42 protein-coding genes and 5 tRNA genes are annotated in these 50,307 nt (G+C 59.3%); 30 read left to right on the forward strand and 17 right to left on the reverse strand.

Annotated features, from left to right (window positions below; all coding sequences use genetic code 11):
* Window positions 1-13 precede the first annotated feature (13 nt).
* A complete protein-coding gene (locus tag DW645_RS01995; protein ID WP_022094153.1) occupies window positions 14-232 on the reverse strand; it encodes a hypothetical protein in 219 nt (72 codons plus the stop codon).
* Window positions 233-253: 21 nt separating this feature from the next.
* Window positions 254-3,430: a hypothetical protein gene (locus tag DW645_RS02000; RefSeq protein WP_118226022.1), complete on the reverse strand. Its 3,177-nt coding sequence runs from the start codon at window positions 3,428-3,430 to the stop codon at window positions 254-256.
* A gap of 198 nt (window positions 3,431-3,628) precedes the next feature.
* On the opposite strand from DW645_RS02000, the gene DW645_RS02005 reads away from it, so the two are divergent.
* Together DW645_RS02005 and DW645_RS02010 are read left to right on the forward strand one after the other, a co-directional pair.
* Window positions 3,629-4,651: a YafY family protein gene (locus DW645_RS02005; protein ID WP_118226024.1), complete on the forward strand. Its 1,023-nt coding sequence runs from the start codon at window positions 3,629-3,631 to the stop codon at window positions 4,649-4,651.
* Window positions 4,638-5,555 carry a YafY family protein gene (locus tag DW645_RS02010; RefSeq protein ID WP_117800656.1) on the forward strand — a complete coding sequence of 306 codons (918 nt, stop codon included), beginning with the start codon at window positions 4,638-4,640 and terminating at the stop codon, window positions 5,553-5,555. Before DW645_RS02005 ends, DW645_RS02010 begins: the two co-directional genes overlap by 14 nt.
* On the opposite strand, the gene DW645_RS02015 is transcribed toward DW645_RS02010, so the two are convergent.
* Both DW645_RS02015 and DW645_RS02020 read right to left on the reverse strand, forming a co-directional pair.
* Window positions 5,552-8,446: a helicase C-terminal domain-containing protein gene (locus tag DW645_RS02015; RefSeq protein ID WP_117800658.1), complete on the reverse strand. Its 2,895-nt coding sequence runs from the start codon at window positions 8,444-8,446 to the stop codon at window positions 5,552-5,554. The genes DW645_RS02010 and DW645_RS02015 overlap by 4 nt on opposite strands.
* A complete protein-coding gene (locus tag DW645_RS02020; protein ID WP_117766367.1) occupies window positions 8,440-9,405 on the reverse strand; it encodes a D-alanine--D-alanine ligase in 966 nt (321 codons plus the stop codon). The genes DW645_RS02015 and DW645_RS02020 overlap by 7 nt, the downstream gene beginning before the upstream one ends.
* Before the next feature lie 85 nt (window positions 9,406-9,490).
* Between DW645_RS02020 and rlmN the strand changes: the two genes are divergently transcribed.
* Window positions 9,491-10,543, forward strand: coding sequence for a 23S rRNA (adenine(2503)-C(2))-methyltransferase RlmN (rlmN, locus tag DW645_RS02025; RefSeq protein ID WP_055251319.1), 1,053 nt, complete (start codon window positions 9,491-9,493; stop codon window positions 10,541-10,543).
* Window positions 10,544-10,741: 198 nt separating this feature from the next.
* Here the strand turns inward: rlmN and DW645_RS02030 are convergent, their stop codons facing one another.
* The 9 genes from DW645_RS02030 to rpmH form a co-directional block, all read right to left on the reverse strand.
* Window positions 10,742-10,996, reverse strand: coding sequence for a hypothetical protein (locus DW645_RS02030; RefSeq protein ID WP_117564012.1), 255 nt, complete (start codon window positions 10,994-10,996; stop codon window positions 10,742-10,744).
* Window positions 10,986-11,891, reverse strand: coding sequence for a ParB/RepB/Spo0J family partition protein (locus tag DW645_RS02035; RefSeq protein WP_199576414.1), 906 nt, complete (start codon window positions 11,889-11,891; stop codon window positions 10,986-10,988). The genes DW645_RS02030 and DW645_RS02035 overlap by 11 nt, the downstream gene beginning before the upstream one ends.
* Window positions 11,884-12,684: a ParA family protein gene (locus DW645_RS02040; RefSeq protein WP_118226026.1), complete on the reverse strand. Its 801-nt coding sequence runs from the start codon at window positions 12,682-12,684 to the stop codon at window positions 11,884-11,886. Before DW645_RS02040 ends, DW645_RS02035 begins: the two co-directional genes overlap by 8 nt.
* A gap of 134 nt (window positions 12,685-12,818) precedes the next feature.
* Window positions 12,819-13,556 (reverse strand): 16S rRNA (guanine(527)-N(7))-methyltransferase RsmG, encoded by a 738-nt coding sequence (gene rsmG / locus DW645_RS02045; RefSeq protein ID WP_233540689.1) that lies wholly within the window; start codon window positions 13,554-13,556, stop codon window positions 12,819-12,821.
* Between the two features lie 96 nt (window positions 13,557-13,652).
* Entirely contained in the window at window positions 13,653-14,222 is a 570-nt protein-coding gene (locus DW645_RS02050) for a R3H domain-containing nucleic acid-binding protein (RefSeq protein WP_022093802.1), read from the reverse strand.
* Window positions 14,223-14,266: 44 nt separating this feature from the next.
* Window positions 14,267-15,037 (reverse strand): YidC/Oxa1 family membrane protein insertase, encoded by a 771-nt coding sequence (locus DW645_RS02055; RefSeq protein ID WP_055251326.1) that lies wholly within the window; start codon window positions 15,035-15,037, stop codon window positions 14,267-14,269.
* Between the two features lie 29 nt (window positions 15,038-15,066).
* Window positions 15,067-15,291: a membrane protein insertion efficiency factor YidD gene (gene yidD / locus DW645_RS02060; protein ID WP_022093804.1), complete on the reverse strand. Its 225-nt coding sequence runs from the start codon at window positions 15,289-15,291 to the stop codon at window positions 15,067-15,069.
* Window positions 15,288-15,626 (reverse strand): ribonuclease P protein component, encoded by a 339-nt coding sequence (rnpA, locus tag DW645_RS02065; protein ID WP_082435526.1) that lies wholly within the window; start codon window positions 15,624-15,626, stop codon window positions 15,288-15,290. Before rnpA ends, yidD begins: the two co-directional genes overlap by 4 nt.
* 20 nt (window positions 15,627-15,646) lie before the next feature.
* Window positions 15,647-15,781, reverse strand: coding sequence for a 50S ribosomal protein L34 (rpmH, locus tag DW645_RS02070; RefSeq protein WP_019127408.1), 135 nt, complete (start codon window positions 15,779-15,781; stop codon window positions 15,647-15,649).
* Window positions 15,782-16,147: 366 nt separating this feature from the next.
* Between rpmH and DW645_RS02075 the strand changes: the two genes are divergently transcribed.
* From DW645_RS02075 to typA, 14 genes are all read left to right on the forward strand, one after another.
* The gene (locus DW645_RS02075; RefSeq protein ID WP_233540690.1) at window positions 16,148-17,479 is read left to right on the forward strand and encodes an ATP-binding protein; all 1,332 of its coding nucleotides are present in this window, start codon (window positions 16,148-16,150) and stop codon (window positions 17,477-17,479) included.
* Between the two features lie 15 nt (window positions 17,480-17,494).
* Window positions 17,495-19,219, forward strand: a complete 1,725-nt coding sequence (locus tag DW645_RS02080; RefSeq protein WP_118226032.1) for a DnaA ATPase domain-containing protein — start codon at window positions 17,495-17,497, stop codon at window positions 19,217-19,219.
* Window positions 19,220-19,457: 238 nt separating this feature from the next.
* On the forward strand, window positions 19,458-20,561 hold the full coding sequence (dnaN, locus tag DW645_RS02085; protein WP_117584030.1) for a DNA polymerase III subunit beta: 1,104 nt from the start codon (window positions 19,458-19,460) through the stop codon (window positions 20,559-20,561).
* A 9-nt stretch (window positions 20,562-20,570) separates the two neighbouring features.
* Window positions 20,571-21,677, forward strand: a complete 1,107-nt coding sequence (locus DW645_RS02090) for a DNA replication/repair protein RecF (protein ID WP_117757976.1) — start codon at window positions 20,571-20,573, stop codon at window positions 21,675-21,677.
* The gene (locus DW645_RS02095; RefSeq protein WP_117757977.1) at window positions 21,664-22,227 is read left to right on the forward strand and encodes a DciA family protein; all 564 of its coding nucleotides are present in this window, start codon (window positions 21,664-21,666) and stop codon (window positions 22,225-22,227) included. Before DW645_RS02090 ends, DW645_RS02095 begins: the two co-directional genes overlap by 14 nt.
* Before the next feature lie 105 nt (window positions 22,228-22,332).
* The gene (gyrB, locus tag DW645_RS02100) at window positions 22,333-24,363 is read left to right on the forward strand and encodes a DNA topoisomerase (ATP-hydrolyzing) subunit B (protein WP_117757978.1); all 2,031 of its coding nucleotides are present in this window, start codon (window positions 22,333-22,335) and stop codon (window positions 24,361-24,363) included.
* Between the two features lie 41 nt (window positions 24,364-24,404).
* On the forward strand, window positions 24,405-27,113 hold the full coding sequence (gene gyrA / locus DW645_RS02105; protein ID WP_118226060.1) for a DNA gyrase subunit A: 2,709 nt from the start codon (window positions 24,405-24,407) through the stop codon (window positions 27,111-27,113).
* Between the two features lie 298 nt (window positions 27,114-27,411).
* Window positions 27,412-27,488, forward strand: a tRNA-Ile gene (locus DW645_RS02110).
* A gap of 67 nt (window positions 27,489-27,555) precedes the next feature.
* A tRNA-Ala gene (locus DW645_RS02115) sits at window positions 27,556-27,631 on the forward strand.
* A 4-nt stretch (window positions 27,632-27,635) separates the two neighbouring features.
* A tRNA-Ile gene (locus DW645_RS02120) sits at window positions 27,636-27,712 on the forward strand.
* 182 nt (window positions 27,713-27,894) lie between these two features.
* Entirely contained in the window at window positions 27,895-28,395 is a 501-nt protein-coding gene (locus DW645_RS02125) for a bifunctional nuclease family protein (protein ID WP_117877308.1), read from the forward strand.
* 30 nt (window positions 28,396-28,425) lie between these two features.
* Complete coding sequence (locus DW645_RS02130) at window positions 28,426-28,782, forward strand: hypothetical protein (protein WP_055251342.1); 357 nt, start codon at window positions 28,426-28,428, stop codon at window positions 28,780-28,782.
* A gap of 30 nt (window positions 28,783-28,812) precedes the next feature.
* Entirely contained in the window at window positions 28,813-29,262 is a 450-nt protein-coding gene (locus DW645_RS02135; protein WP_055251344.1) for a hypothetical protein, read from the forward strand.
* 117 nt (window positions 29,263-29,379) lie between these two features.
* Complete coding sequence (typA, locus tag DW645_RS02140) at window positions 29,380-31,218, forward strand: translational GTPase TypA (RefSeq protein ID WP_118226034.1); 1,839 nt, start codon at window positions 29,380-29,382, stop codon at window positions 31,216-31,218.
* Between the two features lie 129 nt (window positions 31,219-31,347).
* Here typA and DW645_RS02145 read toward each other — a convergent pair whose 3' ends face one another.
* On the reverse strand, window positions 31,348-32,493 hold the full coding sequence (locus DW645_RS02145; RefSeq protein ID WP_118226035.1) for a polymer-forming cytoskeletal protein: 1,146 nt from the start codon (window positions 32,491-32,493) through the stop codon (window positions 31,348-31,350).
* 106 nt (window positions 32,494-32,599) lie between these two features.
* Entirely contained in the window at window positions 32,600-33,289 is a 690-nt protein-coding gene (locus DW645_RS02150; protein ID WP_229057814.1) for a trimeric intracellular cation channel family protein, read from the reverse strand.
* A gap of 304 nt (window positions 33,290-33,593) precedes the next feature.
* Here DW645_RS02150 and DW645_RS02155 point away from each other — a divergent pair, with 304 nt between their 5' ends.
* Complete coding sequence (locus tag DW645_RS02155; protein WP_118226037.1) at window positions 33,594-34,601, forward strand: hypothetical protein; 1,008 nt, start codon at window positions 33,594-33,596, stop codon at window positions 34,599-34,601.
* A 163-nt stretch (window positions 34,602-34,764) separates the two neighbouring features.
* On the opposite strand, the gene DW645_RS02160 is transcribed toward DW645_RS02155, so the two are convergent.
* Window positions 34,765-34,855, reverse strand: a tRNA-Ser gene (locus DW645_RS02160).
* Between the two features lie 48 nt (window positions 34,856-34,903).
* A tRNA-Ser gene (locus tag DW645_RS02165) sits at window positions 34,904-34,994 on the reverse strand.
* Window positions 34,995-35,488: 494 nt separating this feature from the next.
* Between DW645_RS02165 and rpsF the strand changes: the two genes are divergently transcribed.
* The 12 genes from rpsF to carB all read left to right on the forward strand — a co-directional run bounded on the left by rpsF (window position 35,489) and on the right by carB (window position 50,216).
* Entirely contained in the window at window positions 35,489-35,782 is a 294-nt protein-coding gene (rpsF, locus tag DW645_RS02170) for a 30S ribosomal protein S6 (RefSeq protein WP_006235831.1), read from the forward strand.
* Window positions 35,783-35,830: 48 nt separating this feature from the next.
* A complete protein-coding gene (locus DW645_RS02175) occupies window positions 35,831-36,283 on the forward strand; it encodes a single-stranded DNA-binding protein (protein ID WP_055310294.1) in 453 nt (150 codons plus the stop codon).
* A 72-nt stretch (window positions 36,284-36,355) separates the two neighbouring features.
* Window positions 36,356-36,622 carry a 30S ribosomal protein S18 gene (rpsR, locus tag DW645_RS02180; RefSeq protein WP_006235829.1) on the forward strand — a complete coding sequence of 89 codons (267 nt, stop codon included), beginning with the start codon at window positions 36,356-36,358 and terminating at the stop codon, window positions 36,620-36,622.
* 15 nt (window positions 36,623-36,637) lie between these two features.
* Window positions 36,638-37,177 (forward strand): 50S ribosomal protein L9, encoded by a 540-nt coding sequence (rplI, locus tag DW645_RS02185; RefSeq protein WP_118226039.1) that lies wholly within the window; start codon window positions 36,638-36,640, stop codon window positions 37,175-37,177.
* A 218-nt stretch (window positions 37,178-37,395) separates the two neighbouring features.
* Window positions 37,396-38,793 (forward strand): replicative DNA helicase, encoded by a 1,398-nt coding sequence (gene dnaB, locus DW645_RS02190; RefSeq protein ID WP_117634693.1) that lies wholly within the window; start codon window positions 37,396-37,398, stop codon window positions 38,791-38,793.
* 93 nt (window positions 38,794-38,886) lie between these two features.
* Window positions 38,887-40,173 carry an adenylosuccinate synthase gene (locus tag DW645_RS02195; protein WP_118226041.1) on the forward strand — a complete coding sequence of 429 codons (1,287 nt, stop codon included), beginning with the start codon at window positions 38,887-38,889 and terminating at the stop codon, window positions 40,171-40,173.
* A 118-nt stretch (window positions 40,174-40,291) separates the two neighbouring features.
* Complete coding sequence (gene purD, locus DW645_RS02200; RefSeq protein ID WP_118226042.1) at window positions 40,292-41,596, forward strand: phosphoribosylamine--glycine ligase; 1,305 nt, start codon at window positions 40,292-40,294, stop codon at window positions 41,594-41,596.
* A 21-nt stretch (window positions 41,597-41,617) separates the two neighbouring features.
* Window positions 41,618-42,313: an NUDIX domain-containing protein gene (locus DW645_RS02205; protein WP_118226044.1), complete on the forward strand. Its 696-nt coding sequence runs from the start codon at window positions 41,618-41,620 to the stop codon at window positions 42,311-42,313.
* Between the two features lie 184 nt (window positions 42,314-42,497).
* Complete coding sequence (locus DW645_RS02210) at window positions 42,498-44,267, forward strand: ABC transporter ATP-binding protein (RefSeq protein WP_118226046.1); 1,770 nt, start codon at window positions 42,498-42,500, stop codon at window positions 44,265-44,267.
* A 19-nt stretch (window positions 44,268-44,286) separates the two neighbouring features.
* Complete coding sequence (locus DW645_RS02215; RefSeq protein WP_118226048.1) at window positions 44,287-45,252, forward strand: hypothetical protein; 966 nt, start codon at window positions 44,287-44,289, stop codon at window positions 45,250-45,252.
* Window positions 45,253-45,460: 208 nt separating this feature from the next.
* Window positions 45,461-46,900: a glutamine-hydrolyzing carbamoyl-phosphate synthase small subunit gene (carA, locus tag DW645_RS02220; RefSeq protein ID WP_118226050.1), complete on the forward strand. Its 1,440-nt coding sequence runs from the start codon at window positions 45,461-45,463 to the stop codon at window positions 46,898-46,900.
* Between the two features lies 1 nt (window position 46,901).
* Window positions 46,902-50,216, forward strand: a complete 3,315-nt coding sequence (gene carB, locus DW645_RS02225; protein ID WP_118226052.1) for a carbamoyl-phosphate synthase large subunit — start codon at window positions 46,902-46,904, stop codon at window positions 50,214-50,216.
* The last annotated feature ends 91 nt before the right edge of the window (window positions 50,217-50,307 follow it).

Below are 50,307 nucleotides of genomic sequence, written 5' to 3' on the forward strand. Positions count from 1 at the left end.
TAAATCGCCGTATCTACTCTGCAGACGAAGATCCACCATCAACGATTGCCTGCTCGGACTCAGGAATCCCATCGGCACCCGTACTCTGTTCTTGCTCCACCTCTTCGCTGATTGCGGAGGCGGGGGTCGAGCCCTTTGCACCCACGATGTAGGCAGCCCCAAATCCTAACGCAATGGCAATCAAGGTCAAAATCACGTAGACAGGCCAATGGCGCTTAATATACGAAAACACGTTGACTCCTTAGAGCTCCGTCTACGAACGGCGGATAACCTCGGTCACGACCTCGGATACCGTGGCAATGTTCGTCGGGTTGACATTGTGGGGCAGGTCGTCCTCGGTACGAGCGCAAGCCAGACGCGTGCCGTCCACGCCGGCGATGGTGAGGGCTCGGCGGCTCGCCTCGAGCGCGGCATAGGCATCGGTCTTGGCATAGGGCATCTCGAGCGCGCCACAATCGACATGGAACGACTTGCACACCTTGCTGACCAGGTTCATGATGCGGCGATCGCCCTTGAGCAGCTGCTGTTCGCCCTCGACCGTCACCACCGAAAGCCTACCGGCGCCGACGGATTCAAGATTGATGAAGAATACGCCGCGGAGTTTATCGCGATGCGAAGCCAAGAAGGCCTTCATGCCGGCGCCATCACAATCCGAGGCGCCCGTTGCCACAAACCAGATATCGTGACCGAGCAGCTCATCATCGCCCATAGAGGCGACAGCCGAGAGCATATCTTCGGAAGAAGCGCCATCGGAAGACGTAGCGCCGCCCTTCCAGCCATCGTTATCGTCCTCGAAGTTATCCCACGAACCGATACCGCGACCGGACTTCTTGGCATCGTAATCGTCTTCGACGCCCAGCCAATCACTCATGCTGTCCTGCTCGTTTTTCCTTTTACGACCGAACAGGCCACCCAGGCCGCGTTTGCGAGACTTGGGTGCCGCCGGGGCGGGAGCCGAAATGGTCTCGATCGGCTGCGCGCCCGACGCAACGGGCATAGAAGGCGCAACGGGTGCCGATGTGGGTTCGGGACCCTGGGCAGTAGCAAAGGGGTCGTTGACCTGGGCAGAGGGATCGGGAAGGTCGAACAGCGACGTGCGAGACGCAACGTTTGCCTGCTTCATAGACGGCAGCGACGGATCGGGGACCGAAGCCAGCGGAGACGAGGAAGGTGCAGGCGACGGTGCCGACGCCGGATCGGGAACATTCATCTGCGGACGCGGCGATGCCTGGGAGGAAATCTGGGCCATAAGGGAATCGACCGTTTCGTCCTGGGTGGGAGCGACATTGGCAACCGTGGCACCGGAACCACTCGGGGTCGGCATGGTGAAAATCTGCGTGGAGTAAGGCCTCGACTCATCCGTCTCGGGAGTCTCGGAAACCGCAGGCACTTCCTCCTGCTCGACCTCGGTCGAATCACCTTGATCGGCTGCCGCGTATTGCTCTTCGTCAGAGTTGGCCTCGACGGACTCGTCCTCGGCGGCATCTTGGATTTCGGCAGCATCAATGGGCTCGTCATCGTCTGCCGCGTCGCCCTGCTCATCGGAAACAGGAAGGGGCTCGGCAATTGCGGTGCCTTGCTTTTCAAACGTTATCGTGGAATCGAACTGCGCGGCATCAAACGACATGGTGCTATCGACGTGCTGCTGAGCCTCGAAAGACGTTGTTGCCTCAACAACATCCGCTGACGTCGGTTGCTGGGACTCAAAGGACGTCGTAGCTTCGGCAGCGTCGACAGGCACGGACTGCATAGCCTCGTTCTGCTCGAACTCTTGCGCCGCGCGCTCACGTGCCGCCTCGGCTGCCTGCTGCTGAGCGATAGCCTCCTGCTCGGCAGCCTCGCGTGCGGCAGCGCGCTTCTCCTCGAAATCGTCGACAAATTTCCTGCCCTTTGCAAGCGCACCCTTAAAGAAGCTGGAAGCGCTGGCGCCAATCGAAGAGAACGCGGATGCAATATCGGCATGGGGCGTTGCCGCGGGAATCTCGGCAGAGAAATCAGTATCGCTCTCGTAAGACACGCGCCTCGGCTGTTCAACGTAATCGTCGTCAGACTCGTCCGCAACGTCTTGCGCCGGCGCGGCGGGAGCCAAAATGTCCAGTCCTGCCGCGGGATCGATCGCGGACACCGCCTCGGGCTCGGCAACGGCAGCGGTAACCGCGGCAGACTCATCATCCGCAGTGACAACGGGCGCAGGCTCGGGCTCAAACGTCGGCTCCTCGCCCTCCTCGTAATCGAGCGTGCAGGACTCGGGAAGCATTCCGAGTGCACGGATGGCATCCGAACCAAAGCGAATGTTGCCGGCGGCGTTGCGATAGAGCTTGGGCTCGGGCTCGGCCGCGGCAGGCTCCTCCGCCGGCTCAGCAGCGGGAACCTCGTCATTGAACTCTTCGGCCTGGACAGCCTGATTCTGATCCTCGGGCACGATGGCGCCAATCAGCGTCTCGTCGGCAGACGCACCCTCAAAGCCCTCAATCTGCTCGTCAAAAGCCTCGCCCTGTTCGGGCTCGGTTTGAGCGTCGGGAGCAATCGGCTGACCGAACTCGTCCTCGGCGTAGGTAGGCTCTTCGTACTCGATGGTGTTGCCGTAGTCGTTTTGCTGCTGGGCCGCGGCATACTCCGCCGCCGCGCGCGCCATTTCCTCGGCACGACGTTTCTGCTCCCCAAAATAGGTATCGAACGGAACATCGTCGGGAAACTCGTTCTCGCCCTGGAAGGGAGCAACGTTGTCCATAACGCCGAGCATAGCGGCGACAGAAGACTTGTTGCACACCGCGCCGGACGTATAGGGAAGAACGTGGCGGTTAGAGATGATGCTTGCCGCGTTGGCAAGTGCAACGAGGGAAGCGAGGATCGCGACAATCCACAGCAGAACCTTGAGCGCGCCGGGGAGCGGCAGGATACGCAGGATGGCAACGGCAGCAGGGGCAATCGTGGCAACGGGCAACAGCTTGGCGATGAGCGCACGATACGAAGCATAGGGCTCGCGGGCGAGCAGCTCAGCACGGGGAGAGTCGTAGTGTGCGACAACGACCACCGGGCGGTTGCGCGGAGACGCGAGCGGGCCCGAGGCCTTGTGGTAGGCGATGACATTTTGGCTCACGCCCGTCTTGCCCAGGCGCGAAACCACGGGGTGGCCCGTGCGCTCGAGCACGTAAAGAACGGCGCCGACAATGGCCAGCAAGGTGCCGACCAAGCCGATACCGCCGCCGATGCCCATCAGCAGGGCGCCGGCAAACGCAAGAATACCGGTAACGGCAAATGCCAATCTACTGGGCGCCGGGGCATTGAACTCCTGAACCTCGGGGTCAAAGCCGTGGTTGCGGAAGATCTGAGCGATATCCTCGGCAGCCAAGCGCTCTTCTTCGCTGCATGCCGGCGTAATGCCGGTGTTCTGCAGCAGGTGGTTAATATAGTTCTGGGTGTTCGCCATGTGCGCTCCACATCCATAATCCGACAAATAGGCCCAATGCATGCACATTAGAACCGTATATAGTCGAAAGTATACCCCGAGCGAGCGCAAACGACCGAATTCGGGCCATCTTAACGCCTCGAGCGGACAAGGATATAGCCTAATCTCCATATCGGACTAAAATCATGGCAGCAAACCACCTTCTCATGCGAGGACTCTATGACGGCAAGCGACGCGACCGCGACAATTAAAAAGGGGAATTCGGAGCCCGGTTTCGATAAAACGGCTCAGCGCATCCTCAATCTTTTCTTTGTGCTCAACAGCTCCCCCGAACCGCTGACGACCGAGCAGATCGTCTTGGATTCTGACCTGGGATATGGCTCGGGCAATATCGACTCGGATAAGCGCAAGTTTCGGCGCGATCGTGACAAACTGCTCGAGCGTGGCATCTTAATCAAGGAGGTTCGCCCCGCCGGTGCGCAGGAGACCGAGGAAAGCTCGTGGACAATCGACCGCGAGCACACGTTTGCTGCAGGCGGCCTCATCACCGCAGACGACGCCGATATCCTACTCAACGCCATCGACCAGACGCTAGCGGCCGGCTCTTCCACCTTTGCCGCGCCGCTTGCCGATATTCGCTCCAAAATTGCCTACCTCACCGGCAGGACGACGGTGGACGAAGTACCGATCCGCCGCTCTCCCACCGTCGATGCGGTATGGAGCGCCTTTGCCGAGCGATGCGCGCTGCGATTTTTATATCAGAACGGACGCGGCGAGCAGAAAGAACGTACCGTCTGTGTCTACGGCATGTTCGAACGCGAGGGCGTGGCGTACTTCTGCGGCCTCGACAATGTCACCGACGACATCAGGACATTCCGCTGCGACCGTATCGTTCGCGCATGGCGTCCTTCGAAGGCCTACGCCATCCCTGCGGACTTCAACCTCAGCGACTACCTGTTCTTTGAATTCGATTTTGCCGACCGCCCGCCCGTTGCGGCTACGTTCTCGTTCGCCCCGCAGACGCAGATCGATATGATCAACGGCCTCACGCGCGGGCGAGGTGAGCTCGCACACACCGATTCGGGATGGACTTGGACCGTTGACGTGCGCGATCTTGAAGCCGCCGCCTCATTTTGCATGGCCCACGCCACGGACGGCATGAGGCCCATGGCCCCCAAATCGCTTAAGCAGGCGTGGAACCACCTCATTGAAAGGACGGTGCACGAGCATGCCCGTGCGTAAACTCACCAGCGAGCAGAGGCTCTCGCGCGCCATCGACATCATGGAGGCCCTCTACGCCGCCGGCGAGAGCGGCATGACACGAACTGAGATTTGCAGTCGCTTTGACATCACGGGAGTGTCGCTCGACGAGATTCTCGAGATCGTCTCGACGCTCGCGGACCGAGAATCGGGTGCGCGCATCATCTGCGAATGCCACGGCGAGCGTGTGGTCCTCACCGGTGACGCCGGACGTGTGCTACCGCTGCGCTTGAGTACCGCCGAGGGCGCTGTGCTCAACCACGAACTTGAATCGTTGGGGATCGAGCCGCAGACGGCAGCTCGGATTCGACACGCTCTTCTACCCGAAGAGCTCGGCTATAACCAGTGCGTCTTTGACACCGTCAACCACGGGTCGCACTGGCAGCAGCTGAGCTGCGCCATTCAGGACGGCGTTCGCTGCCTCATCTCGTATCGCTCGATGGACGATGCACGGTCACGCGAGCGTCTGGTCGACCCCTTGCGCATTACGGCAAACGGCGACCAAACATACCTGATTGCCTGGGACATCGCAGTCGATGAGCAGCGCACCTATCGCATGGATAAAATCGAGGGACTCACCTTGACGGAAGACTCCGTCGTGCCTCACGCACCGGACGTCGCATCCCTCCACGATTCCCTTGCCCGGACGCAGCGTAGCGCAAAGCTCTTGATGCCATTCGATATGGCGGAGCATCTGGACTGGGCCGGCATCACCCTCATCGAGCGCAGCGGGGCAGACATGGCAACGGTAACCGTGCATTACGGCTCCGAGCGTTGGCTACTGAGCCAGATAATCGCAGCGGGCGGAGCCATCCGCATCTTGGATGACCCCACCCTGTCAAAGCGTCTGTGCGATATGGCAAAAACTCTCGTCTGTCCGCTTTAGCGCCGCCGCTCGTGGCGTGCGCGCCACAGTTGCAGATAGTGACCGATCTGTGCCGATTCGATGCGCTGGTAGGAGCTCGTGGGCAGCGACGTTAAGAACTTCTTTCCGTAGCCCTTCGTCACCAGGCGAGGATCCGCCAAGATCAGCACACCGCTATCGGTCGACGAGCGAATCAAACGCCCCGCGGCCTGCTTAACCTCGAGCACCGCCTCGGGCAGCGAATAGCGCGCCCATGCGCGGTCTTCGCGCAGGTTGCGCTCGCACGAGAGCGGGTCCGTGGGGCTCGAGAACGGCAACTTGGGAATGATGACGCAGCGCAGCGTCTCGCCGCTGGCATCAAACCCCTCCCAGAAGGCCTTGAGCGCAAAAAGCGACGAGGTCGGTTCGTTGATAAACCGGTCGCGCAGGCGACGAGGAGATGAGTTGCGCTGCTGGCAGTTGAGCTCCAGACCCGCACGGGCCATCTTGGGCTCAACGCGGGCGTATAGGTCCTCCATGTCGCGCCGATTGGTGAACAACGTGAGCACCGATCCGCCCATGGCAAGATGGGCGTCGACCAGTACGCGCTCGAGCGCCGTAAGATAGCTCTCACGATCGCGCGGATCGGGGATATCGCCCGCAACGACTACAGCCATGTTCGAATCGAAGTCGTAGCTCGAATCCAAGTGCAGCGATGACGACGTTGAAGCACCGATGCGATCAAGGCCGACCGCATGGTTAAAGTGCTCAAAGCTTTTGGACACCGTCATGGTCGCCGAGGCAAAGATAGCCGTGTGAACCTCGGGTAGCCACTCGGTTGCCAAAGCCTCGCCAATGTCGATGCGCTCTGCGGTCATCGACTCTCCGCCGGCACGAAGTCTGCGATTGACCTGCAGCGAATACACGTAGTGTTCATCGGTGCCATCAATGATGAGTTTGAGGTTCTCGGCCAGCTCGTGCAGGCGGCGCGAGATATCACCCAGGTCGACAACAACCTCGGGCTTGTCGGCGGCGACGGCTTGTACCAGCGCGTCGACGCTCTTGTCAGCTTGTTCCAATGTGCCGATGGCAGCGTAGGCCGACTGTAAGAAATCATGCCAGTCGTCAGATTCGCGCAGCTCGGGGCCAATCCATAGATTGGCATTGTCATAACCCCCACGCGCACGGCGGCCGAGCTCGCGAACGCCATCGAACACGTCGGCGATTGCCATGCTCGCGCGCGCAACCGTCGACGTCGCCTTGGCAGTAAGGCCCAGATAGAGCGTAGAGCCCTCGGAGGTTGCCAAATCACGGGAAACCTGGCTTAGCGCGCCGGTGCTCGAGCCACCCAGACGCTCAAACAGAACGCGTGATTCGTCCGCCGACACCACGCGCGCCCACTGACGGCGCGCCTCGCGCTCGATGGAATGGGCCTCGTCGATTACCCAATGACGAATCGGAGGCAAAATCCTGCCCTCGGCCGCGACGTTGCGGAACAGCAGGGAATGGTTGGTGACCACCACATCGGCGTGCGCCGCACGACGGCGAGCGCCGTGGACCAAACATTTATCAGGGAAAAACGGGCAGAGGCGACGAGCGCACTCGCGCGAGGCCGTCGTAAAGTCGGGACGGTTGACGCTGCGCCACCGAATGCCGAGCGAGTCGAGGTCGCCATCGGCTGATTGGCAGACGTACGCCATAATGACCGCGACCGCCGTGAGCGTGTCCGCCGGATCGCGCTTGGTGGTAATCTCGACCTGGCCGCGGCTCATGCGCTCAAGCTTGCGCAGGCACGGATAGTGGTCATACCCCTTGAGAGCGCAAAATGACAGACCGCCGTCCAGCTGCTCGGCAAGTTTTGGCAGCTCATGGTACATGAGCTGGTCGGCAAGATTATTCGATTTGGTCGCAATACCAACCGTGATGTTGTTACGGCGTGCTGCCTCGGCAAAAGGTACCAGATAGGCCATCGATTTGCCGACGCCTGTGCCTGCCTCAATTACTCGATGAGTGCCCGTGACCAGCGCATCGCGGACCTCGAGCGCCATCGCGATCTGCTCATCACGCGGCTCGTAGGTGGGATACATGCGATTGACTAGGCCACCTGGCGCATAGTCTGCCTCAATCTCCTCACGACTCGGCATCTTGAGAACCGGCAGTTCATCGGCGTCCACCCGATCGTCGGCGCGATCGGCCTTGAGAACGTCGGCACGAGCGGCGCTGAGAGAGAAGATAGAACCAGGGTTCTGCCCTGCCAAGAATGAGAAGATAGGACGATAGGACCAAGGCACGTCCGGATGCATGTCGGCTAGGCGCGCCATGAGGCCCTGGGGCAAGTCGGTGAGCGCCACGAGCAACACGCGCCATACGCCACACAGAGCGTCGACGTCGGCATTGGCACGGTGTGATACCGAGTCGCAGCCAAACAGATCGGCCATAAAAGACAGCTTGTGCGAGGCCAGGCGCGGAAGCGCGATGCGCGACAGCGCCAGCGAATCGATCCAAATATCGCTCACGTTGACGCCGCCTTTGACCGACTCGATAAACGAGCGGTCGAACGTGGCGTTGTGTGCGATCACCGGGCAGCCACCGACAAAATCGGCGAGAGCGGCGACGGCCTCAACCGCCGACGGGGCATCTGCAACATCGGCATTTGTAATGCTCGTGAGCTCGGTAATCTCGGCGGGAATCAGCTGCCTGGGATGCACGAAGGTATCGAAGCGGTCGATGACCTCGCGGCCCGAAAGACGGGCCGCCGAGATCTCGATCAGCTCGTTGTCCTGCACCGAAAGACCCGTGGTCTCGGTATCGAGGATAATCACATCTTCCTCGATAAGGCCGAAGGACTGCGTTTTGGCGCGGTCGGCAAGCGTGGCATAGGAGTCGATGACAAACTGCGGCGTTCCTGACGAAACCGCGTCCTCGATTAGCATGCAATGCCCGCTCGACGAAGGCCCATACGGATCAGGCTGTCACAGACCTGCGGGAACGTCATGTCGTCGGTGTGGCGGATCTCATCCGGATACAGCGACGTATCGGTCATGCCGGGAATGGTATTGGTCTCGAGGATAACGGGGCCGTCCTCGCTCACAATAAAGTCGCTGCGCGAGATACCCAGGCAACCGAGGGCCTTGTGAGCGGCACAGGCAAGTTCCTGAGCGCGAGCGTAGTTCTCGGGTGAAATCTGCGCCGGAATGCGATGGATATCCGTAGGGTCGACATACTTCACGTCCAGATCGTAGAACTCGCAGTCCTCGGGCTTACGAATCTCGACAATCGGCAGGGCGCGCACGTCATCTTCGCCGTATACGCCGACGGTGATCTCGGTACCCTCGATGCACTTCTCGACCAGCACTTTGTCGCCGTACTCAAACGCCTTGGCGATTGCCGCGGGCAGCTCGGAGGGCTCATGGACCAGGGAAATGCCATAGCTGGAACCGTTGACGGCCGGCTTCACAAAGCAGCGCTCGCCACAAACCTCGACGATATGATCGATATCGACTTCATCGCCCACCTCGAGCGCGAGGCCGGGGGCAATGGGAATGCCTGCCTTGGCGTACAGGAGCTTAGAGACCTCCTTGTCGGCACCGCAGGCGCTGGCAAGCACGCCCGAGGCTGTGTAGGGGATACCCAGGGTCTCCATGGCACCCTGCATGGCACCATCCTCACCGCCGGCGCCGTGCATGGCGATAAATGCCACGTCGAAACCACCGGTCGCCATGGTTACCATAAAATCATCGGCAGCCGTGTCGAGCAGCTTCACCGAAGTGTAGCCGGCCTCCTTCAGGGCCGCCACGACGTTCTTTCCCGAATTGAGCGAGATCTCGCGCTCAGCGGAATGACCGCCCGCCAAGACCGCTACGTGCATGTTCTCTAGGCTTTTACCCGGCATGGGCAGACTCCTCCTCTATAATTTCTGCAGCTGATACCATATTGTAGCGATACCCTCTACGTTTCCCCAAAATCGAAAGGCTTCCATGAATCCCAGGACTAAATCTCAGGACATTCGCGACTTGAGCCAAAACGATATTCGCGAGCTCGTGGCCGAACTTGGCCAGCCCGCCTTCCGCGCGAAGCAGCTCATCGAATGGGTCTTTGAGAAGAACGTTTGTTCGTTTGACGATATGACCAACCTCCCCAAGGCTTTCCGTGAGCAGCTTAAAGAGGCTTTTGCCTTTGATACGCCGACTGAACTCACCAAGCAGGTTTCCAAAGATGGCTCGCGCAAGTATCTGCTCGAGTACCACGATGGCATTTCCGTCGAGACTGTCGGCATGCCCCGTCGTAACAAGCTTTCCGTCTGCGTTTCCACCCAGGCAGGCTGCGGCATGGGCTGTGCCTTTTGCGCTACCGGTCTCAACGGCCTCAAGCGCTCTCTGACCGCTCAAGAGATCGTCGACCAGGTGCTTCATGTATCCAACGACTTTGGCGAGCGTGCCACAAGCGTTGTCTTCATGGGCCAGGGCGAGCCGTTTGCCAACTACGACGAGGTTCTCAAGGCGCTGCGTATCCTCAACGACCCCGATGGCATCGGTATCGGCGCTCGTCACCTCACCGTCTCTACCAGCGGCGTTATTCCCGGTATTCGCAAATTTGCCGATATCCCCGAGCAGTTCACGCTTGCCGTTTCCCTGCATTCCGCCATCCAGTCGACGCGCAATAAGCTCATGCCCGGTGTTAAGAAGTACACGCTGCTTCGCCTTCACGAGGCACTTCAGCTCTACACCGAGAAGACTGGCCGCCGCCCGACCTATGAGTATGCCATGATCGAAGGCGTCAACGATACGAATCCCGAGATGCAGGCGCTCTGCGACTTTTGCGAGGGAACGCTGTGCCACGTTAATCTAATTCAGCTTAACGACATCGAGGGCAGCCCGCTCAAGCCGTCGCCGATTCATAAGGTTGAGGATCTTCAGCGTCGTCTTGAGTCCCGTGGCATCGAGACCACGATTCGTAACTCCCGTGGTAACGATATTGACGCCGCTTGCGGACAGCTGAAGCAGCGCTTTAAAGTTCAGAAAAACGCATAGGGGAGTCGCACCCCAAAACGTTTCATGTGAAACATCGAACGACCCCGGTTGCAGGATATGCAACCGGGGTCGTTTCATTTATTGACCTTAATTTTGAATCAGCTGCTACTGGTCCCATTTTTACGGCCAAAATAAGGGGTCCTTGTCTCGTGAATCAGACAAGGACCCATCAAAATATGCTAAGTAATTGTTAGGTACCTAATAGCCTACATTTTCCCATTGGTTACTAACCCAACCTTGATTAATCTTAGGATTTTTCGTTACCTGAGCAGTTCGCATGGCAACATCTTCTGTCATAACATCCATTTTCTTCTTGGATGTATCAACGATATCTTGCGCGCCACGAAGCAAACGGCCTCGAAGTTCATCGTCTGTCGCGATCTTATAACCAGCAAAGGCACCAGCCGCGACAGTCGTCACCAATGCAATCGCAGTTAAAATCTTATTCCTCATCTTGGCCTCCTTGATCAAACTGAATCATTTCACCAAGAATACGAGAGAGCTCTTTCTCGTCTTTAAACTCAATCTCAATCTTATTCTTTCCACGCGAGCTCTTCACGCGCACGTTGGTATTAAATACCTGACGAAGTACACGCGCAGCCTTTTTAAAAGACTGAGGCGTTGCAGGCCTCGGCGTCTTAGGCGTCTCTCCGGCAGAAAACAATGGAGCAAGATTTTCTGTCGCTCTTACGGAAAGGCCCTCCGCAACAACCTTCTCTGCAAGTCGAATTCGAGCATCCTCATAGGGAACTGCAAGAATCGCACGTGCGTGACCAGCAGTAAGTTTACCCTCAAAAATCATCTGCTGAACTACTTCGGGGAGATCGAGAAGGCGCAGCGAGTTTGTAATTGCAGAGCGTGACTTGCTTACGGCCTTCGACAACGCCTCCTGGGTCATACCGCTAGCATCGATGAGCTGGCGATAGCCCTTAGCCTCTTCGACGGGATTCAGATCAGAACGCTGAAGATTTTCGATAAGAGCAAGAGCCAGCATCTCTTCATCATTAACATCTTTAATGATGACAGGCAGTTCCTCAAGACCAGCAAGCTTTGACGCCTGGTAACGACGCTCACCAGCGATGATCTCATAGCCGTTTCCATGCTTGCGAACCAAGAGCGGCTGCAAAACGCCATGTTCTTGGATTGACTCGCTCAACTCGCGAAGTTCAGTTTCATTAAAGTGAATTCGCGGTTGATTAGGGTTGGGAACGATATCCTCAATAGGTAGTTTTGTTTCAGATGCGGCATTTGAAGCAGATGCAGCAGAACCACCGGTCTCATACTCAGCCTCTGAGACCAAAGCATTGAGTCCGCGTCCCAATCCACCACGTTTCTTTACACTAGGCACGCTTGATCACCTCTTTTGCAAGGTTCATATACGCTTTTGCACCCTTATTTTGAGGTGCATAGGTAATTACCGGTTCTCCAAAAGACGGAGCTTCAGAGATTTTAACCGTACGGGGAATCAGCGTCTTAAACGCCTTATCGCCAAAGTACGATTGAACTTCCTCAACAACCTGATTCGACAAAGAAGTACGTGAGTCATACATGGTCATAAGCACGCCATAGGTGTCCAAGCCCTTGTTCAGACGTGATTTGACCATCTTCATTGACTCAAGCAGCTTCGTAACGCCCTCGAGTGCGTAATACTCACACTGGATTGGAATCAAAACGCTATCTGCTGCGGTCAAGGCATTGATAGTAAGCAGGCCGAGCGAAGGAGGACAGTCAATGAAAATAAAATCGAACTCGTCCCGAATCGGCTCAAGCAAATCTTTGAGGCGGGTTTCACGAGCAATTGCGCTTACGAGCTCAATTTCGGCACCTGCAAGCTGAATCGTAGCTGGAATTACGAATACCTTTTTGCAATTTGTATCAAGAACAAGCGATTCTGCCGGCACATCATTCAACAATGCATCATAGATGCAGTGATCAAGGTCTTCTTTTTCAATTCCAAATCCACTGGTGCTGTTTCCCTGCGGATCAAAATCGACAATCAGTGTCTTACGACCCTGCTCACCCAGTGCTGCTGCAAGGTTTACAGCCGTCGTTGACTTACCGACGCCGCCTTTTTGATTGATGATTGCAATGATACGCGTGTCTTTTGCGCTCTTAGAACGCTTAACGTCGCGAAATCCCACGGTCCCTCCTGGTGTGTATTAAAGCTGTCAAACGGAGGATGTTTCACGTGAAACATTCCGATTCGATATCAACCGCCATGTTTCACGTGAAACACTGCAAGTTGTTAGTATCCATTATGTTTCACGTGAAACATCTAGGCAAGCGGATTCTTCTTAGCCATGCCATTTGCACGAGGCAATGAAACGGATGCTGGATGACTCTTCTTAAGAACAATGAACTCCCTGTGGCCCAAGCCCTCAGGCAAATCGATTGCGTCATTCAGAAGCAAAGTGAAGCCGCAAATCTTAGCTGCTGACATACCGGAAGCAAGCTCCTCATCGGAAGGATTGCCCTTGGTGATAACAAATAGACCTCCATCCTTGAGGAACGGAGCCGCATACTCAACAAGAATCGGTAGAGGGGCAAGTGCGCGGGCGGTTACGACAGAAAACTGCTTCTTATGGCTTCGAGCATATTCTTCAAGGCGATCATGAATCGCATGAGCATGTTTCAACCCAAGAGTATGAACAAAAGAATTGACGGCATCAACCTTCTTACCAACAGAGTCAATATAAGTAGTTTTACGATGCGTGGCTATGGTTAACGGAATACCAGGGAAGCCCGCACCTGTCCCCATATCGAGCAGAGCTCCCTCAGGAGCCTTATTGATATAGGGGAGCAAAACAAGTGAGTCGAGGATATGAAGTACCGCAGCATCTTCTACGTTAAGAATACGGGTGAGATTAGTTGTCTTATTTGTTTCCAGAACCAAATCCAAATGCTGAATACATTTCCTCAGCTCAACATCAGATACGCTCAAGGAATACTCTTTGCAATAGGAAGATAGACGAGTCAACATCTCGTCAGCTTGCTGATCAGTAAGTACTAACAACGAAAGCTCCTTTCTGACAAAAATCAGTGTATCGAGAACTTTTGACAAAAAAAGGGGACGTGGAAACCACGTCCCCTTAGCATAAGCTCGAGCGGATTATCGAGCAACAATCACCACATGGCGATCAGGGTCAGAACCCTCAGAATGAGTATCGACGGCATCATTGCCACGAAGTGCAATGTGAACCAGTCGACGCTCATAGGCATTCATGGGCGGAAGCGAAACACTCTTATGAGTGCGGATGGCACGCTCGGCTGCAGACTGTGCCATGGAGGCAACCTTGTCCTGACGGCGGCTCTTGTATCCCTCGACGTCCACTACAACCGGATACCTAAAGCCAAGCTTGCGGCTCACCAGCAAAGAAAACATAACCTGAAGGGCATCAAGGGTGCGACCATGACGGCCAATGAGAACAGCAAGGTCGGGAGCCGTTACATCCAGAATCAGCTCACCCTCGTCGCCCTCATACTCATCGATAGGAGAGTTGGCGGCATCGAAGTGCGAAAGGATGGAACGCAGGATGGAAATCGCGACATCTGCAATGGTGTCGAGCTCCTCGTCGGTCAGCTCTTCACCGGCCTTGTAGCGCTGTGCAATCTCGGGATAATCGCCCGCGACCTGCGGGGCAACCTCCTCAAGCATATCCTCGATGATCTCTTCAGACATAACGTACTCCAAAAGTTAGGTACCTAAATAAGATTGATATCCCGCTACTTCTTCTTGTGCGGGCGCGGCTTCTTCTCGCGACGAGTGACCTCAACCTGCAGCGGCGCGTTCTTAAGGCGCTCCTCCTCATCGGCCTTCGCCTTGTCGATGACCTTCTGCGTCACAAAAATCTGCTGGATAACCTGCCAAGCAGACGAGACGTCGTAGTACAGCAGAACACCAACGGGAAGGCTCCAGCCCATCCAAAGCATCATGACCGTCATGACAACGGCCATCATACGCATGCTCTGAGCCTGCTGGCCGGTCTGGTTGCGCGACATATAGAGCTGCGGAATCAGGGTCAGGACAGCGAACAGGATCAGGCAGACCAGCGCAGGCAGCGCGACCATAAAGCCATCGGCAAAGGAGGCACTCGGCGTGGTGGTCAGGTCGGGCAGAATATTAAAGAACGAGAACGTGCCGTCGTTAAAGTAGTCCGGCAGGTTACGCAGCAGCGTAAATAGGGCGAACAGGACAGGCATCTGAATCAACAGCGGCAGACAACCAGCCATCGGGTTGAACTTGTTCTCGCTGTAGAACTTCTGCATTTCCTCGGCCTGACGCTGGGGATCGTCGGCATAGCGCTCCTGGATCTCGAGCATCTTGGGCTGCAGCACCTGCATGCGTGCCGTCGACTTAGTCGACTTGAGCATAAGCGGCGTCAGCAGCAGACGGATGATGACCACCAGGATGATGATGGACAGGCCCCAGTCGACCGCAAAGGTCTGGATGAGCTTGAGCAGCTCGAAAAGGATGTTAACGATCCAATCCCACATGTAAGTTTTCCTCCGATAGCGAGTGCCCGCTAGGGCACAGGGTCATAACCGCCGACGTGCAGGGGATTGCAGCGAGCGATGCGCCTCACGGCAAGCCAGCAGCCTCTCAAAACACCGTACTTCTCAATCGCCTGGACGGCGTATTGCGAGCACGTTGGGTAATAAATGCAGGCGTCAGGCAATAAGGGCGAAATAACCTGTTGATATATGCGAATAGGAGCGATGGCAACACGTCGCAAAACGTGATTGCTCATCGCTCCTCCCCGGCAACGCCGGCGCGTTTCATAAGCGAACGCAATGCATTGTCCATCTCCTGAGGCGAGGAAACCCTCGTCTTGGGAGTTGCGAACAAGATGATGTCATAACCCGCAACGGGAAATCCACAGCTGCGGGCGGCCTCGCGCATCACACGCTTAGAACGGTTGCGCACGACAGCACAACCGAGCCGTTTAGCACCAACGAAGGCGACCCTTCCGGAGTCGCCTTCGCCAACCGATTCACATATGGTCATTCGAATCAGAGGGTGATTGAAACGACGCCCCTGACTGAACACATGCTCGAAATCTTGCCGAGACTTAATAGTCTTCATGCGAGATGTGTGTATCGCTGCTAGACAGTGAGACGCTTGCGGCCCTTGGCGCGACGACGGGCGAGCACGGCACGACCACCCTTAGTGGCCATACGGGCACGGAAGCCATGGGTCTTGGCACGCTTACGCTTATTAGGCTGATACGTACGCTTCATCTTAAGTTCCTCCTGCTGCATTTCGAGTGTCCGCGGGGGCGCGGACGCAGATATAGACACGTGAGCTTGAAGATTGTAGGGAAATCAATGTTCAAATGTCAAGAAATCAAAGGTAAAAGGTTGCGCAGTTCACACGGTTCCCCCATAAGCCGAGCTCGATTTAGCGGTGCATGGCAACTTTTCACGATATTTCATCGAGTTTTCAACAGGTCATGTTGGCAATGTTGAGAACTTTTCGTCCGTTTTCCAAAGTTTTCAACAGGTTTTGAAAAGTTGTCGAAAGATGAGAAACATTGCACGGTGAGCTACTATTTGTTCGAAACCTTTTGAAAGATTGCGAGCGGCATGTCTGACGACTTTTACACCATGGTCGATTCCGGAGACCCGGCACCCGACAACGAGCACATCACCGGCGTGCGCGAAGAGCGTGAGGAAGGCGAGCAGACGACCACGCAGGCGCCAAAAGCCATGTACGCCGCGCGCATCGCCGTCTATGACGACATGCTGTCGACACCGCGTGTGATCGTCATTGATCCGCAAGATGTCCGCACGTATTTGGAAGAGACGACCAACACCGTCTACCAGTGCATGAAAGAACAAGGTGGCCATATCTCGCTCATGGTCATCCGCGAGATTGTCGAAAACTTTATCCACGCGCACTTTGCCGAGCCCATCATCTCGATTCTGGACGGCGGAGACACCATCCGCTTTGCTGATCAAGGACCCGGCATCGACGACAAGGAGCGCGCTTTCGACTTTGGCGTTACCAGCGCAAACAGCAAGATGAAGCGCTATATCCGTGGAACCGGAGCAGGGTTTCCCATGGTGCAGGAGTATTTGGAAAACGCCGGCGGGGCCGTGTCCATCGAGGACAACATGGGCAACGGCACCGTGGTTACGGTAAGCCTGGATCCTAAACGCGTGCAGGAAATCGAACGCGCCGGCGGGCGCGGTGCTGCCGTGCGGCCCGAGACGGAGCAGCCCGCATATCCCCTGCCGGGAGCTTTTGCGCAGCAGCCCATGGCAACGCAACAGATGCAGCCCCGCGTGGGACAGATGCAGCAGCCCGGAATGCTTCCTACACAAGAGTCCCAGGCGGCGTCGATGTCGATGCCGCCAAACGTGCCAGAGGCCATGCCGCTGGCGGATCAGGATGCAGCAGCAATACAGCAGGCGACGGGGGCACCGGGTGGCCAGCAAATGGGATATCAGCCGTACCAACAGGGATATCCATATCAGCAGATGCCGCCACTGGGGTATGGCCAGCAGTTCCCACAGCAGTACCAGCAGGGATATCAGCAGCCGTACCAGCAGATGCCGCAGCAGCAGTACAACCCCTGGGCCCAGCAGATGACTCCGCAGCCTTACCAACAGTGGCCTCAAAGTTTTCAACAGCAAATGCCGCCGATGCAGAGTTCTCAACAATCAGCAGCTCAAATGATGTATCCTAATGCAGCAAATCAGTATGCGCAGCCACAGCCGGACGTGTTCGTAAGCGATCGCGGCAACGCCGCGCTGGGCTATCTGGCGCAAAATCAAGCGTGCGGTGCAACCGATCTGGCGAGGGCGTTTGGAAACTCGGCCCCCACTTGGTCACGCACGCTCAATGACTTGGCGCAGGCCGGCTTGGTCATCAAGCATGGCCAGAAATACCATCTGACCGAACTCGGCGCCGCTCGCGTGCGAGCTCAGAGCTAAAGAACGGGAGAGACAGTGGACGAGGAAGCAAGCATCATCCTGGGGGATGCCATCGCCTTTTGCCAGCGCGACGGCCAAGATGCACGCCTCATCAACATGCTGGGGCAATCGCGCGCCATAAGCCTGACCGAAGATACGCTCACGATCGAGGCCCCCTCGCGCTTTGCCATCGCGCAGCTCAAAAAGCATCAGCCGACTATTGAGGCCTATCTGGAAGAAATCGCCTTTGCACCGATCGCGCTCGACATCGTGGCACCGCAAGGCGCCGCGACGGAATCCGCTGCCGCGACGGCGCCCGCCACGGCCCCCGCTGCTTCCCCGGCGGCGCCGGCCTCCGCAGGCGACGTGCCGACAATCGGGCACCAGCACAGCGATGTTTCCCGTGAAACCATGGCACCGTTGCCGACCGCGGCGGCGACGTCAACGAACGCACCCGTCACGCACATGCCTATCGCTCACGACGCAGCGACGGGCGCGGATTCGGGCATTGCAATCAAGAACACGCTCTCGGCCGATGATTTTCGTCGCATGATGAACCAGATGAAGGGCGGAGCGCCGACTAAGTCCACGCAAGCTGCGGCAGCCGCTTCACCCATGCCAGCACCGACCGTACCGGCCGAGCAGAATGCGGATGGAGCCCCGCTCGCCGCGAACTCAAAATTTACCTTTGAGAACTTTGTCTACGGCCCCGAGAACAGCCATGCCTATCGCTCGGCACTCAAGTTTGCCGCCCTCGCGGACGAGCGGGGCACGTGCACATCACTGTTCATCTACGGCAAATCGGGCCTGGGCAAGACGCACCTGCTGCTTGCCATCAAAAACGAGCTCGCCGAAAAGTCGCCCGAGATCAAGGTCAAGTATGCCAACTCCCAGGCATATCTGGACGACCTGATGACCGAGTTCGACCGCCAAAAGAAGAGCAACGCCCCCATCATGCAGGCGTACCACGGCGTGGACGTGCTCATCATCGACGACATCCAAAACATCATCGGCAAGCGCGCGAGCGTGGACTACTTTTTCCAGCTCATGGACGAGTTCATCCGCAACAACAAGAAGGTCGTCATCGCGGCAGACCGCGCCCCCAAGGACCTGAGCATGGACGAGCGTCTGACCAGCCGCTTCAACGCCGGCATGCTCTGCCTGGTCGCAGAGCCCAGCTACGAAATGAAATACAAGATCTTGCAGCGCTATTACGAGAACACCATCGTCGCCGCTCCCGAGGCAGGCGACGACTCGCTGCTGGCGGCCTATGGGGGCGACGGCGGGCACCTAACCGACGAGCACTTTAAACACATGGCCGAGGTCTCGGGCACCAACATCCGCGAACTCGAGAGCTTTTGCGAGCGCTGCGCCGGCGAGGCGGGCGACCGCGAGCGCGAGGGCGGGGAGCTCACCTTTGACGATATCGACGCCATCGCCAGCCAGTACTTTGACACATCGGCCAAAAAGATCAACGTCCAGACGGTTCAGTCCGTCATCGAAGAGCAGTACGGCGTGACGCACGAGGAGCTCATCGGCCCGCGTCGCAACGCCAATATCGCCAAAGCACGCCATATCGCTATCTACCTGGCCATCGAGATGTGCGAGATGACGACCACGGCGGTGGGCGCCGAATTTGGCAACCGCAACCACTCGACCGTCAGCACGAGTTACAAAAAGGTCCAGAAGATGATCCAGGAAGACCGCACCGTCACCGAAGACCTCAAGTCGCTGCGCGATAAAATTACACTGCGCTCGTAGGGAAATAGAGACACCTGTTGAAAACTTGTCGAAACCACGGGCATAAGGTGTCTAAAACCCAACCCGCGGTGATGAAAAGTTTTGCGCAGGTTTTGAACGTGGAAAACCACCCCTGTTGCACACAGGTTGCTGTCGATTCTCTTTCTTGGTCTGACCTGCGTCTTTGGGAGTAATCAACAGTTTCGTCAGTGCTATTACTATTATTAAGATATTTATATCTATAGAAAGGTATTAAAAGATGAAGTTCACCGTCAGCCAGAGCTCGCTTACACAAGCCATCGGCGTCGTTATGAAGGGTGTCGCTTCGGCATCCACCCTTCCCATCCTGTCGGGCGTGCTCGTTAAGGCCCAAGACGGCATCTTGGAATTCCAGACCTCTAACTACACTATCTCGATCCGTCATCGCATCGCGGCGCATGTCGAAGAAGAGGGCGAGATGGTTATCCCCTGTAAGGTGCTCTCCAATATCACCAAGACCCTCCCCGATGCCCCGGTCACCTTTGAGCTGTCCGAGCGCCAGGTGCTGATTGGTTGCGAGAAGAGCTCTTTTAGGCTGAACACGCTCGATGCCAATGACTTCCCCGAGTTTCCGGCCTATGCCATCGAGAGTGCCGTGGAGCTGCCGACCGATGTCTTGTCCGAAATGGTCGGCCGCGTGTGGCGCGTCACCTCGACCGACAAGGCTCGCCCCATCCTGGGCGGCGTGCACATGAAGGTCGAGAACAACACCGTACGCCTGGTGGCGACCGATTCCTTCCGCTTGGCCGTGTGCGATACGCAGGTCGAGACCTCGACCCTCGAGGGCTCCTTTGAGCTCAACGTTCCGGCTGACGCCTTTAACGATGCGCTGAACATCATGGCCAGCCAGGCGACCATCATGATCGGGGCTACCGACACCCAGGTCGTCTTCGAGGCCGGCAACACCACCTACGTGTCGCGTCGCATCGAGGGCGTGTACCCCAACTACAAGCAGCTCATCCCCGATTCGTGCGTGACGAGCGTCAAGATCGATGTCGCCGCCTTTAACGCCGCCCTCAAGCGCGTGGCCGTTATCGCGAGCGCCAACCCCGCCGTCAAGTTCGAGATCGATGTCGAGAACGGGCAGATGGGCCTGTCCTCCATTTCCAATGACCAGGACCTTGCGCAGGAGACGATCGATGTCGAGGCTGAGGGCGAGTCGGGTACCATCGCCTTCAACTACCACTACATCTTCGGCTGCCTCAATGCCCTGTCCAAGGAGAAGGAGATCACGCTGGAGCTCAAGAGCTACTCGCAGGCGGGCATCTTTAAGTCCTACGACAAGATCAACTACCTGTACCTGGTCATGCCGGTCCGCATCTAGCGCTGCGCCATGACCATGTTCGCCCGCGATCTTTCCGTCGCGCACTACCGCAGCTTCGATAGCTATCACCTTGCCCTGGACGAGGGCGTGACGATACTTGCGGGACCCAACGCGGCGGGAAAGACCAATCTCATAGAGGCGCTGCAGCTGCTGACGAGCGGCGCCTCGTTTAGGCATCCGACCGCAGCCGAGCTCGTCCATGACGGCGTGGGCTCGTGCAAGATCGAGCTGAGGCTCGAGGGCGACGGCCGCGTGCTTGATATGGGATTGAGCGCGGAGGACGGTAAGCGCTCGTTTAGCCGCAACGGCAAGAGATGCTCTGCCGCCGGTGTGCGCGGGGTTCTTCCGAGCGTGCTGTTTTGCCCCGACCATCTGGACATGGTTAAGCGTGGCGCCAGTGTGCGCCGCGCCGCCCTCGATGACTTTGGCATGCAACTGAGCGCACGCTATGCCGATCTTGCGAGCACCTATGGGCGCTGCGTGACCCAGCGTAACGCCTTGCTCAAGGAGACCTGGTGCTGCCGCGAGATGCTCGGCGCGTGGAACGATTCGATTGCCCGCGCGGGCTCGGCCCTGCTCGTGCACCGGTTGGCCCTGCTCGACCGGCTGGCGGGCCATGTGCACACTGCCTACGGGCAAGTAGCGTCAGGTGAGGCCGCCAACGTGACCTATGCGTCCACGCTGGGGGCTTTGCCCCAGGTCGAGGATCGCGAAGAGCTGAAGGGTTGGGCGTACGAGCGCATGCTGGCCGCCCTTGACGAGCATGCCGACGAGGAAATTCGCCGCGGCGTGACGTTGGTGGGACCGCATCGCGACGAGATTGAGTTTACCGTGGCGGGTCGCTCCGCCCGTTCATTTGCCAGCCAAGGACAGCAGCGCACGCTGGTGCTGTCCTGGAAGGTGGCCGAGGTTGCCGTGGCTCGCGATGTCCTGGGCACCGCCCCACTGCTGCTTTTGGACGACGTGATGAGCGAGCTCGACGGCGAGCGTCGCGGCGCTTTCCTGCGGCTGATCGGCGATGATATCCAGACGGTCATAACCACGACCAACCTGGGGTACTTTACCGATGACCTGCTTAATCGAGCCAAGGTGGTGAGCATGGGTGAGACGTGCTAATTACGAGCGCGAGAGCGAGACAGTCGCCTTCAGCGGGTTTTTGAACGCAGAGCGCCAGCGCATCCTGGCGGCCGCGACACCTGAGCGCCGTGCGCAGATGGAGGCCGCCGAGGAGTCGCGCACGGTCTATCGCGCATGGAACGCGGTGTGCTCGGGCACGCGCGAGGGGCGGCATGTGACGGGACTGCGCTACCTGCCCGAGTCCAATGAGCTGCTGGTGTATCTCGACTCGCCCTCGTGGACGCAGGAAATGACGCTGTTGCGCGAGATCATCCGCGCGCGCATGGAGCGCGCCGGTGCGCATGTGGACGGCCTGGTGTTCAAAACCACCGCGCCCGGTCACACGCCGCCCGCCGCCAAGGAGCGCCTGCGCCCGGCGACGACCGAGCGCCCGCCGGCCCCGCACGCCGACCTAAGTGAGGCCGAGTGCACCGAGATCGAGCGCCAGGTGGCGCCCATCGAAGACCAAAAACTGCGCGAGGCCCTCGAGAATGCCATGAGAGCCAGTGCCGAGTGGGCCAAGGGCGTGCAAAGCAAAAAAGAGCCTTAAATCGCATCTGGTGGCCTTGTAGAGCCAAATACCCTCGGTCCCGAGGGTATTTTTTTACGATAAACTAGTAAGGCTGTACACATTTTCTTGACTGAAGGAGGACGTGTGACAAACGAAAACGATTACGATGGCGGCGAGATTAAGATTCTCGAAGGTCTCGAGGCCGTTCGTAAGCGCCCGGGCATGTATATCGGCTCGACGAGCGCCAGCGGTCTGCATCACCTGGTGTGGGAGATCGTTGACAACTCCGTCGACGAGGCCATGGCCGGTTTCTGCACCGAGATCCAGGTGACGGTCCACGCCGACAACTCCATCACGGTCGTCGACAACGGGCGCGGCATCCCCGTCGACGAGCACCCTGTTAAAAAGATCCCGACGCTCGAGGTCGTTATGACGATCTTGCACGCCGGCGGTAAGTTCGATAACTCGGCCTATAAGGTCTCGGGCGGCCTGCACGGCGTAGGCATCTCCGTCGTCAACGCACTGTCCAAGCGCGTGGTCGTTCAGGTTCGTCGCGATGGCAACACCTACGAGATGGAGTTCTCGCGCGGCAAGACCGTCAAGAAGATGGAGGTCGTGGGCACCTCGGATTCGACGGGTACCACCGTCACCTTCTGGCCCGACGACGAGATCTTCGAGACCTGCATCTACGATTTCGATACGCTGCACAACCGTCTGCAGGAGACGGCGTTCCTCAATAAGAACCTCAAGATCGTGCTGACCGACGAGCGCGAGGCGACTCCCCACGTGGAGGAGTTTTGCTACGAGGGCGGCATCATCGACTTCGTCAAGTTCCTCAACGAGGGCAAGGACGTCCCCGAGGCCTTTAAGGAGCCCATCTACATCGAGGGCAAATCGGACCCGGACGCTCCCGTGGCCAAGATGGGCGAGGTCGAGGTTTCCCTGCAGTGGAATAGCGGCTACGGCGAGAACGTCATGTCGTTTGCCAACGACATCTACACTCCCGAGGGCGGCATGCACCTTGAGGGCTTCCGCACCGCGCTCACCCGCGTGATCAACGACTACGCGCGCAAACAGAACCTGCTCAAGGAAAAAGACGCCAACCTGACCGGCGACGATGTACGCGAGGGCCTTTCGGCCGTTATCTCGGTCAAGCTGCCCGACCCGCAGTTTGAGGGCCAGACCAAGGCCAAGCTCGGTAGCTCCTATATGCGCGCGCTCACGCTCAAGATCGTGACCGACGGTCTCGCCGATTACTTGGAGGAGCATCCCAAGCCCGCTCGCGAGATCGTCAAGAAGGCGCAACAGGCCTGCAAGGCGCGCAACGCCGCCCGCAAGGCGCGCGAGGCGACCCGCCGCAAGAGCCTGCTCGAGACGGCGTCCCTGCCCGGTAAGCTCGCCGACTGCTCGGTGCGCGATGCCGAGCTGACCGAGCTCTTCATTGTAGAGGGCGACTCGGCAGGCGGTTCGGCCAAGGACGGCCGCCGCCGAGACATCCAGGCGATTCTGCCCCTGCGCGGCAAGATTTTGAACGTCGAACGCGTTGGTGACCATCGCGCGTTCTCGAGTGACACCATCCAGTCGCTGATTACCGCGATCGGTTGCGGCGTCACGACGAGTGCCGGCGACGGCGGCGATTTCGATATCACCAAGGCGCGCTACCACAAGATCATCATCATGACCGATGCAGACGTCGACGGCGCGCATATCCGCATCCTGCTGCTGACGTTCTTCTACAAGTACATGCGTCCGCTGATCGATGCCGGCTACGTCTATGTTGCCTGCCCGCCCATCTTTGGCATTAAGGTGCGCAACAAGATCCACTACGTGTATCCCAACGGCCGCCAGCCCGAAGACGAGATCCTGCGCGACACCATCCAGAGCCTGGGCCTGAACCCCGACGATAACGACGAGGACGGCAAGGCCAAGGACGGCAAGATCACCAAAAAGCGCAAGGGCTATACCGTCCAGCGCTACAAGGGCCTGGGCGAGATGGACCCCAAGCAGCTTGCCTCGACGACGATGGACCCCAAGACCCGCATCCTGCAGCGCGTGTCGATCGAGGACGCCGTGGTGGCAGACCGCGCCGTGCGCGAGCTGATGGGTTCCGAGGTCGGCTATCGCCGCGAGTACATTGAAAAACATGCGCATGACGCGCGTTTCCTTGACGCTTAAGAGGAGGTAACGTGGCAGACGATATCAACAATAACGAGGGTATGGACGAGGCCGGCGATGCCGGTATGCCCGATGATCTGAAGCGCCTGCTTGCCCGTGCTGAGCAGGGCGAGGACGGCGATCCGGACGCCTATAACCCCGATGCCGATGATGATGAGGAAGAAGACGACGCCGAGCTCGAGGAGAGCTTTGGCGAAGTCGATCGCGGCGCCTCGGCCGGCGAGGATATCAACGGCGGCCAGCTCCAGATTTCGGAGTTCGGTCGCGAGATGAAGCAATCGTTCATCGAGTATTCAATGTCGGTTATCACGGCGCGTGCCCTACCGGACGTGCGCGATGGCTTAAAGCCGGTGCACCGCCGCATTCTGTACGCGATGAACGAGAGCGGCATCTACCCCAACCGCCCGCACAAGAAGTCAGCTTGGACGGTCGGCGAAGTTATCGGTAAGTACCACCCGCACGGTGACTTCGCGGTCTACGAGGCCATGGTCCGCCTGGCACAGTGGTTCTCCATGCGCACGCCGCTCATCGACGGTCACGGCAACTTCGGTAACATCGACGGCGACGGCGCCGCCGCCATGCGTTACACCGAGAGCCGCCTGGCAAAGCCCGCCATGGAACTGCTGCGTGACTTGCAGAAGGATACCGTCGACTGGCAGCCCAACTACGACGAATCGCTCGCCGAGCCTCAGGCGCTGCCTGCGCGCTTCCCCAACCTGCTGGTCAACGGCAGCCAGGGCATCGCCGTCGGCATGGCCACCAATATCGCCCCGCATAACCTCACCGAGGCGATCGAGGCAACCTGCTACCTGATCGATAATCCCGACGCCACTGTCGACGAGCTCATGCAGATCATGCCCGGTCCGGACTTCCCCACCGGCGCCATCATCATGGGCAGCGCCGGCATTAAGCAGAGCTACGAGACCGGCCGCGGCTCCATTACCGTGCGCGCCAAGGCCCACGTGGAATCCACCAAGACCGGCCGCAACCGCCTGGTCTTTACCGAGATTCCCTACATGGTCAACAAGGGCACCCTGCAGGAGAAGATCGCCCAGCTCGTCAACGACAAGCGCATCGAGGGCATCTCGGACATGCGCGATGAGTCCAACCAGAAGGGTATCCGTCTGGTCATCGAACTCAAGAAGGGCGTCATCCCGCAGGTCGTGCTCAACAACCTGTACAAGTACACCTCGCTGCAGACGACCTTTGGCGCCAACAACCTGGCGCTTGTCAACGGCGTTCCCAAATGCCTGAGCCTGCGCGAGATGCTGCAGCACTACATCGACCACCAGGTCGACGTCGTCACCCGCCGCACCCGCTTCGACCTTAAGAAGGCCCAGGCCCGCGCGCATATCCTTGAGGGCTACCTGATGGCCCTTGACCATATCGACGAGGTCATCAGCATCATCCGCTCCTCGCAGACTGATTCCGAGGCCAGCAGCCGCCTGATCGAGCGCTTTGGCTTTACGCCCGAGCAGACCACGGCCATCCTCGAGATGAAGCTGCGCCGCCTGACCGGCCTGGAGCGCGACAAGATTCAGGAAGAGCTGGACGGCTTGCGCCGCGCCATCGCCTACTACGAGGACCTGCTGGCGCACGAGGAGAAGATCCTGGGCGTCATTAAGGAAGAGATGCGCGAGATCTCCAAGAAGTTCGGCGATAAGCGCCGCACCGAGATCAGCCATGTCGAGAAGGACCTGGACGTTGAGGACCTCATTGCCGACGAGGACATGGTCGTGACCATTACCCACACCGGCTATGTCAAGCGCATCCCGGTGGCCGCCTACCGCGCCCAGAAGCGCGGCGGCAAGGGCGTGTCGGGCGTCAACCTCAAAGAGGACGACGTTATCGACGAGATGTTCATCGCGTCCACGCACGAGTACGTGCTGTTCTTCTCGAACAAGGGTAAGGTCTATCGCCTGAAGGTGCACGAGCTGCCGGTGGGTACGCGCCAGGCGCGCGGTACCGCGATCGTCAACCTGCTGCCCTTCGAGGAGGGCGAGAAGATCGCGAGCGTCATCAGTTGCCGCGAGTTCCCTGCCGACGAGTACCTGATGTTTGCCACCAAGAGCGGCATGGTCAAGAAGACCGTAATGAGCGCATATGACCGCAGCCGCCGCGACGGCCTGATCGCTATCAACCTGCGTGACGACGACGCGCTGCTGAACGTGCGCCGCGTGCGCGAGGGCGACAAGATTATCCTGGCCACCACCGCGGGCAAGGCGATCATGTTCTCCGAGGAGCAGGTGCGCGCCACCGGCCGCGATACTAGCGGCGTTCGCGGTATCGGTATGAAGGACGGCGTGAGCGTTCTGGGCATGGAAGTCACTAACGGCAACGGCGATCTATTCGTCATCACCGAGCGCGGCTACGGCAAGCGCACGCCGGTCGCGGACTACCCGGAGCAGAATCGCGGCGGCCAGGGCGTCTACACCATCCAAATGACCGAGCGTAAGGGCAACCTCGCGGCCATGAAGACGGTGGGCCCGCAGCACGAGTTGTTCATCGTGACGGAGGGCGCGACGGTCATTCGCGTCAAGACCGATGAGATTAGCCAGACTGGCCGTGCTACCCAGGGCGTCAAGATGATGACCGTCGACGACAACGACCGCGTATGCGCTGTCGCCCGCATGACGGCCGCCAAGGAAAAGCCCGAAGGCGAAGGCACCGAGGCCGCAACCGACGCCGAAGAGGCCCCAGTCGACCTAGGCGACGGCAACGACATGCCAGAGGATCTCCTAGACGAGTAAGAGGCCCTAGCTGGTAGAAAATATCAGACCCCATATATCGGCGGTCGGCGCACCTGCGCGCCGACCGCTTTTTTGAAAACCTTGGGACCCCATGGTCGCCGGGCTGACGAGATGGTTTTGGTTTGTCGCGAGTTCCGCACGCAAAGAAGGCCACTTAATGTGGCCTTCGTCTTGCGCAGGACTGTCCGAGCAGCAAACCAAAACCATCTCGTCAGCCCGGCGACCACCCCTCTCAAAGATTTTCAAAAAAGTTGTTGACGTGCGCGTAACGACTCGTCTAATATATCCCTTGCGCGATGGACCTGTAGCTCAGTTGGTTAGAGCGTCCGGCTGATAACCGGGAGGTCACAAGTTCGAATCTTGTCAGGTCCACCACTTTCTTTCGCAATAAACACCCCAGCGAGAGCCGAGTCGCCGCTGGGGTGTTTATTACTGTCTCCGTGGGGGTTTAGCTCAGCTGGGAGAGCGCGGGCTTTGCAAGCCTGAGGTCAGGGGTTCGATCCCCCTAACCTCCACCATGATGGACCTGTAGCTCAGTTGGTTAGAGCGTCCGGCTGATAACCGGGAGGTCACAAGTTCGAATCTTGTCAGGTCCACCATCAAAACTGTGAAGAGCCTCGAGGGTTTCCTCGGGGCTTTTTTCTTACCTGCTGGAGTAGTCAAAAGAGCCCCGTCCCAAAAAGACTACTTTGATTTTGTGTGCTGTGCGAAAGTTTGGGTAGTATAGCTATTCAATGCGGCGGGCTGCCGCGTGTTAACCGCTACGTACCGGAGGTGTTCCATGGTTCGTGTCGACATAGAGACCATCGTCATGGCCGCCGGTCCCGTGCCATCGCTTATCGTGCTTCGCGAGCGCTGCAGCAAATCGGACTCGCCCGCGCCGCTGCGTTCCCTTTCCATTCAGACTGGTTCGTTTGAAGCTGCTGCCATCAGCCGCGGCATCGATAGCGGTCGCGCCGAGCGCCCGATTACCCATGACCTGTTGCTCGATACCGTTGACGCCTTGGGCGCCAAACTCGAGCGCATCGAGATCGTTCGCGCCGAGCCGCCGGTGTTTTACGCGACGATTGTCGTACTGGCCGATGGTGACGAGCGCAAGATCGATGCCCGCCCCAGCGATGCCATCGCCCTTGCCGTGCGCAGCAATGCTCCCATGTTTGTGGAGGACGACATCATGAATCGCCTGGGCACTGTTTCCACCCACGCCGAGGAAGTCGACGACGAGCAGGAGTTCGAGAAGTTCGACGAGTTCGTCCATACGCTCTCCCCCGATGACTTCTAAATGTCTGGCACGCGAGCGGAGAGGTCGCTGATGGGTACCCGCGTATCGGCTGAAGCGGCGGCCATTGCGCGCGAGGCCCAGATGCGCTCGGAGGCTTCTGAGGCGGCTCGCATTGCCTATGTGACGCAGGCCCGCACGCTTCGCGAGCGCCGCGGCTCGTTTATCAAGATGGTTGTCGTCTCCGCCCTTGTCGCGGCAATCTGCTCGCGCCTTCGTGGTACAGTTGGTGCGCTTGGGTTTTCGATTTCAACAGGCTTGGTAATCTGGGGTGTGGTCGATGCAGTAATGCTGACCAACCAGATCAAGGTACTCGACAAGCGCGCGATGGATATGATGCGCGCCCGCGACGCTGCCGCCAAGATTGCTGCCGAGGCACAAGAACTGTAACGACGCCGGACTCGATGGGAAGGTCTAAAGATGGCACAGGATATGCAGGACGCCGGTAACGTCTCCGCCGAGCTCGACGCCATGGTGTGTGACCTGATTGGTGCGTTCTTGGACGACCTTGCCGCCGGCGAGAATCCGGGCGTAGTTGTGGCGATCGAGGACGCTGCTTCCAACCGATATCTGGCGGCGCTCGATGAGGACGGCGAAGAGGCGTGCCTCGAGGCGGCCACCAACTTTATCTCCGAGCACAAGATGGGTCTTAAGGACGAGGGCCTGGGCCGCATCGCCCGCTATGCCATCGGCTACACCGGTTGTGTCGAGATTGACGGCGGCTACCACGACGCTCTACTCGTGAGTTTCTTTGAGACGGCGCTCGAGAGCGGTTTTTCGGCATATGTGCTGTATGAGGGCATGGGCGCCGGCGATGGTTTTATGTGGAGCGACCCTGAACCTGCAGGTGAGGAAACCCCTCTTATCTAAAATCGCTAAAATAAACGAGTTTTCGGTAAAAGGCTCAATATTCCCGCTGAGCGTTGTGTTGCTGGGCGGGTCGCATACGCGTGCCGTTTGTATATAGATAGAAGATAGGGGAACTACATGCGCGTAGACAATCTGAGGAACATCGCCATCATCGCCCACGTCGACCACGGCAAGACGACGATGGTCGACAAGCTCCTGCGTGCCACGGACGCCTTCCGTGCTAACCAGCAGGTCGAGGACCGCGTCCTGGACTCTAACGACCAGGAGCGCGAGCGCGGCATTACGATTCTCGCCAAGAACATCTCTATCGAGTACAAGGATGTCAAGATCAACGTCATCGACACCCCGGGCCACGCCGACTTTGGCGGCGAGGTCGAGCGCGTGCTGCGTATGGCCGATGGCGCCCTGCTGCTGGTCGACGCTTTTGAGGGCCCCATGCCCCAGACCCGCTTCGTGCTGCGTCACGCTATCGACACCGGCCTTAAGATCATGATCGTTATCAACAAGATCGATCGTCCGGGCGCCAACCCCGAGAAGGCCTACAACGACTGCCTGGACCTCATGGCCGACTTGGGTGCCACCGACGACCAGCTCGAGTTTGCCATGGAGCACGTGGTCTACGCCAGCGCCATGAATGGCTTTGCCCGCCTTGACCCCAACGACGGCAACATGGACATGTATCCGCTGCTCGATATGATCATCGACGACATGCCCGCGCCCGAGGTTGACGAGAACGCCCCGCTGGCCATGCAGTGCGTGACCATCGACCACTCCAACTTTGTCGGCCGTATCGGTATCGGTCGCGTGTACTCTGGCACCATCCACCAGGGCGACCAGATCCTGGTCGTTAAGAACGACGGTTCCAGCGCCACCGCTACCGTCAAGCAGCTCTTTACCTTCGACTACCTGGGCCGTACCGAGTGCCAGGAAGTCGGCGCCGGCGACATCGCCGCCGTCGTGGGCATCGACCGCACCGATATCGGCGATGTCTACACCGATCCCGAGAACCCCGTCGAGCTCGAACCCATCGAGATCGACCCGCCGACCCTGTCTATCGTCTTTGAGGCCTCGACCTCCCCGCTCGTCGGTCGCGACGGCGACATCGTGGGCGCCCGTCAGCTTAAGGAGCGCCTGTTCAACGAGGCCGAGAACAACGTGACCATGAAGATCGAGGAGCTCGAGGACAAGAGCGGCGTCGAGGTCTCGGGCCGCGGCATCCTGCACCTGTCCGTTCTGATGGAGTCCATGCGCCGCGAGGGCTTTGAGTTCCAGGTCGGTCGTCCCCGCGTTCTGTTTAAGAAGGACGAGAACGGCAACAAGCTGGAGCCCGTCGAGCAGGCCGTCGTCGAATGCCCGGACGAGTACTCGGGCAAGGTCGTTGAGGTCTTCGGCACCTCCGGCGGCATCATGACGAGCATGGATACCTCGGGCATCGTGACGCACCTTGAGTTCAAGATCCCGACGCGTGGCATCATGGGCCTTAAGAACCGCATCATGAACGTCACCCACGGCGAGGGCGTGTTCTACCACACCTTCCTGGAGTACGGTCCCTACGCCGGCGAGATCGGCAACCGTCAGAACGGTGCCATGATCTCCATGACCACCGAGAAGGCCGTTGCCTATGCCCTGGGCACGCTGCAGGAGCGCGGCCAGCTGTTTGTTGAGCCGGGCACCGAGTGCTACGAGGGCATGATCGTGGGCGAGCGCAGCAAGGCCGGCGACATGGTCGTCAACATCGCCCGTACCAAGAACCTGGGCAACCAGCGTTCCTCGACCTCCGATATTTCCGTGCAGCTGGTGCCGCCCCGCACCTTCTCGCTGGAGGAGGCGCTGGAGTACATCGCCGATGACGAGCTGGTGGAGATCACTCCCAAGAATATTCGCCTGCGCAAGCGTCTGCTCAATGCCACCGACCGCAAGAAGGCTGCCGTCCGCGCCGGCCAGGTCAACAAATAAGCGCTGGGGCTTATAACCGCCAATAAGAAAGGGCGTCGACCGCGATGGTCGGCGCCCTTTTTGGTGCAAGGGGGACAGGTTCGCTTGCACCACCACAAAGGTGCCTGTCCCCTTTGTGGTGGTTGGCGGCTAGGCGGTGGGGAGTTCCGGCGTATTAGCCGGCTGTTGCGACTTGAGGTGAGCGTTGCGCCAGATGATCTGGATAACATAGCCGAGCGTGAAGACAAAGGCCACGCCGCTGATGAAATCGCCTACGAGGGGGATTGCCGTAAGCGCGCCCGCGGCCACGCCGCCCGCGGCTGCCATGGCGTAGCGGTTCTGGTTGTGTCCGACCATGCGGGCGATCGCGCACCCCGCAAAGGCGCTCGACACCAACGCGATGCCAATAACACCGCACATGAGGGCTCCGGCAAGCGACAGACCAGCGATAGAGATAATTAGCAGTAGGACGGCGGGGACGATAGCAATCGTGCCCAGAAGACCGCTCACCCACAGGGGCATGGGGCGCTGGTGGAGCATGCCGGCGGCGCTGGCGGTTGCGCGCGGAAAGACGAGTTCGAGCAGTAGGGCGACAAAGCAGGTGGAAAGCGCCGCGGCGACGATACCGCCGATGACATCGTTAACGGTGGAAGTATCTTCGTTCTCGGTGCGGTCGATCTTGAGCGCACCGACCACGGCTCCCGCGGCGCGCTCGGGGTCCTCGGAGACGTGCGCGTTCACGGTGCCGGTGATGTGGGCGTTCTTGCCCAGGATGAGCTTATCGGCCCAAACCTCGACATCGCCCTCGACGGTGCCATCGATAGTCACCGTATCGCCCGCAAGCGCTGCCGACTTGGTAGAGCCGCGCAGGGCAACCGTCTCGCCTATCGCATAGAAACAGTTGGTGGTGCTGTCGGAATTGAGCACGACATGCTGGCCGGCAACGGTCACGCTGCCATCAACCGTAGTCTTGGCAATGTCGATGGTGCGCGCCGCCAAGCGGACGGCGCCGCCCACCGTGCAGTCGCGGATGGAGAGGCTCTCGCCTGCTGCAATTATGTCGCGGCCGATGGACGCATCGTCCAAGTTGAGGGCCTGACCTGCCCAGTACAGGTCACCTTCGACGCCGGACGAATTGGCGTCATTGTCGGTCGCAAGTACGTTGCCTGCGGTGTCTGTGCCGGCGAACGACGCCGTGGGAAGTGCGGTGACCGCTAGGGCGACGAGCGCGAATAGGATCGTGATGCGGACCCACGCTTTACGGCGCTGGGTCGACGGGAATTGATTACAGGGCATAGTGAATCCTTCGTCAGATGCTCGACATACACCTAACAGGGTACCCAACGCGTGGGCGCTCTAAAAGAACCTCTCGGTTGCATTTCGAAGGGTCGTGCCGTGCTGTTTACTTTTTACGGTGCAAGAAGCGCGCGATATCTTCTTCGGTGGGGCTTTTGATGTCAAAGCGCAGCGAGAGCCAGCGCAGACCCATGGTCACGACAACGCATACGACCAGCGCGGCGACATTGCTCATAATGCCGCTCATAACGAGACACACATAGCTTGTCGATCCGGCGATGGCGGCGATGGCATAAAAGTTAGTACGTTGGAAAATGCCCGGAACCACGCCCATAAAGCCGTCGCGCAACATGCCGCCGCCCACCGCGGTGAAAAAGCCCATCATGATGCACACCGCCGGTGCAAAGCCGTAGACCAGCGCCTTGTCTGCTCCAGTGGCGGCGTAGATGCCGACCGAGATGATGTCGAGCAGGGGAATGAGTTTTTCGGGCTTGTCGACGATTGCCGGGAAAATATAGATGATGGCTGCCGTGGCAATGGAAAGCGGCAGCGCCATTGGCTGGTTGAGGATGTAGACGTTGCCCACCTGCAGCGTCATGTCGCGTAAAAGACCGCCGCCCAAGCCACAGACCACGGCAAGCGCGACCGCGCCCACCAGATCGAGCTTGTGCTCGCGCGCGACCAACACGCCCGAGATTGAAGCCGCGACGACGGCGAACATTTCGAGCCAAAACGGGATGGCGACCATGGCATCCGTGGCGTGTGAGGTAACGGTCATAGCGGCGACGACGGGCAAGATGGGGTCCTTCTGATTGCGAGTTTAGACAATGCCCGTACATAGTACATGGTTGACGGGTCTGGCGACCCTATTGCTCGGTAAACGGTCGGGACTGGATGCGGGCGTGGCGTTACTGGAATGCCAGGGATCCAAAACATGTACGTCACCCTCCAAAAACGACATTTTTCGACATCTTTGGAGGATGACGTACATGTTTGGATTGAGCTCACAGCATGAGTGAGTTGATTTACTCACATCCGGTATATTTCCCCACTTCAACGGACATAAGAGTTGGATACTGGCTCAGAGCGAGAGGCCCTCAATGGATACCCCTGTTCTCATTTCGCATAAAACCGCATGGCTTGTCCATCATGCACCCCAGAATTTGGTTCAGTCTCTTGCGCGGCACGACTACCAGATAGGCGCACAAGGCATCTCCACCCAGCAACGTGTTGCGCGCATACGACAGGCCCTTACCGACTGCGGCATTCCGTCCGATATGCTTAAGACTATCGATATCGCGGTCGTATTCGAATTTGAGCGAATTCGTACCAAAGGCGTCGTCTGCCACATTCTTGGACAAAATCTTCCCTACGAGCATATTAACGAGTTGACGCCCGGAATCTTCATCACCGACGAAGCCTTCACCTTCGTGCTCGCTGCCGAGTGGATGGATAGGATCGAATATCTCGAATATGGCTATGAAGTTTGCGGCGATTATCGCATGAGGCTCAATCCCGCCGACCCTTATACCGAGCAACCAGCCACCACCTCCAAGGATGAAATAATCGAACTGCTCGATCGGCATCCCGGCAAACCCGGTGCCACACGTGCACGGCTCGCGCTCAGGCACATCTACGATTGCTCGGCCTCGCCTATGGAGACCGCTTCGGCAATCGCCCTCTCGCTCCCAACAAGCGAAGGCGGCGTTGGCATCCGAGGTATCGAACTCAACAAACCGCTCGAGATCCCTCAACGTCTCTGGCATTGCGCCAAAGCTCGAACACTCAAAATCGATGCGCTCGTGACCTATAAGCGCAGGGAGCTCGGTATCGAATATAAGGGCGGTTTTCACGATGAGCTCGAGCGCAAGGGAGCAGATGCGGAGCGAGAGGCCGTTCTCTCCCAAATGGGATATCGAATCGTTACGCTCACTTCGGCTCAGTTCGGCAGCCAGCTCGCCTTTCACCGCGCCATGAACAACATTCGCGAAGCGCTCGGCATGCCTCGCTGTACCGACACCGGTTACCAGCGAGAGCAAAACGAACTACGCAAGGCGCTAATCCGCAACTGGAAAGGCATGCGAGACGAAGAGGCGCCTTCCGAATAGTGCCACTCCCGTGAGCTCAATCCAAACGTGTACGTCAGCCTTCAAAGATGCCGAAAAATGTCGGTTTTGGAGGGTGACGTACATGTTTTTGAGGGAAAGGCGGGATCGAGACGTATCTCGATAACAAAAAAGCCCCCGTTGCCGGGAGCTTTCTCAAGCAAAATGGCGGAGGAGGAGGGATTCGAACCCTCGTGACCTTATATAGGCCAAACGGTTTTCGAGACCGCCGCATTCAACCACTCTGCCACCCCTCCGCGTGGGGTAAAAACAAAGCAGGCTCAAAGGCCTGCTTTGGAATTAACTGGCGGAGAGTCAGGGATTTGAACCCTGGAGACGCTTTTGACGCCTACACGATTTCCAATCGTGCTCCTTCGGCCACTCGGACAACTCTCCGTTAAATGCGAAAGTCAGTATACACGAGGAATCGCAAAGTGCAAACAGAAAAGTTGGCATTTTTTGAAACGCTTGGCTTCGTGACGGGATCTATGAGGCCAAAAACGGGCTCTGACCAGCATGACTGCATGCGGCAAATTGTTCAAAATGGGTATTTATAAACGACGCCGCACCAGTTTTAAAAATATTTGAACGGTGTTGTGAACCACTGGTATGCATTTCGCGACCACAGCCTTGCAATTGCTGACCTGCGGTTTGATTTGGTTTGTATCCGCGGCGCCGTATCTTGTCCACAGTTCCGTCAAGCATTTGGTCAGCATTTGGTTGGAAGACGCATGAAGTGCCGTGTGAGTATGGACATATGTGGAGGTCATGAGGTTGTAGCTGCATATTCTTGCAGCCTGGGAGGTTGAAAGATATTATTACCAAGTCTTTTCCTGCTTCAGGCGCACCTTCACGACCTGAAGCCACATTTGCCCAGAGGAGGTGACAATATGAAGGCTTATGAACTGCTGTTCTTTGTTGACCCGTCGCTCGACCCCGAGACTCGTCTCGCTGTTATGAAGCGTATCGATACCACGATCGCTGAGGGCGCTGGCAAGGTCGACTCCGTTGACGAGTGGGGCAAGCGCAAGCTCGCCTACGAGATCAACGACCTCACCGATGGTGACTACACCCTCATCAACTTCCACGCAGATCCTACCCAGATCGCCGAGCTTGATCGCGTCCTGCGCATCACCGACGCTGTGGTCCGCCACATGATCGTCCGTCGCGACGACCAGGAGTAAGACTGTCGTTTTGGACTGGGCTTGTGCCCCAAGAGGAAGTAGTGAGTTATGAGCATCAATCGAGTGAACATCACCGGTAACCTCACGCGTGATCCCGAGCTGCGCGCCACCGCCGGCGGAACCCAGGTTCTGTCCTTTGGCGTCGCCGTGAACGATCGTCGCCGCAACCCGCAGACTGGCGAGTGGGAGGACTATCCCAACTTTGTCGACTGCACTATGTTCGGCACGCGCGCCGAGGCCGTGAGCCGTTTCCTGGCAAAGGGAAACAAGGTCGCGATCGAGGGCAAGCTGCGCTACAGCTCTTGGGAGCGCGATGGCCAGCGCCGGAGCAAGCTTGAGGTCATCGTCGATGAGATCGAGTTTATGAGCTCCCGTGGTGGCCAGGGTGGCTACGATCAGGGCGGTTACGCCCCCGCAGCTCCCGCGCCCGCAGCACGTCCTGCCGCACCGGTGGCTACGCCGCCCGCGGTCGACGTCTACGATGAGGACATCCCGTTCTAAGGGTTGTTCACCTATTTTTGAGTGAGAGGCGGCTTCGGTTCGCCGAAGTTGCCAAACGAAAGGTATTTTGACATGGCTAATGATTTTTCTGCACGTCAGCCGCGTCGTAAGTACTGCCAGTTCTGCAAGGAGAACACTGAGTTCATCGACTATAAGGACACTCAGCTTCTCCGTAAGTACATGACCGATCGTGGCAAGATCAAGCCCCGTCGCGTCACTGGCGCTTGCACGCAGCATCAGCATGACATCGCCAACGCCATCAAGCGCGCCCGCGAGATGGCTCTCCTGCCGTACACCGTCCCCGTGGTTTCCTCTCGTGGCAACCGCGACCGCGGCTAAGAAGGGAGACGCATCATGAAGGTTATTCTTCTCGATGAGATCAAGGGCAAGGGCGGCGAGGGTGACGTCGTAGAGGTCGCTCAGGGTTACGCTGAGAACTTCCTGTTCCCCAAGAAGCTCGCTGTTGCCGCCACCAAGGGCAACCTCAAGCAGCTCGACGAGCGTCGCAACAACATCGCCAAGCGCGAGGCCGTCCGTCTGGCTACCGCCAACGAGACCAAGACTGCCCTCGAGGGCAAGCAGGTCACCGTTGACGTCAAGGTCGGCGACGAGGGCATCCTCTTTGGCTCTGTTACCGCCGCTATGATTGCTGACGCCATCAAGGCTCAGCTCGGTATGGACATCGACCGCAAGCGCGTCGAGCTCGGTAAGCCCATCAAGGTTGCCGGTGCCCACACCGTTGCCATCTCGCTGTACCGCGAGATCAAGGCCGAGGTTGTCGTTCTCGTCGGCGTTACCGCCGAGGAGCTCGCTGCCGAGGCTGGGGTCGAGGAGGCCGCTGAGGTCGCCGAGGCCGAGACCGCCGAGGTCGAGACTGAGGCTGCTGCCGAGTAGCATTTGCTGCAACGCAACAATCTTGTTCTAAGAAGGGCGCTCTGGGAAACCGGGGCGCCCTTTTGTTTTCTACGCTCGGCGAGCGCCATGGCAGGCGTTGTGGTGAAGTCCCAAATGCGGGACCGTTCATCCGTTTGGTTCGGTGATGATTGGCGGCGCGCGGCCCGTTTTGAGACCGTGGCTGATACTATGGATGCTCGCAAGCGATATGAATGAGGATGCTCATGGCATACGACGATAGGGAGACGGGGCTGACGGTCGAGGACCGCGGCTCAAAGTTGGGTCTTCCCCAAAACCAAGATGCAGAGGCCAACGTACTGGCCGCTATGCTGCTATCGCCCGAGGTGGTCGAGGAGGCCCAGGTCGAGCTGCAGCCCGATGACTTCTACCGGCCCATTCATAAGACCATCTACACCGCGATGGTCGATATGTACAACAGCCGCATTCCCATCGACTCTATCTCGCTGATCGATTACCTGCGCAGCATCAACAAGCTCGATGCCGTGGGCGGCGAGGCCTACATTTTGGAGCTGATGGGTCAGACCCTGTCGCTCGTGAACTGGCAGCACCATGCCGCCATCGTCCGTCGCGACTCGATGCTGCGCGAGCTGATCGGTGCCACCAACGAGATCAACGCGCTGGCCTATAACGCCCCTACCGACACCAAAGAGGTCGTGGAGCTGGCCGAGAGCAAGCTGCTCAAGGTCACGGCACGCGAGGTCAAGTCGAGCTACAAGACGTTGACCGAGTTTATGGTCGAGGCCTATAACGAGGCCGAGGAAGTGTGCCAGGCCGGTGGCCAGGCTGCGGGCGTGCCCACGGGCTTCCCGTCGCTCGACCGCATGCTCATGGGTTTCCGCGAGGGTCAGCTCATCATTATCGGCGCTCGCCCTGCTGTGGGTAAGACGTCGTTCGCCCTGAATCTGGCGCTCAACGCTGCCGCTGCCGGTTATACCGTCGGCTTCTTCTCGCTGGAGATGTCGGGTAAGGAAATTGCCCAGCGTCTGATTTGCGCCTATGCGATGATCTCGATCAGTGACTTCCGCATGGGCCGCATTAGCCCCGAGCAGTGGGCCAATATCAACGAGGCCACGCAGACCTTGTCTAAGCTCGACATTCTGATTGACGATACGCCCGGCACCACAGTGACTGAGATTCGCGCAAAGAGCCGCCGCATGCTCCACAACAAGGAGAAGGCCATCATCATCCTGGACTACCTGCAGCTGGTGAGTCCTCCGCCGGGACGTCGTTCCGAGAGCCGCACCGTCGAGGTCTCCGAGATGTCGCGAGGTCTGAAGATTATGGCCAAGGAGCTCAAGATTCCGCTGATCGCGCTGTCGCAGCTGTCGCGTCAGGTCGAATCCCGTACCGGCAAGCGCCCGCAGCTGTCCGACCTCCGTGAATCGGGCTCCATCGAGCAGGACGCCGATATCGTTATGTTCTTGGACCGTTCTGCCGACGAGGCCGAGGCCTCGCGCGACGATCGACCCGATGAGGGCGTCACGCGTATCGTCGTGGCCAAGAACCGTTCGGGCCCGATCGGCGACGTCGACTTGATGTTCCTGCCGGCATCCACCAAGTTCTATGAGCTTGATGGGGCGCATACCGAGGAGTAGGACAGGCGCCCGTTGCACGGGTATACTGGGAATGTTTTGTGCTTCTGCGCGCCGGCGTGGCGCGTAGACAGTCCATGAATGTAAGGAGTAAACATGCCGTCAACCGTTTTGGTCGGTGCCCAGTGGGGCGATGAGGGCAAGGGTAAGATTTGCGACCTGGTCGCCGGCGACTTCGATGCCGTCGTGCGCTATTCGGGCGGTAATAACGCCGGCCACACCATCGCCGTCAACGGCAAGAAGTACGGCCTGCACCAGGTGCCCTCCGGCATCATGTATTCCGACCATGTGTCGGTGATCGGTAACGGCTGCGTCGTCAACCCCAAGGTTGTCCTTGAAGAGATTGACATGTTCGAGGCCGACGGCATCACCACCAAGAACCTCAAGATCAGTGGCAACGCGCACATCATCATGCCGTACCACATCGATCTGGATGGTGCTTTTGAGCAGAAGCTCGGCAAGAAGAACATCGGTACCACCAAGCGCGGCATCGGTCCGTGCTACCAGGACAAGATGGCCCGCATCGGCCTGCGCATGCAGGACATGCTGGACGAGGCGCTGTTCCGCGACAAGCTGGAGACCGCTCTTGCCCGCGTGAATCCCGAGCTCGAGCTCATCTACCACCTGCCCACCTACACCGTGGACCAGATCTGCGACGAGTACCTGCCCATGGCCGAGCGCCTGCGCCCCTACATCACCGAGACGAGCCTGCTGCTCAACAACATGATCGATGAGGGCAAGGACCTGCTGTTCGAGGGCGCCCAGGCCACGCTGCTCGATATCGATCACGGCACCTATCCGTACGTGACATCTTCCAACTGCACCGCCGGTGGCGCCATCACCGGCTCCGGCGTCGGTATGAAGAATGTCGACCGCGTGCTGGGCGTCATGAAGGCCTATATCACCCGCGTCGGTTCGGGCCCCATGCCCACCGAGCTTTCCTATGAGTCCGAGGCCGGCCACACGCTGACCGAGGAAGGCTATGAGTACGGCGTGACCACCGGCCGTCGCCGTCGCTGCGGTTGGTTCGACGGCCCCATCGCCAACTACGCCTCGCGTGTCAACGGTCTCACCGATATCGCCCTGACCAAGCTCGACGTGCTTTCGGCCTTCGACACCATCAAGGTGTGCGTGGCCTACGACGTCGACGGCGAGCGTTACACGAGCGTGCCCGAGCATCAGGTGCGCTTTGAGCAGGCCAAGCCCATCTACGAGGAGCTCCCTGGCTGGAAGTGCGATATCACCGGTTGCCGCAGCTTTGACGAGCTGCCGCAGGAGGCTCAGGACTACGTGGCGTTTATCGAGGATCTGGCACACACCCGCGTGACGTTCATTGGCGTCGGCGCCGATCGCGAACAGATCATCAACCGATTCTGGAAGTAATCGGTACTATTCGGTTATTGCAATATACCCCTTTGCAGCCCAAGCGGGCGGCCGAGGGGTATATTTGCTTGCAAAGGGCTCGCGCGGAGCGAGCCATTCATCCATAGAGGAGGCACCCTTGAAGGCGGACACTCAAACCATCGACATCCTGTTGTTGGGCAGCGGCGGCCGCGAGCACGCTTTGGCAGCTAAGCTCGCAGCATCACCGCGCGCCGGCAAGCTCTACATTGCGCCGGGTAACGGCGGCACCGCGAGCTGCGGCGAGAACGTGGTTCTCGACGATTGCGATCCTGCGGCCGTGGCGGCGTTTGCCCAGAGCCATGGATGCGGACTCGTGGTGATTGGCCCCGAGGCTCCGCTCGTGGCGGGCGTGGCCGACGCCGTGCGCGCGGTGGGTATTCCCTGCTTTGGTCCGGGTGCCGAGGGTGCCCAGATGGAGGGCTCCAAGCTATTCTCCAAGCAGCTCATGGAGCGTGCCGGCATTCCGACGGCCGCCTACGGCTCGTTTACTGACGAGGCTTCGGCTCTTGCCTATGTGCGCGAGCAGGGTGCCCCGCTGGTCGTGAAGGCTGACGGTCTGGCCGCAGGCAAGGGCGTTATCGTGGCGACTGAGCTTGAGCAGGCCGAAGAGGCCGTGCGCGAGTGCTTTGGCGGCACCTTTGGCGATGCCGGCAACACCGTGGTTATCGAGGAGATGCTCGTTGGCCCCGAATGCTCGCTTTTGGCCTTTACCGACGGCAAGACCGTGCGTCCCATGGCCACCTCGCAGGATCACAAGCGCGCGCTCGAGGGCGATCTTGGCCCCAACACGGGCGGCATGGGCGTTTACAGCCCGGTGCCTATCGTGACCGACGAGGAGCACGCCACCATGGTGAAGGTCATGGAACAGACCGTGGCCGAGCTTGCTGCCGAGGGCATCGACTACCGCGGCTGCCTGTACGGCGGCTTTATGCTCACGCCTGCCGGTCCCAAGGTACTGGAGTTCAATGCCCGCTTTGGCGATCCCGAGACACAGGTCGTGCTGCCGCGCCTTAAGAATGACCTGGTCGAGGTCATGCTGGCCTGCGCCAACTGCGAGCTCGATCAGATTGAGCTCGACTGGCGTGACGAGTGGGCCGTGGCCGTTGTCCTGACGAGTGCGGGCTATCCCGGCAGCTACGAGAAGGGCAAGGTCATCACCGGTATCGCCGATGCCGAGGCCATGGAGAACGTGACCGTGTACCATGCGGGCACTGCCGTGGTGGACGGCCAGCTCGTGACCAATGGTGGCCGCGTGCTTGCCGTGACCGCTCTGGGCGACACGTTCGAGAACGCTCGCAACCTTGCCTACGAGGCCTGCGAGAAGATTGATTTTGAGGGCAAGACCCTGCGTCACGACATCGGCCTGCGCGCGCTGCGCGGCCGCGACGCCTGGGATGCCTAAAATCCGAGAGGAATGAGACGGATGGACGAGAAGAACGAAGAACTCGTGGACGCGCAGATCGTCGAGGAGGACAGCCGCGCGTACGGACACGCCGAGGGCGAGCCGGGTGGCGAGGTTGTCGACGAGCCGATGCTGGTGCTGGGCGATGACGACCCGCACGATGCCGAGCTGCACGAGAAGATTCTTTCGGAGGAGTGCGCCTGGAAGGGCAAGATCCTCGACGTCCACCGTCTTGAGGTTGAGCTGCCCAACGGTCACCGCTCCGCCCGCGATGTGATTCGCCATCCGGGCGCGGCGGCCGTTGTGGCGCTTACCGAGAGCGGCAAGATCGTGCTGGTGCGTCAGTACCGCACCGCCATCGACCGCGTGACGGTTGAGATTCCCGCCGGCAAGCTCGATCCGGGCGAGGACCCGCTCGATTGCGCCAAGCGCGAGCTGCACGAGGAGACGGGCTTTAGGGCCGGCCGCATTCGTTTTTTGACGTCGATTGTCACGACCTGCGGCTTCTGCGACGAGATCATTCATATCTACCTGGCCACCAAGCTCGAGTTCGATGCGCCCAACCCCGATGATGACGAGTTCGTCAACGTGGACCTCGTGCCGCTGCACGAGCTGATCGACGCCGTGCTCGATGGCAAGATCGAAGATGCCAAGACCGTCGTAGGCGCCTTGGCCTGCGATAGCATCGCGCATCGACTTGGTGGTTCTGAGCTGTAACGAGCGGGGATGATCCTGCGGGTTTGTATAAGTCAGCGAAAGTGCTCCATTTGAGACAAGGTGGCCTAAAAGAGGAGGGAAGCGTATGGATATACGCGACCGACGATTGAAGGCCAGATTGTCCAAATGGAGCACTTGCAGCGTCGAGACGAAACGCGGTTTGGTAAAACCGCGTAAGGTGATTATGTTTAAGAGGTTTCTTTCGTATTACAAGCCCCAGATGGGGCTTTTTGTTGCCGATACTGTTTGCGCCCTGGTGCTTGCCGCCATTGACCTGGCGTTTCCCATTATCCTGCGCAATCTGACCGGTGGGCTGTTTACCCAGGGCCAGGCGGCCATCATGCAGGCGCTCGGTATGATCGCGGTTGGCCTGGTACTGATGTATGCCATCCGTTGTGCCTGTCGCTACTTTGTGAGTTACTGGGGCCACGTGATGGGCGCGCGCATGGAGTCCAAGATGCGCGAGGACCTGTTCGATCAGTACGAGCGCTTTAGCTTTGCGTACTTCGATCGCAACAGCTCGGGTGACATGATGAGCCGCGTGGTCAACGACCTGTTCGATATCTGCGAGGCGGCACACCACGTGCCCGAGTGGATTATCATCTGCGGCATCGAGATCGTCGGCTCGTTTGTGATCCTCTTTGCTATTGCCCCGGCGCTGGCTCTTGCCATGGCCGTGGTGACGGCGGCTTTTGCGGTCATCATGTTTTGGCAGAACATGCGCATGCGCGAGGTCTTTAGCGACAACCGCAAAAAGATCAGCGGTATTAATGCTCAGCTGCAGGATTCGCTGGCAGGCATGCGCGTGGTCAAGAGTTTTGCGAACGAGGAAGCTGAGCGTTCCAAGTTCCGTGCCTCTAACGACCGCTATCTTTCGTCCAAGGAGAATATGTATCACGCCATGGGCGTCTACACTGCGACGTATGGCCTGCTCTCGGGCGTGTTGTACGTGATCGTGGTGCTGCTGGGTGGTTGGCTGGTGGCGCAAGGCCAACTGCAGGCGGTCGATATGGCAACCTTCGCGCTCTACATTTCGCTGTTCTGCACCCCGCTCGAGACGCTTGTGAACTCGGCTGAGACGTATCAGAAGGCCATTGCCGGCTTTAAGCGCATGGACGAGGTGCTTTCGACCGCCCCGGATATCCAGGACAAGCCGGATGCCGCGGACCTGCAGGTGACGGCGGGCGCGGTTGAATATCGCGACGTGTGCTTTAGCTACGAGGATGTTGAGTTGGGTGGCGGCGAAGAGGCTCGTCCCGTGATTGACCATATGGATCTGTCCATCAAGCCCGGACAGACCATTGCCCTGGTCGGCCCCTCGGGTGGTGGCAAGTCCACAACGTGTTCGCTGCTGCCGCGCTTTTATGACGTGGCGGACGGATCCATTAGCATCGACGGCCAGGACGTGCGCGATGTGACGCAGCAGAGCCTGCGCCGCGCCATCGGCCTGGTGCAGCAGGATGTCTACCTGTTTGACGGAACAATCGGCGAGAACATCGCCTACGGCAAGCCGGGCGCTACGGCAGAAGAGATCGCCGAGGCCGCCCGTCGCGCCAACATCGATGCCTTTATCGAGTCGCTTCCACAGGGCTATGACACGGTCGTGGGCGAGCGCGGCAGCCGTCTTTCGGGCGGCCAAAAGCAGCGCGTTGCCATTGCGCGTGTGTTTCTCAAGAACCCCAAGATCCTGATTTTGGACGAGGCGACGAGTGCTTTGGATAACGAGAGCGAGGAGGCGGTGCAGGAGTCACTCGAAGAGCTGGCACGCGGCCGCACCACGATTATCATCGCCCATCGTCTTTCGACCATTAAGCATGCCGATGAGATTGCGACCGTTGAGCATGGTCGCGTTGTGGAGCGTGGCACGCACGAGGAGCTTCTCGCCCGTGGCGGCACCTATGCCCGTTACTATCGAATGCAGTTCGAAGGTGCGCGTGCGCACGAGCTCGACTGATTGATATGACAGGAAGTTTATGGCTGACAAGAACCCTTTGACTCCGGAAGAAGTGACGGAGTTATTCTCCGAAATCGATGCATCCGGCGTCTTGGATCCCACGCTTGCCAAAAAGCGAACCGAGCGCATGCGTGAGAAGGAGGCTGCGGCCAAGCGCGGTGACAAAGCGGCGCTAGCGCAGCTGCGCAGCGAGGACCGCGCGAGCCAGGCAAAACATATCGACCCGCTGTCCGAGGACGATCCTTCGGGCTCGCAGGTGAGCCATACCATTACGAAGACCGCGATGGCCGTAGTCATTGGTATTTTGGTGCTGATCGTGGGCATGCAGATCGGCTACGGCGTGATGCGCCGTCTGAATACCGCCAACCTGTCCGAGAGCGTTTCGGTGGATACCGTCTCGACCGCGCTCAAGGGTGGACTCGAATGGGGCAACGGCTTTACGCAGTTCCCGCTCGACTTTACCGTCGATGAAGCCGATGAGCGTACGGGCACGGTCGAGGTAACGGTGTTGGACACATCGTCTGCCAACGAGCTCGAGCTGCTGTCCAACGGGCAGATTCAGGCCGCGGCACTTGCGACCAACGCGCTGCTCAACGATAAGATTGACCGCGTGGTGTATAACGTTCAAGCCTATATCGACGAGGATAGCAATATTCAGCACGATTCCTTCTTTGGCATGTTCCCCGCGCGGGGCCACCAGAGCGCCATCCTGACGTTCGTGTGGACCAAGAGCTCATCCAACGCTACGAGTATCGACTGGAAGATGCGCATCGTGAGTATGGACGACACCATCGCCGAGCGCATTCAGAAGCAGGTGAACTCGGTGTCGTCGTTGATTGAGGACCCGGTGGTGAGCCAGACCAAGATTGACGAGGAAAAGGCCGAACGTGACCTGGAGCATCGTCTGCATGGCCGCGAGATTTTCTGCGGCGGCAAGCCCGACCGAACGCCGTCCGATCTGCTGGAACAGGACAAGAAAAAGTAAGACGCCATCATCCCGCGTGAGCCACAAGCCCACGCGGGATGATTTTTCTGGGACGGGGATTAAAAAATCATTATGCATAGAAAGTCATAATTATCATTTCGTAAACATTTCGATGAAATTAACGCCATGAGGCATGCTTGCGGTTACAATACCGCGAGGCCTAACTGCACACCTTTAAGCCGGTCCTGTGAGACCGGGAAGGAGAACTATGGCGAACAACCATATTGCGGGCGCTGCCGCCCGCACCATCGCGCCCAGCGAGCTGTGCCAGCGTATGCTGGCCAAAACCAGCAAGGGCGCTTGCGGTCCCTGCACCCTGTATCTTGAGGATGGGACCATTTTTTATGGACGCGCATGCGGCGCCGAGGGCACCGCGACCGGCGAAGTCTGCTTCAACACCTCGCTCGAGGGCTACTTTGAGGTTATGACCGACCCGAGTTATGCCGGCCAAATCGTAACCATGACCTATCCGCAGATCGGCAACTACGGTATCGACGAGACCGACGTCCAGTCGGCCTTCCCCGGCGACGCCGTGCGCCCTGCGAGCGCTCCGGCTATGCGTGGCATGATCGTTCGCGACATGTGTGCCACGCCTTCTAACTGGCGCTCGGCCGTCAGCGTACCGGAGTACCTGCGCGCTCACGGCATCGTCGCTATCGAGGGTGTCGACACCCGCGCTCTGGTGCGCCATCTGCGCGACAATGGTTCCAAGATGGGCATTATCTCGACCGAGATCTTCGACGTCGACGAGCTTGCCGAGCGCTTGTCCGCTGCGCCCACGCTGGTAGGCGAGAACCTCGTCAAGACCGTAAGTTGCCCCGCGCCTCACGAGTTTGTGGCCGCCGACCTGCCTGCCACGCATGACTTTGCGCTTGCGGCTGCCGCTCCTGCCCGTCACAAAGTGGTCGCCTACGACTGCGGTGTGAAGCGCGGTATTCTGGAGGGCCTGGTCCGTGCCGGCTGCGATCTCACCGTCGTGCCGTGGGATACGCCCGCCCAGCAGGTGCTCAACATGAATCCCGATGGCGTCTTTTTGTCCAACGGCCCCGGCGACCCCGATGCCGTGGTGGAGACCTATGAGCAGGTACAGCAGCTGATCGGCAAGGTGCCGGTCTTTGGCATTTGCCTCGGTCACCAGATGATCAGCCTGGCCTGCGGCGCCCAAATGGAAAAGCTTAAATTCGGTCACCGTGGCGGTAACCAGCCGGTTATGAATCTGGTGAGCCGTCGCGTGGAGATCACCGCGCAAAACCACGGCTTTGGCCTGCTGTTCCCCAGTCTGGGCAAACTGATTCCGGAGCTTTCCGGCGGCGAAACCGAGCATGCGGCCGGCGGCGACCTGCGCGCCTGGGTGCGTCGCGGCATCGCGCCGGTCGTGATGAACGAGCGCTTTGGTCGCATTCGCCTGACACATGTGAACCTCAACGACGGCACCGCCGAGGGCATCCAGCTGCTCGACGCCCCGTGTTTCTCGGTCCAGTACCACCCCGAGGCTTCGCCTGGCCCCACCGATGCCCACTATCTCTTTACCGCCTTTACGCGACTCATGGACGGCGAGGAGAACTACCTGGACATCGACACCGCGAAGGACCGCCTCGCCGGCTGGAATTTCGCCGAGTCCGAGAACGCTGCGACCGAGGAGAACTAACATGCCGAAACGTACCGACATCAAGCGCATCCTCGTTATTGGTTCGGGCCCCATCGTTATTGGCCAGGCCTGCGAGTTTGACTACTCCGGCGCCCAGGCCTGCAAGGTGCTCAAGGAGGATGGCTTTGAGGTCATCCTGGTCAACTCCAACCCGGCGACCATCATGACCGACCCGGGCTTGGCCGACCGCACCTATGTCGAGCCCATCACCGCCGAGTTTATCGAGCGCGTAATCAAGAAAGAGCATCCGGACGCGCTGCTGCCCACGCTGGGTGGCCAGACCGGTCTGAATGCCGCCGTCGAGCTGGCGAAAGACGGCACGCTGGACAAGTACGGCGTCGAGATGATCGGCTGCGACCTGGCCGCTATCGAGCGCGGCGAGGACCGCAAGCTCTTTAACGAGGCCATGGCCGAGATCGGCCTGGAGGTCGCGCGCTCGGGCTATGCCTACAGCGTGGCCGACGCCGAGGCTATCGCCGAGCGCGTGGGCTATCCCTGCGTGCTGCGTCCGAGCTTTACCCTCGGCGGCGCCGGCGGCGGCATCGCGCACACCCACGAGGAGCTCGTCTCCATCGTGAGCCAGGGCCTTGAGCTCTCGCCTGCCCATGAGGTGCTGGTCGAGGAGTCCATCGAGGGTTGGAAAGAGTATGAGATGGAGGTCATGCGCGACCACGCCGGCAACGGCATCATCGTGTGCCCCATCGAGAATCTCGACCCCATGGGCGTGCACACCGGCGACTCCATCACCGTGGCGCCGGCGCAGACACTAAGTGACCTTGAGTACCAGCGCATGCGTGTCGCGTCGCTCGCCATTCTGGAGAAGATCGGCGTCGAGACCGGCGGCTCCAACGTGCAGTTTGCCGTGAACCCCCAGACCGGCCGCCTGATCGTCATCGAGATGAACCCGCGCGTGAGCCGTTCGTCCGCACTGGCCTCCAAGGCCACGGGCTTCCCCATCGCCAAGGCCGCCGCTCGCCTGGCCGTGGGCTACACGCTCGACGAGATCGTCAACGACATTACCAAGGCAACGCCTGCCTGCTTTGAGCCCACGATTGACTACTGCGTGGTCAAGGTGCCGCGCTTTGCCTTCGAGAAGTTCAAGGGTACCGACCCCACGCTCACCACGCGCATGAAGGCCGTGGGCGAGATCATGGCGATCGGCCGCACCTTTGAGGAGGCCTTTGGCAAGGCCATGCGCTCGCTGGAGGACGGACATCAGGGCATTTGCGCCGGTGGCAAGGAGGGTGCCGACAAGCTGAGCGACGACGAGCTCGCTCAGGCCGTGGCAACCCCGACCGAGCACCGCATCTTCTTTGTGGTCGAGGCCCTGCGCCGTGGCTGGGACATCGCCCGCATCCATGCCATCTGCGGTATCGATCCGTGGTACCTCAACCGTATCAACGACATGGTGCAGGTCCAGGAGAGCATCCGCGGCCTGCGCGTGGAGGATATCGACGCCGACGCGATGCGCCTGCTCAAGCAGTACGGCACGAGCGACGCCGAGATTGCCGCGCTGACCGGCTCCGATGAGCGCTTTGTGCGCGCTTACCGCAAGGGCCTGGGCGTGGTTCCCAGCATGAAGACGGTCGATACCTGCGCGGCCGAGTTCTCGAGCGCCACGAAGTACCACTACAAGACGTACGAGAACATCTACCGCACGAGCCCGGATGCCAAGAAGTGCGTGGCTCCCGACGAGACCACGCCGGCGGACAAGCCCAAGGCGATGATCCTGGGCGCCGGCCCCAACCGCATTGGCCAGGGTATCGAGTTCGATTACTGCTGCGTGCACGCGAGCTACGCGCTGGCGGCTCGCGGCTTCGAGACCATCATGGTCAACTGCAATCCCGAGACCGTCTCGACCGACTATGACACGTCCGACCGTCTGTACTTTGAGCCGCTCACCTACGAGGACGTCATGGACGTTATCGATGTCGAGCGCCCCGACGGCGTCGTGGTGACGCTCGGCGGCCAGACCCCGCTTAAGCTGGCGCGCATGCTCGAGGAGAGCGGCGTGAACATTATGGGCACAAAGCCCGACGCCATCGATTTTGCCGAGGACCGCGAGCGCTTTGCCGCCCTGCTCGACAAGCTGGGCATTATGTACCCGCCGGCGGGTCAGGCCACCTCGTTTGAGGAGGCCGAGGCCGTGGCCGCGCACATCGGCTACCCGCTGCTGGTGCGTCCGAGCTACGTGCTGGGCGGCCGCGGCATGATGATCGCCTACGATGCCGAGCATCTGCGCGATTACATGGCAGAGGCTGCGCGCATCAGCCCCGACTACCCGGTGTATCTGGACCGCTTCCTGGAGGGCGCAATCGAGTCCGATGTCGACGCCCTGTGCGATGGCGAAGAGGTATACATCGGCGGCATCCTGGAGCATATCGAGGAAGCCGGTATTCACTCCGGCGACTCCGCGACCTGCATCCCGCCGTTCAGCTTTAGCGAGAGCCTGCAGGCGAAGCTCCGCGAGACCACGCGCCGCATCGCGATGGCGCTGGGAGTCCGCGGTCTGGTCAACGTGCAATATGCCATCAAGGGCGAGACCGTCTACGTGATCGAGGCCAACCCGCGCGCCAGCCGTACCGTGCCGTTTATCTCCAAGGCCACCGGTGTGCCGCTGGCCAAATGCGCGGCGCGCATCATGGCAGGCGATTCCATCGCGAGCTTGGGCCTGCCGAGCGACGAACGTCAGCTGGACTGGTTCTGCATGAAGGAAGCCGTCATGCCCTGGGGTCGTTTCCCGGGCGCCGACGTCATCCTGGGGCCCGAGATGAAGTCGACGGGCGAGGTCATGGGTATCGCCAAGAGCTATCCCGAGGCATACGCCAAGACGCAGCTGGCGATTGACTACAAGCTGCCCGACCCGAGCGTCGGCAAGGTGTTCATCAGCGTGTGCGACCGCGACAAGCGCCACATCCTTTCGGTCGCCCGTATCCTGCGCTACCTGGGCTTTGACATCTGCTCCACCGAGGGTACGGCGCGCGTGCTGCGTGGAGGCAACGTGACGTGCGAGGTCGTGGAGAAGATTAGCGGCCCGCACGACGGCGAGCGCCCCAACATCGGCGACCTCATCGCCGATGGCAAGATCGCGGTGATCATCAACACGCCGTACGGTCCGGGCTCGCGCGGCGACGGCTATCTGCTGCGCACCGAGGCAGTGCGACGCGGTGTGACCTGCGTGACCGCGATGTCTGCCGCCAACACGTACGTGAGTGCCATCGAGGCGGTGCGTGAGGACCAGCAGGGTCACGGCAGCGCCAACGACATGGGCATGGACGTCATCGCCCTGCAGGACCTGCCGCAGCACACGGTGTAGGTTGACCTGGCCGGCCGGGGCGGAGGGGGCTGAGTTTCCCCCTTCGCTCCGGCTGCAAGCAGAGTCGCTCAGTGGGAAACTCAGCCCCCTC

It is taken from the genome of Collinsella sp. AM23-17 (assembly GCF_003470945.1).
Taxonomy (GTDB): domain Bacteria; phylum Actinomycetota; class Coriobacteriia; order Coriobacteriales; family Coriobacteriaceae; genus Collinsella; species Collinsella aerofaciens_O.

Excerpts from the sequence above, each read along its gene's own strand:
- DW645_RS02000 (WP_118226022.1), bottom strand. The coding sequence starts at position 3,430 with ATGGCGAACACCCAGAACTATATTAACCACCTGCTGCAGAACACCGGC.
- DW645_RS02005 (WP_118226024.1), top strand. The coding sequence starts at position 3,629 with ATGACGGCAAGCGACGCGACCGCGACAATTAAAAAGGGGAATTCGGAG.
- DW645_RS02010 (WP_117800656.1), top strand. The coding sequence starts at position 4,638 with ATGCCCGTGCGTAAACTCACCAGCGAGCAGAGGCTCTCGCGCGCCATC.
- DW645_RS02015 (WP_117800658.1), bottom strand. The coding sequence starts at position 8,446 with ATGCTAATCGAGGACGCGGTTTCGTCAGGAACGCCGCAGTTTGTCATC.
- DW645_RS02020 (WP_117766367.1), bottom strand. The coding sequence starts at position 9,405 with ATGCCGGGTAAAAGCCTAGAGAACATGCACGTAGCGGTCTTGGCGGGC.
- rlmN (WP_055251319.1), top strand. The coding sequence starts at position 9,491 with ATGAATCCCAGGACTAAATCTCAGGACATTCGCGACTTGAGCCAAAAC.
- DW645_RS02030 (WP_117564012.1), bottom strand. The coding sequence starts at position 10,996 with ATGAGGAATAAGATTTTAACTGCGATTGCATTGGTGACGACTGTCGCG.
- DW645_RS02050 (WP_022093802.1), bottom strand. The coding sequence starts at position 14,222 with ATGTCTGAAGAGATCATCGAGGATATGCTTGAGGAGGTTGCCCCGCAG.
- DW645_RS02055 (WP_055251326.1), bottom strand. The coding sequence starts at position 15,037 with ATGTGGGATTGGATCGTTAACATCCTTTTCGAGCTGCTCAAGCTCATC.
- yidD (WP_022093804.1), bottom strand. The coding sequence starts at position 15,291 with ATGAGCAATCACGTTTTGCGACGTGTTGCCATCGCTCCTATTCGCATA.
- rnpA (WP_082435526.1), bottom strand. The coding sequence starts at position 15,626 with ATGAAGACTATTAAGTCTCGGCAAGATTTCGAGCATGTGTTCAGTCAG.
- rpmH (WP_019127408.1), bottom strand. The coding sequence starts at position 15,781 with ATGAAGCGTACGTATCAGCCTAATAAGCGTAAGCGTGCCAAGACCCAT.
- DW645_RS02075 (WP_233540690.1), top strand. The coding sequence starts at position 16,148 with ATGGTCGATTCCGGAGACCCGGCACCCGACAACGAGCACATCACCGGC.
- dnaN (WP_117584030.1), top strand. The coding sequence starts at position 19,458 with ATGAAGTTCACCGTCAGCCAGAGCTCGCTTACACAAGCCATCGGCGTC.
- DW645_RS02090 (WP_117757976.1), top strand. The coding sequence starts at position 20,571 with ATGACCATGTTCGCCCGCGATCTTTCCGTCGCGCACTACCGCAGCTTC.
- gyrA (WP_118226060.1), top strand. The coding sequence starts at position 24,405 with ATGGACGAGGCCGGCGATGCCGGTATGCCCGATGATCTGAAGCGCCTG.
- DW645_RS02125 (WP_117877308.1), top strand. The coding sequence starts at position 27,895 with ATGGTTCGTGTCGACATAGAGACCATCGTCATGGCCGCCGGTCCCGTG.
- DW645_RS02130 (WP_055251342.1), top strand. The coding sequence starts at position 28,426 with ATGGGTACCCGCGTATCGGCTGAAGCGGCGGCCATTGCGCGCGAGGCC.
- DW645_RS02135 (WP_055251344.1), top strand. The coding sequence starts at position 28,813 with ATGGCACAGGATATGCAGGACGCCGGTAACGTCTCCGCCGAGCTCGAC.
- typA (WP_118226034.1), top strand. The coding sequence starts at position 29,380 with ATGCGCGTAGACAATCTGAGGAACATCGCCATCATCGCCCACGTCGAC.
- DW645_RS02145 (WP_118226035.1), bottom strand. The coding sequence starts at position 32,493 with ATGCCCTGTAATCAATTCCCGTCGACCCAGCGCCGTAAAGCGTGGGTC.
- DW645_RS02155 (WP_118226037.1), top strand. The coding sequence starts at position 33,594 with ATGGATACCCCTGTTCTCATTTCGCATAAAACCGCATGGCTTGTCCAT.
- rpsF (WP_006235831.1), top strand. The coding sequence starts at position 35,489 with ATGAAGGCTTATGAACTGCTGTTCTTTGTTGACCCGTCGCTCGACCCC.
- DW645_RS02175 (WP_055310294.1), top strand. The coding sequence starts at position 35,831 with ATGAGCATCAATCGAGTGAACATCACCGGTAACCTCACGCGTGATCCC.
- rpsR (WP_006235829.1), top strand. The coding sequence starts at position 36,356 with ATGGCTAATGATTTTTCTGCACGTCAGCCGCGTCGTAAGTACTGCCAG.
- rplI (WP_118226039.1), top strand. The coding sequence starts at position 36,638 with ATGAAGGTTATTCTTCTCGATGAGATCAAGGGCAAGGGCGGCGAGGGT.
- dnaB (WP_117634693.1), top strand. The coding sequence starts at position 37,396 with ATGCTCATGGCATACGACGATAGGGAGACGGGGCTGACGGTCGAGGAC.
- DW645_RS02195 (WP_118226041.1), top strand. The coding sequence starts at position 38,887 with ATGCCGTCAACCGTTTTGGTCGGTGCCCAGTGGGGCGATGAGGGCAAG.
- DW645_RS02205 (WP_118226044.1), top strand. The coding sequence starts at position 41,618 with ATGGACGAGAAGAACGAAGAACTCGTGGACGCGCAGATCGTCGAGGAG.
- DW645_RS02210 (WP_118226046.1), top strand. The coding sequence starts at position 42,498 with ATGTTTAAGAGGTTTCTTTCGTATTACAAGCCCCAGATGGGGCTTTTT.
- DW645_RS02215 (WP_118226048.1), top strand. The coding sequence starts at position 44,287 with ATGGCTGACAAGAACCCTTTGACTCCGGAAGAAGTGACGGAGTTATTC.
- carA (WP_118226050.1), top strand. The coding sequence starts at position 45,461 with ATGGCGAACAACCATATTGCGGGCGCTGCCGCCCGCACCATCGCGCCC.
- carB (WP_118226052.1), top strand. The coding sequence starts at position 46,902 with ATGCCGAAACGTACCGACATCAAGCGCATCCTCGTTATTGGTTCGGGC.